Annotated in this window: 29 protein-coding genes and 2 pseudogenes; 14 read left to right on the top strand and 17 right to left on the bottom strand. The window is 45.4% G+C overall.

Annotated features, from left to right (window positions below; all coding sequences use genetic code 11):
• From RIM23_RS12000 to tpiA, 5 genes are all read right to left on the bottom strand, one after another.
• On the bottom strand, window positions 1-438 hold a 438-nt coding region (locus RIM23_RS12000), incomplete at its 3' end, for an IS607 family transposase (protein ID WP_446367332.1).
• 148 nt (window positions 439-586) lie between these two features.
• Window positions 587-1990: a 3-isopropylmalate dehydratase large subunit gene (gene leuC / locus RIM23_RS11995; RefSeq protein ID WP_446367330.1), complete on the bottom strand. Its 1404-nt coding sequence runs from the start codon at window positions 1988-1990 to the stop codon at window positions 587-589.
• A gap of 176 nt (window positions 1991-2166) precedes the next feature.
• Window positions 2167-2589: a hypothetical protein gene (locus RIM23_RS11990; protein WP_446367328.1), complete on the bottom strand. Its 423-nt coding sequence runs from the start codon at window positions 2587-2589 to the stop codon at window positions 2167-2169.
• A gap of 576 nt (window positions 2590-3165) precedes the next feature.
• Window positions 3166-4014 carry a dihydropteroate synthase gene (gene folP, locus RIM23_RS11985; RefSeq protein WP_446367326.1) on the bottom strand — a complete coding sequence of 283 codons (849 nt, stop codon included), beginning with the start codon at window positions 4012-4014 and terminating at the stop codon, window positions 3166-3168.
• 63 nt (window positions 4015-4077) lie between these two features.
• A complete protein-coding gene (tpiA, locus tag RIM23_RS11980) occupies window positions 4078-4803 on the bottom strand; it encodes a triose-phosphate isomerase (RefSeq protein WP_446367324.1) in 726 nt (241 codons plus the stop codon).
• Window positions 4804-5109: 306 nt separating this feature from the next.
• Between tpiA and RIM23_RS11975 the strand changes: the two genes are divergently transcribed.
• Both RIM23_RS11975 and RIM23_RS11970 read left to right on the top strand, forming a co-directional pair.
• On the top strand, window positions 5110-6234 hold the full coding sequence (locus RIM23_RS11975) for an N-acetylmuramoyl-L-alanine amidase-like domain-containing protein (RefSeq protein WP_446367322.1): 1125 nt from the start codon (window positions 5110-5112) through the stop codon (window positions 6232-6234).
• A 129-nt stretch (window positions 6235-6363) separates the two neighbouring features.
• Complete coding sequence (locus RIM23_RS11970; RefSeq protein WP_446367320.1) at window positions 6364-7611, top strand: cation:proton antiporter; 1248 nt, start codon at window positions 6364-6366, stop codon at window positions 7609-7611.
• A 71-nt stretch (window positions 7612-7682) separates the two neighbouring features.
• On the opposite strand, the pseudogene RIM23_RS11965 reads toward RIM23_RS11970, so the two are convergent.
• From RIM23_RS11965 to RIM23_RS11950, 4 genes and pseudogenes are all read right to left on the bottom strand, one after another.
• Window positions 7683-7829, bottom strand: a pseudogene (locus RIM23_RS11965) (SulP family inorganic anion transporter); the annotation flags it as partial.
• Window positions 7830-7878: 49 nt separating this feature from the next.
• Window positions 7879-8742, bottom strand: a complete 864-nt coding sequence (locus RIM23_RS11960) for a universal stress protein (protein ID WP_446367317.1) — start codon at window positions 8740-8742, stop codon at window positions 7879-7881.
• A gap of 45 nt (window positions 8743-8787) precedes the next feature.
• Window positions 8788-10206 carry a SulP family inorganic anion transporter gene (locus RIM23_RS11955; RefSeq protein WP_446367315.1) on the bottom strand — a complete coding sequence of 473 codons (1419 nt, stop codon included), beginning with the start codon at window positions 10204-10206 and terminating at the stop codon, window positions 8788-8790.
• A 713-nt stretch (window positions 10207-10919) separates the two neighbouring features.
• On the bottom strand, window positions 10920-11144 hold the full coding sequence (locus RIM23_RS11950; protein ID WP_446367313.1) for a hypothetical protein: 225 nt from the start codon (window positions 11142-11144) through the stop codon (window positions 10920-10922).
• Between the two features lie 160 nt (window positions 11145-11304).
• Here RIM23_RS11950 and RIM23_RS11945 point away from each other — a divergent pair, with 160 nt between their 5' ends.
• Window positions 11305-12261, top strand: a complete 957-nt coding sequence (locus RIM23_RS11945) for an arsenic resistance protein (RefSeq protein WP_446367311.1) — start codon at window positions 11305-11307, stop codon at window positions 12259-12261.
• 160 nt (window positions 12262-12421) lie between these two features.
• Here RIM23_RS11945 and RIM23_RS11940 read toward each other — a convergent pair whose 3' ends face one another.
• A complete protein-coding gene (locus RIM23_RS11940) occupies window positions 12422-13264 on the bottom strand; it encodes a mechanosensitive ion channel family protein (protein ID WP_446367336.1) in 843 nt (280 codons plus the stop codon).
• A gap of 44 nt (window positions 13265-13308) precedes the next feature.
• Entirely contained in the window at window positions 13309-14517 is a 1209-nt protein-coding gene (locus tag RIM23_RS11935) for a MarR family transcriptional regulator (RefSeq protein ID WP_446367309.1), read from the bottom strand.
• Between the two features lie 393 nt (window positions 14518-14910).
• Here RIM23_RS11935 and RIM23_RS11930 point away from each other — a divergent pair, with 393 nt between their 5' ends.
• From RIM23_RS11930 to RIM23_RS11920, 3 genes are all read left to right on the top strand, one after another.
• Window positions 14911-15918 (top strand): potassium channel family protein, encoded by a 1008-nt coding sequence (locus RIM23_RS11930; protein ID WP_446367307.1) that lies wholly within the window; start codon window positions 14911-14913, stop codon window positions 15916-15918.
• A gap of 69 nt (window positions 15919-15987) precedes the next feature.
• Window positions 15988-16527: a DUF421 domain-containing protein gene (locus RIM23_RS11925; RefSeq protein ID WP_446367305.1), complete on the top strand. Its 540-nt coding sequence runs from the start codon at window positions 15988-15990 to the stop codon at window positions 16525-16527.
• Window positions 16528-16784: 257 nt separating this feature from the next.
• Window positions 16785-17429: a hypothetical protein gene (locus RIM23_RS11920; RefSeq protein WP_446367304.1), complete on the top strand. Its 645-nt coding sequence runs from the start codon at window positions 16785-16787 to the stop codon at window positions 17427-17429.
• A 209-nt stretch (window positions 17430-17638) separates the two neighbouring features.
• Here the strand turns inward: RIM23_RS11920 and RIM23_RS11915 are convergent, their stop codons facing one another.
• The 4 genes from RIM23_RS11915 to RIM23_RS11900 form a co-directional block, all read right to left on the bottom strand.
• Complete coding sequence (locus RIM23_RS11915) at window positions 17639-20908, bottom strand: patatin-like protein (protein WP_446367302.1); 3270 nt, start codon at window positions 20906-20908, stop codon at window positions 17639-17641.
• A gap of 616 nt (window positions 20909-21524) precedes the next feature.
• Window positions 21525-24815: a tetratricopeptide repeat protein gene (locus RIM23_RS11910; RefSeq protein ID WP_446367300.1), complete on the bottom strand. Its 3291-nt coding sequence runs from the start codon at window positions 24813-24815 to the stop codon at window positions 21525-21527.
• Window positions 24816-25024: 209 nt separating this feature from the next.
• The gene (locus tag RIM23_RS11905; protein WP_446367298.1) at window positions 25025-26206 is read right to left on the bottom strand and encodes a hypothetical protein; all 1182 of its coding nucleotides are present in this window, start codon (window positions 26204-26206) and stop codon (window positions 25025-25027) included.
• Between the two features lie 253 nt (window positions 26207-26459).
• Window positions 26460-27461, bottom strand: coding sequence for a phosphoribulokinase (locus RIM23_RS11900; protein WP_446335638.1), 1002 nt, complete (start codon window positions 27459-27461; stop codon window positions 26460-26462).
• Between the two features lie 792 nt (window positions 27462-28253).
• On the opposite strand from RIM23_RS11900, the gene petH reads away from it, so the two are divergent.
• The 4 genes and pseudogenes from petH to RIM23_RS11880 all read left to right on the top strand — a co-directional run bounded on the left by petH (window position 28254) and on the right by RIM23_RS11880 (window position 33633).
• Complete coding sequence (gene petH, locus RIM23_RS11895; protein ID WP_446367296.1) at window positions 28254-29477, top strand: ferredoxin--NADP reductase; 1224 nt, start codon at window positions 28254-28256, stop codon at window positions 29475-29477.
• 347 nt (window positions 29478-29824) lie between these two features.
• Window positions 29825-31711 (top strand): ATP-dependent zinc metalloprotease FtsH2, encoded by a 1887-nt coding sequence (ftsH2, locus tag RIM23_RS11890; RefSeq protein WP_446367294.1) that lies wholly within the window; start codon window positions 29825-29827, stop codon window positions 31709-31711.
• A 104-nt stretch (window positions 31712-31815) separates the two neighbouring features.
• Window positions 31816-32037: pseudogene (locus RIM23_RS11885) on the top strand (Uma2 family endonuclease); the annotation flags it as partial.
• 828 nt (window positions 32038-32865) lie between these two features.
• The gene (locus tag RIM23_RS11880) at window positions 32866-33633 is read left to right on the top strand and encodes a DUF928 domain-containing protein (protein WP_446367292.1); all 768 of its coding nucleotides are present in this window, start codon (window positions 32866-32868) and stop codon (window positions 33631-33633) included.
• A 57-nt stretch (window positions 33634-33690) separates the two neighbouring features.
• On the opposite strand, the gene RIM23_RS11875 is transcribed toward RIM23_RS11880, so the two are convergent.
• A complete protein-coding gene (locus tag RIM23_RS11875; RefSeq protein ID WP_446367334.1) occupies window positions 33691-35163 on the bottom strand; it encodes an anthranilate synthase component I in 1473 nt (490 codons plus the stop codon).
• Between the two features lie 222 nt (window positions 35164-35385).
• Here RIM23_RS11875 and RIM23_RS11870 point away from each other — a divergent pair, with 222 nt between their 5' ends.
• Window positions 35386-37470 carry a cation:proton antiporter domain-containing protein gene (locus RIM23_RS11870; protein ID WP_446367290.1) on the top strand — a complete coding sequence of 695 codons (2085 nt, stop codon included), beginning with the start codon at window positions 35386-35388 and terminating at the stop codon, window positions 37468-37470.
• A 76-nt stretch (window positions 37471-37546) separates the two neighbouring features.
• On the opposite strand, the gene RIM23_RS11865 is transcribed toward RIM23_RS11870, so the two are convergent.
• Window positions 37547-38128 carry a PEP-CTERM sorting domain-containing protein gene (locus RIM23_RS11865; RefSeq protein WP_446367288.1) on the bottom strand — a complete coding sequence of 194 codons (582 nt, stop codon included), beginning with the start codon at window positions 38126-38128 and terminating at the stop codon, window positions 37547-37549.
• A gap of 376 nt (window positions 38129-38504) precedes the next feature.
• On the opposite strand from RIM23_RS11865, the gene RIM23_RS11860 reads away from it, so the two are divergent.
• From RIM23_RS11860 to RIM23_RS11850, 3 genes are all read left to right on the top strand, one after another.
• Window positions 38505-39278 (top strand): peroxiredoxin-like family protein, encoded by a 774-nt coding sequence (locus tag RIM23_RS11860; RefSeq protein ID WP_446367286.1) that lies wholly within the window; start codon window positions 38505-38507, stop codon window positions 39276-39278.
• 185 nt (window positions 39279-39463) lie between these two features.
• Window positions 39464-42292, top strand: coding sequence for a two-partner secretion domain-containing protein (locus tag RIM23_RS11855; protein ID WP_446367284.1), 2829 nt, complete (start codon window positions 39464-39466; stop codon window positions 42290-42292).
• 174 nt (window positions 42293-42466) lie between these two features.
• On the top strand, window positions 42467-45310 hold the full coding sequence (locus tag RIM23_RS11850) for a CHAT domain-containing protein (RefSeq protein WP_446367282.1): 2844 nt from the start codon (window positions 42467-42469) through the stop codon (window positions 45308-45310).
• The last annotated feature ends 303 nt before the right edge of the window (window positions 45311-45613 follow it).

Below are 45613 nucleotides of genomic sequence, written 5' to 3'. Positions count from 1 at the left end.
GCCAAATTGTTCACATAAATAAAAGATTAAATCACTCCCAAACCTAAGCAATCTGTCTTTATGACTTAAAACCAACCGTTCAACTTGATAGGTGGTAATTAGTTTGATCAAACGAATTAATCCCTTTTTCCGATAATTCATTCCCGAGCCTAAATCTTGTATAATCTCAAAGTTCCACCCCTTAGATGCACAATAACTTTCTAAGACTAATACTTGTCTTTTTAAGTCTTCTTTTTGGTCATGAGAACTGCAACGAGCATAACCAATTGTTAAAGACGAATCATTTTTTGTTCCTAATAATTCAGAAACGTCATATCTGCGATGTCCACCGGATGTCCTCATCGGTTTGAGTTTCCCTTGTTCCTCCCATCGCAACAAGGTTCGGGTTGAAACCCCTATCAATTCTGCTGCTTGACTAGCACTTACCCAATTGGACATAGGAGCGAATTATCCTGACATGACTCTTCTATAATAGCAGAATTTGTCAGATTATGTCGGTATCTGTCAGGATTTTTTGGGGCAGTTGTCGAACCCGTTAAAACGGGTTTTAGCTTTCAGCCAGAACTTTAGTTCTTGGCTGGCTGGCTCACAACAACTGTCTAACATCAGAAACTTTCCCATTAACCGCCGCCGCGACTACCATAACTGGACTCATCAACAGGGTGCGCCCCGTGGCTGAACCTTGACGCCCTTTAAAATTGCGGTTCGAGGAGGATGCACTAATCTGATCCCCTTCTAACTTATCCGGATTCATCGCCAAACACATGGAACATCCCGGTTCACGCCACTCAAACCCCGCCTCTACAAAGATTTTATCCAATCCTTCGGCTTCGGCTTCTTTTTTGACTCGTTCTGAACCAGGGACAACAAATGCCTTAACGCCTTCCGCGACTCGCTTTCCTTGGGCAAATTGGGCGGCTTCGCGTAAATCCGTCAATCGTCCATTGGTGCAGCTTCCGATAAAACAGACATCTACTTTAGTTCCCTGAATCGGCGCACCGGGGATAAGCTGCATATAACGATACGCTTCTTGTGCGATCGCGCGTTCCGATTCGGGTAAACTATCAGGCAAAGGAATCGCTTCATTTACGGCAATTCCCTGTCCCGGTGTAATTCCCCACGTCACCGTTGGCGCAATTTCAGCCGCATCAAAGGTAACGATATCATCATAAACAGCATCGGCATCAGAACGGATACTCATCCACCATTCCACCGCTTTATCCCAATCTGCCCCTTTTGGCACAAAATCTCGACCTTTGAGATAGTCAAACGTCACCTGATCCGGATTAATATAACCACATCGGGCGCCGCCTTCAATGGACATATTGCACACCGTCATCCGTTCTTCCATCGTCATCTGCTCAAAGGTCGTGCCAGCATATTCATAAGCGTAGCCAACTCCACCTTTGACCCCTAACTTGCGGATGATGTGTAAAATCACATCCTTGGCGTAAACACCGGGAGGGAGTTTCCCATTCACTTCAATTTTGCGAACTTTGAGTTTAGACAGGGCTAGGGTTTGAGAGGCGAGGACATCACGGACTTGAGATGTACCAATCCCTAACGCGATCGCACCAAAAGCGCCATGAGTCGAAGTATGGGAATCCCCGCAGGCGATGGTCATTCCGGGTTGGGTTAATCCCTGTTCTGGGGCAATCACATGAACAATCCCTTGATTCCCCGATCCTATATTATAGAAGCGAATCCCATAATCCTTACAGCTTTGCTCCAACACCTGCATCATCTCCTCGGCTAAGACATCAGCAAAGGGACGCGCCTGGTTTTCGGTGGGAACGATATGATCGACAGTCGCCACCGTGCGTTCGGGATACAGCACCTTCAATTCCCTCTCGCGCAGCATCCCAAAGGCTTGGGGACTGGTAACTTCGTGGATTAAATGTAAACCAATAAATAGTTGAGTTTGACCCGAAGGCAGAGTACCGACGGTGTGGTAGTCCCAAACTTTATCGAATAGTGTTCTCTCGCTCATTTGCAAAAGGTCGTTATAAATAGCATTTAAGGATAATGACCAATCATCTATGGGGATAGATGCTTTAGTCTTCTATTTTATAGCGAGTCTGACATTTTCTGAGATCTGTTAATCGCAGACAAACGTAGAGACGTTGCAAGTAACGTCTCTACATCGACACCGCCCAATGAAATCGCTTATGAGCGAGGAGACTGCATCTGACGCGCCATTTCCAGGAAACTACTCATACTTGGACCCGGACGCCGCCGACCACTGTTAGCTTTGAGTGGCAATAAGTTGTTTGGCGCAAAGGTTAGTCCTGGTTGAGGCTCGGCTTTGCCATTGCTAGCTGCTGCGGGTGTCGCTTGGGGTGCAGCTTTTTGCGGTTTGGCTTCTGGTGCTTTAGCGGCTTTAGCTGCTGGCTTCTTCGCTGCTGGCTTTTTCGCTTCCGCTTCTGGGGCTTTGGTTGCTTTAGCGGGTTCCGGTTTCTTTACTTCCGGTTCCGATTTGACCGCCCCAATATCGTCTAGCTCCAAAAAGTAGTCTTTACTTTTTTTTGTTTTCGGAGCTTCTGACGATTGGTCTTTAGATTTCTTGTCACCTTTTAAAAAACCGAACATTTACCGATACTCCTGTCCTTAGAAACAACTTAACAAATTTGCCAAATAAAGATAGATGAGAACAAACAACGCTAATGTCTGCCATTTCTGATTGTACAGGCAAAACGCTACCTCAATCAGTTTGGTTAGCTTTCTGGCTTGGGGCTGAACTCTGCCAACCGCTTAGCTTAGACTTATAAGTCCTAAGGCTTTTTGGCTCATTTTACTACTCAATGGGAATTAACTTGTCTGGCAATTGAAGGGTCTTATTTGCCTCATAATTTAAAGGCTTTCAATTTATCATCCAAACTCCAGTAGAGAGGTCAATAACTATTTTTATTTTACCGTTTAATGGTAGTTTTTCGCTAACTCAAATACGGCTTTTGATGACTTGACAGCAATTGATAAGGCTATCCGTACTCCAGGTTGATCTTTTCTGGGATAACGCTGCTCTATACATCGCCGTCAGATTAAAATTATGAGTTTTGAAGGGGGATTAGTGCAAGGTTTCGCTAACTTTCTTTACAAAAATTCACAATCTGACTAAACAAATAGTCTACTGGCGTGACACGACTAAAAAGGTAGCCGCATTGTCTACTACCGCCAAATGGCATCAGCCACCCGACAGACATCGTGCATTTCAGAAACGTCGTGAACCCGAAGAATATCAGAGCCTGAAGCAATAGCCGCACAGCAAGCCGCCGCCGTTCCCCAGACCCGTTGCTTGGGGTCAGGTTGGTTAAGAATGCGACCGATAAAACTTTTGCGAGACACTCCGACTAAAATTGGCACACCGAGGGAACGAAAGGCAGAAAGTTGCTGTAGCAGTTGTACATTTTGCTCGGCGGTTTTGGCGAACCCAATACCCGGATCAATGATTAGGCGCGATCGCACAATTCCTGCATTGATAGCCGCCCGAATTTGACCCTCTAGAAACTGGTAGATTTCGTCGATGAGATTGTGATAATCGGTCAGCTTTTGCATCGTTTGGGGGGTTCCCCGAATATGCATCAAAATGATCGGCACTCTCAATTGAGCAACCACAGGAAACATATCCGGGTCAAACGTACCACCGGAAATATCATTGACCATATCCGCACCCACCGCCACTGCTGCTTTCGCGACAGAGGATCTGGTGGTATCCACGGAGATAGGAACAGACAGCGAGGAACGCACCGCCTTGATCACAGGTAGTACACGCTGGAGTTCTGCGGCTTCCGAAACCTCCTCAGCCCCCGGTCGCGTTGATTGTCCGCCAATGTCGAGAATATCCACACCAGCATCTACCAGCCGCTGAGCTTGTGTCAAAGCCGCCTCTGGGGTATTAAACTCCCCCCCATCACTAAAGCTATCCGGCGTCACATTCAAAACGCCCATGAGATAGGTGCGTTCTCCCCAGCAGAAAGAACGATCTCGGATGGTTAGTTGTCCTTTGTCATTCGTCATTTGTTCTTTGTCATACTCGCTTCCCGAAAAGAAGCAAGTTACCCATCAACAATGAACCATGAACTATTCATAATTGACAATTCGGGCAAATCCCCCAGGATCTAGACTGGCTCCCCCGACGAGTACCCCATCAATTTCAGATTGCTTCATAATCTGATCAATATTCGTCGGCTTGACTGAACCTCCGTATTGAATTGGCACATCGGCGACTTTTAGTTGAGAGCGAATCAAACCAATCACCTGATTCGCTTCCGAGGCTTCACAGGTATCTCCTGTACCAATTGCCCAGATGGGTTCATAGGCGATCACTAGTTGTTGCTGATCCACATCCACCAAGCCTTCTATGAGTTGCTTGCTGATGTGAGATTCTGTTTTTCCCTTATCCCGTTGTTGCTTCGTTTCACCGACACAAAGGATGGGAATTAACCCATGACGCTGGGCGGCGAGGAGGCGCTGGTTTACGGTTTCGTCCGTTTCCCCAAAGTACTGACGCCGTTCACTGTGACCAACTATGACATAACGTAAGCCGAGTTCGGTCAACATCGCTCCAGAAATTTCACCGGTGAAGGCGCCTTCATCAGCCCAGTGGATATTCTGCGCCCCTAACTGCACACGGCTATTGTGCAGATTTTTGGACATGACTCCCAAGTCTGTAAAGGGAACACACAGAACAACTTCCCGCTCTGGGGGTGTTTGCTCCAGCTTGGGCATAAAGTCTTGTAAAAACTCAGAGGATTCCCTTTGAGTCTTGTACATTTTCCAGTTACCGGCAATGACTATTTTTCGCACAGCTTAAATAAAATCGTCTCAAACTTGATGCATCCTTAAGTTTATAGCCTTGAGGCGCAATTGACAGAGCCAAGTTAGCTGTTTTAGATCACCAATCCTTGTCTAACTCGTACTGCATCAATGGTCTAGCGATCGCTAGGTGACTGGGATTTGGGGTAGATGGGGGAGATGAGGAAGCTATAATTCCTAATAGTATCGTACCGCTTTCACCATAAAGGTTAGGATGAATGGCACTTACTTAAGGCTGGTGGGCAATGCCCACCCTACGGTATATCAAGGGTTTTGGCGATCCCCAAATGCTTAGCCATGAGAAAAATGTTTGGCTGGGCTTTTGTGGGATTGGTAATTTCTGGCGGTTTTAGGTCAGATCTTGCCTTTCAAGCTCAGGAGTATTATCCTATCTCCGTTAGTCAAGGGACAAATCGTTCTAAAGATACTCCTGGAGGCGGGGAAGCCTGTAGAGACGCAGCCTGCGACGTTTTGGAAGTAGAGGATGAGGAACTTATCAAGTATTCTTACTTGTCACGGGATGTGGAAAACCTCTCGGCAAACTTCTCTCCTACCAGGAGAGAGGCTTTGGTTTTTCCCCCTTCCCAGACATTATTGAGCGATACCCAAAATGTCACCGTCTCTGAATCAATGAGTTCTGCAGCTGATGAGATCGAACAGTTTCAACAGGTCATGGAATGGGCAATTGTCCAACACCTGCATGAGCAATCCCTGGCTGATATTATACAGGCGATCGCACACCAGTTTGTGGGGACACCCTATAAGGCAGGCTTATTAGACCAGTCAGCAGCAGAAACCTTGGTGGTGACGCTTCAGGAATTTGACTGTGTGCTATTTGTGGAAACAGTACTCGCGATCGCACGAACTATAGCGCGACAGGATTATTCCTATCCCACCTTTGTCGCTCATATTCAGGATCAGCGTTACCAAAATGGTCAACTCCATGGCTATTGTAGCCGTTTGCATTATTTCTCAGCCTGGATTCATGACAACCAGAAACGGGGAACAGTCACAAATATTACCCAGGCGTTGGGAGGAATCCCGCTAAATAAGCGGCTTAATTTTATGAGTACCCACCGACATCGTTATCCCCAACTCGTGAATAATCAGGCAAATTACGACTGTATTTTAGAGATGGAAGCTCAGCTCAATGCTGTCTCCTTAGAATATATTCCTACCGATCAGGTTCACCACAGCTATAATCAGTTACAATCTGGAGATATTATCGGCATCGCCACGAATATTGCTGGATTAGATGTTACCCATACCGGATTCATTGATCGCCAGTCAGATGGTGGAATTCGTTTGATTCATGCCTCACCGGCTGGAGCGGTGACGATTTCCTCAGACTTACAGCAGTATGTGGGCAATATCAAGAACGCGATCGGTATTTTAGTCGTTCGTCCGAATGATTTGCGTTAGTGAGTGAGCCAACCTTTCCCTAGGATGAATATCAGGGATTCTCAAAGGATACTTTGAGACGGATTAAAGTACCGCCCCTGCGTGTCTTCTTAGAAAGCTTTTCCCCTTATTAAATAAGGTATTACTTTTGTGGATATCTACATTCTTGCCTTGTTGCTTATTGGCTCACTCCTCCTTTTGGTCACAATGGGTTCAGGCTGGATTAAGCGATTACCTCTTTCTTACGCTCTCATTTACTTAGTTGTTGGAATTTTTCTCGGTCCCCATGGAGTTGATCTGATTCAACTACAGCTCCGAACCGAATTTTTGGAGCGCGTCACAGAATTTGTTGTAATTGTCTCTCTGTTTAGTTGCGGCTTAAAAATGAATCGCCCTCTGAGACTAAGAGCTTGGAATTCAACAATTCGGCTCATCGCTTTTCTCATGCCGATTTCAATTTTTGCCATAGCAGTAATTAGCCATTGGTTGTTGAGCCTGAACTGGGGAGCCGCTGTTTTGTTGGGGGCAATTCTCGCACCAACTGACCCGGTATTGGCGTCAGAAGTCCAATTGGCACATATAGGAGATAGAGATGAGTTGCGATTTGGTCTGACTTCTGAAGGGGGATTGAACGATGCGTTAGCTTTTCCCTTTGTCTATTTTGGGATTTATTGGTTAGAAAACGACAATTGGCAAGTTTGGTTAAAGCAATGGATTGTTGTTGATTTAATTTGGGCGATCGCGGCGGGAATTGCTATGGGTATTTTGGTCGGCAAGGGAGTTATGAAAATTCAGCAGCAGCTCCAAAAATTTCGACCCATTGATGTGTTAATGGAGGACTTCCTTGGTCTGAGTATTATTTTAATAACCTATGCGCTGACAGAACTAATTAACGGTTACGGATTTTTAGCGGTATTCGTTGCTGGGTTAATGGTACAGCGGATTTCTCATAATCATAATCGGCGAATTTCTCAACTGGAATTCACCGAACAACTTGAAAAATTGATGGAAGTGGGAACTATTCTCCTATTAGGTTCCCTCCTGCGAATTGAGCCAATTATCGAATTCGGTGGCGAAGCCCTTCTCATCGCCGGGTTATTAATTTTTGTCATCCGACCTTTAGGCGCTTGGATTAGCACTACCAACTTAGGTTTTGCCAAGTCACCTCGCTCACGCTTTCACCCAGCAACCCGCTGGTTATTTGGTTGGTTTGGCGTTCGAGGAGTCGGCTCTCTCTACTATCTTTCCTATGCTCTTGGCAAGAGTTTAGAGGGAGAATTGGGTGCCAGAATTGCTTGGATAACGTCCATAACTGTTGTACTATCTATCATCATACATGGAATTAGTGCGACTCCTTTAATGAAGTGGTACGAGAAAACTGATCAGGGAAGAAGTTGAAATAAAGCGACGAGTTGTGGTGGAACAACCTTTTTAAGTCGAGCAGGATAAAAGAAAAGAATGGCTAAGGTTATTGCCCCCCATAAACCGGCAGAAGCACCTGCTCCAGAAGCGATACCAAACGCTAATGCCATCGGTAAGGCAACAACCGCCGCCGTTAACCCCCCAAGAATATCTCCTTGTACGTTATGAAAATGGATTTGATTGGTTATGTTCACGATAATTTTTCCTCCATTTAAAAATCAAGCTGAATTTATAGATGTTGAGTTAACGAAATAGCAATACAGGAATATTGCTACTTCTCAGCAGTTGGGCAGTGGTACTACCAATTACTAAATGTCGAATGCGGCTATGCCCGTAAGCGCCCATTAGCAAAAGACTGATATTTTGCTCGGTAATATAGTGAGCAATAGCTTTTTCTGGTTCACCTGCTATCAAGCTAAAAACTGGCTGAAATCCTCCTGTATACAACCATTCTTGAGCCTCATTCAGTGTGACCATTGCTGTTTGATCTGAGTTGCTTTTAGCCACCGTCAGCAGATGTATCTCTAAACTTTGAAAGACAGGAGAATCTCCTAAAAATTGCAGGATTTTTTTCCCACTTAGACTACCGTCATAGGCAACCAAAATGCGCTCAATCGGTTTAAATTCGCGGGGAGTAACTAAGCATGGCTTACTACTACTACGAATAATTCGATCTATATTGGCTCCTAAATGTCCCGATGCAAACTCTGCGGCTTCTCCCCGTTTACCTAAAACAATTAAGTCGGAATTTTCTTCAAATTCATGAAAGCAATCTACCAAAAATCCTATTTTGTTGGTTAAATTAAACTTTTCTACACCCTCAGCCTTGATAAATTTAGCTGCATTTTGTAAAATCAACCTTGCCCGTTGATTATTCAGCTTTGCTTTTTCATGTTCTAAATTAACCAACTCATTCAGTAGTTGTTCTGAAGCACCAAGTCCAATACTACCGCTTAAGTTTCCAGTAGACGCTACTTTTTGACTGCGAATATCAGTAACAAATAAAACATTGATTTGGGCATTGACTTTGGTAGCAAACCAAGCTCCATATTTATAAACATTTTCAGCAAAAGATGAGCCATCGGTACAAAGCAAAATAGTTTTCATTATGGTTTTAGCCCCTAAAAGTAAGAGATTTAAAAGGCAAAAATTTTACTGTTTTTTCAGGGTATCGGAGTTTTGATAAATTCCCAATTTATTCAGCAAGGTAGCACTAGCGTCATTCAGTCCAATTAGCTCCACTTCTACTCCATTGCGGCGAAATTTAAGTACCGCTTTATCGAGTACCTCCACTGCTCCCTGATCCCACAGGTGAGCATAGGTTAAATCAATGGTGACGCGCTCGACTAGTTCTGTAAAATCAAAAGACTCTAGAAACTCATCTCTCGATAAAAAGAAAATTTGTCCGGCTACTTTATAAATGCAATGAGAGCCATCGTCACTCAGCACTTTATCTACAAATACCAACTGGGCAATTTTGCGAGAGAAGAATACGGTACTCATGACAATGCCTGTCACCACGCCGAGGGCAAAATTACGGGTAAAAATTGTCACAAACATCGTTGTTAACATGACAGCGGTTTCAGTGCGGGGAATGCGCGGGATATTTTTGAAGGATGACCAGCGAAATGTACCGATTGACACCATAATCATCACGGCGACTAGAGTTGCCATCGGCATTTGCTTGACCCAATCTTGTAAAAACAATATGGCAACTAACAGGAAAACCCCAGACGCAAGAGTTGATAGTCTTCCCCGTCCGCCAGACTGCACATTAATCACCGATTGTCCAATCATTCCACACCCCGCCATACCCCCAAAGAAGGCTGTAACCATATTGGCGATGCCTTGCCCTTTGGCTTCTTGGTTTTTATCACTGGGGGTATCGGTGAGTTCGTCCACCAGTGAAGCGGTTAGAAACGAAGCTAATAAACCCACGATCGCTAAAGTCACCGAATAGGGCAAAATAATCCTGAGTGTCTCTAGAGTTAACGGGACTTGAGGCAGGGCAAAACTGGGTAGCGCAGTGGGTAACTCTCCCATATCCCCAACCGTGGGAACATCGAGCTTTAGTGCGATCGCGGCTATCGTCATCACCGCCAGCGCCACCAAGGGAGAAGGCACTGCTTTGGTAAAGCGAGGCAGAATGTAAATAATTGCCAGGGAAAGGATAGTTAACACATATACAGTCGGCGGCACATTCGTCAGTTGGGGCAACTGGGCGAGGAAAATTAACACCGCCAACGCATTGATATAGCCAATCATCACCGCCCTAGGAATAAATCTCATTTGGCGGCTCAGTTTTACCACCCCAAACAGAACTTGAAAGACCCCTGTTAACAAGGTTGCCGCTAATAGATACTGCAAGCCATGATCTCTGACTAAATCAATCATCAGCAGCGCCATCGCTCCTGTGGCGGCAGAAATTGAACCGGGTCTGCCTCCTAAAAACGCCGTCATGACCGCAATAATAAATGAGGCGTAAAGCCCGACTTTGGGATCTACCCCGGCAATGATCGAAAAGGCGATCGCTTCCGGAATCAGAGCCAGCCCCACAACTGCTCCTGCCATAATGTCGCGCTGAGTGTTAAAAAACCACTCTCGCCTCAGAATTGCCCTGTTCAAGTTTCCTCCTAAATGTAGCTGTCCGAAAAAAAGCAAGACTCTTGACGCACTGCGTTTGAACCCACCCATCATGCGATCGTGGGAGAAACAAGTACGATAAGGAGAAAATAAGCTGTTGCTAGCGCTTTAATTTAGAGACTTAAAGACCGCACTGCGCTAGCGAAATGCTATGTATTGGTGAAAACTCACAGCTTGCACCAGTGGCAACAATCCGCCAGTGGTTTTAACCACTGTCTCATAGCTTAAGTCGTCTAAAGACGACTGGATAAGAGTTTTAGTCTACTTAAGCCGTAACGCCGGAGCTTTAACTCTGGGCGGGTGAGAGCAGCTTGCTGAGAACGGTGCAAGATCTCAGTTAACTCACTGACTGCAACGAGAACCAATCCAACTCAGACCAGCATTTACTCGCCAAGCTTTGTACTGTTGGATGAGAGCAACTTTTCGTCACAGTAAGACTTTAGTTCCACGCTAGGGTGGACAATTCCGAATACTTAGAGCCACTGAAGAACTCACTTTTTGCCGCATTACTTGCATCTGTTGCTGATGAATACCAACAAGGAAACTTATGGTTTGAAGTCAGCATATCACGACAAGTTTACAAGTTGCAATAAAAATATAATTTTCTCTTTGTCGCAGAAGTTGTGGGGCTTCTTGCGAATTCAGCTAAATCTCACGAACTCTAGCCACAATTGCCGCGATCGCATAAACTCTTCATCACTAACCACTGGAATCCCAGCTTGGCGCACAGATGCAAGATCGGGAGCGGGTGGTACATGATCGGTCAATAGACCTGCTCCTCCATCTACCCATAGGGCTGTCCACAGCGTATCAAGGAGCGATAAAAGCACCAAGAGCAGTCCGAGAATAAACAGTATAACGTTCACCGCACTCTTCAATACTTCAACATTGACATTCTGTACTGCGATATCTTTGCATGCAGAGCAGTTTACCGAACCTAACTAAAGGCATAAACTTAGAGGCTAGAGCCTTTGGGACGTAGTCTTTCCATGATTCTGGCTTCTGGATGCAACGGAGGTTACTGATTTGAGTCGGACTGAAAAGCTCCAAACAGTATTGGTCATTACAGCTATCTTTATTGGGCTAGCGTTAGGTCAAATATCTTGGTTCTCTGAAAATGCCGTTCATTTAATTGTCCCGGCTCTGATGGTGATGCTCTATGGAGTATTTCTGAATATTCCATTTAATCGCTTAGCGAATGCGTTTCAAAACTATAAAGTTACAGGGCTAAGTTTAGGAATAAACTTTCTCTGGACACCCGTTTTTGCTTGGGGACTTGGAGCAGTTTTCTTAAGAGACACTCCCGATCTATGGGTAGGACTGATTATGCTGATGGTTACACCCTGTACAGATTGGTATCTCATCTTTACTAGCCTTGCTCAAGGCGATGTTGCCCTTGCCACTGCTCTACTGCCCTGGAATCTGCTCTTGCAAGTCATTCTCTTACCCGTTTATCTCTTGATATTTACTGGAAGCCTGATAGATATTGATGCAGCGATTCTGCTTGAAAGTGTGGTGTTGGTTTTAGTTGTACCGATGCTTTTAGCATTTATCTCAAAGCGTCTAATCCAACCGCGAAATCGTATTTTGCACCGCTTGATAGATAAAATTGCTGCTAATCAATGGCTATTTCTTTGTGTGGCGATCGCTGCCATGTTTGCCTCACAAGGAGAGATTTTGATTGAACAACCAGAGTTACTATTAAAAATGCTGCTCCCGGTCTTAATATTCTTCGTTATCAACTTCTGGCTAGGTCAAATCATTGGGCGTTTAGCTCACTTTAGCTATGAAGAAGTGGCTTGCTTTAATTGCACAACCCTTGCCCGGAATTCACCCATTGCCTTAGCGATCGCCACTTCTACTTTTGGAGAACGTCCCTTAATTGCCATTGCCTTAGTCATCGGACCTCTGATTGAACTCCCCGTGATGGTTTTAGTTTCTCAGTCATTACTGCGGCTACGTCATCAAAAGGGACGCTTTTAGTTGCGAAATCCTCTTAACCTTGAAGTCGAATATAGGGTTTATAGTGGATTTAAAGGTTAGAAATAAACGTCGAAGACTAGGTAAATTTGGAGTGACAAAAAAGATTGGGATTTTCACTTTTTTCTCAAGCTCTCACCGGACAAATTTAAACATTAGCTGCTCAGGGGCAACTGTCATTGTTTTGGATACCTGATAACCTTGGGTAAGGTAAATTTTGGCGAGCAAAGGCTTGCTTGGCACGGCGAATCAGATCGGTTTTATAGATAAATTCATCGCGGGCATCCATTGGGTAAGACCGCAGCTTGAACTGAGTACCCCAGAGTTGTTCTTGCATAACAACTAAAATGGGGAGCTTTAGCTGCGTATATTTGCTACTGTAAGCTGCCTGGTATAGAATCTGGATGACTTGTTCAGCATCTACAGTATGAGCAAAATAAAAGTCAGTGAGAACCTGAGCTTCTAGCTGTCCGCTGTTGGCATTGGAGACAGCTTCAGTCCAGATTTTGTTGTGGGGAATAGAGACAATGTTGTCATCAGGAGTCTGGATTCGAATTTCACGCAAACCATAGTCCACCACTTCACCGTAATGATCTTCAATTTGAATGCGATCGCCCACTCGATAGGTAGCTTCAAACAGTGCAACTACTCCTGCAATAATTGAACTCACGTAATCCTTAAAGGCAAATCCTAGGGCAATAGCGATCGTGCCTGTCAATGCGAGGAGGTTCTCCTGAGACAAGTTCAGAAACAGATTCAGGAGATAGGAAACCGTTAGGATCAAAATCAACCCTTTCAAAAAGGGCAAAGATTGTTTGATCAATAATCGAAAGCGGCGGGGAACTCGTTCTGAAATCCAGCTGGTGAGCCACTGAATGGCAAATATGCTCCCATAAGCGATCAAAATAACGACGAGAGAACGAAAAATTTTTTGCAGCGTAATATTAGTAAGAACTCGTTGCGGGAAGATTTCCGATGCCTCGATTTGTGCCAACAACGCCGGCATTGCCTGAACAAAACTGCTCAGATCAAAACCCGATAAACTCATGGTTAATCCTCGCCAACAAAAAAGTTATTATTCGTCAATTCAATCTTCAGCTTGGCATAATGGGCAGCACGTACTGATAGCATGCCATTGCTGCTAGCTAGTACCCCGGCTCGCAATAACCCCTGAATCTGAGCTTGGATTTGGCTTTCTGCTTCACCCAAGCTCAGGGCAAGATGGGTATGGCTCATTTGCCCATGAATTAGCAACGAATGAAGTAAATAGCGGTCAATCCCCGTTAATGATGGCAAACTAGGCAATGTGGGTGTAGTTTGACGTAAGGTAAAACGGGTTTTGTTGGTTGTCGCTGTCTCGCTCAAGTTCAATTGAGATAAATTACCATCCTCTAGTTGATCGCGCTCGATTCGTAAGCTATTTAGCCATACGCCAACGGCAATACTACTGACACCAGAGGATTGACTGGCAAGAGTCCTCCAATATGCCTGACCAAGATTATCTTCTGAGTCTTCTATGGCGTCTGGTTCAACTATCGTTTTGGCAATCGGGTTTAACCAGGTTTGAATCATCGCTCCATCTAGTTCCGGTAACGGTTTCACCTCGCTAAAATAGGCGCTAATCTGGCACACAAAATCCAGAAAATCCCAAGCCCAATGGTTACAGCCTATAACCCAAAAGCAATTGCGATTATGAATGATCATGTCTCGTAAGTATTCAATGCTATTCCAACCCCCAATACAGCGCAGAAAACATTGATCCAGACAGGGAATCATCATCAATGTCTTTCGATCATCCAGGGAGTCTGCCTCAATCAGATCGCCAGTATCCTTAGGGTTTTTAACATCAATCTGTGAGTAGGCTTGCAGGGCTTGCTGAATTTGTTGAGACATGATTAATGGATCATGAGGGCGCATTCGGTAAGGTAGAGGTGTGAATACCTCTACGGGGGGATTGTGCCAGGTTTGCAGACTATCGCTCAAAATTTTGGCAATTGGTTCTACGGGGCTGCCCAAAATGATCAAACTATTGGCGGCATCCAGGTGACGTTGCCAGTTTTCAACCCCATCGGTGATCGCCTCTTGCACTGTGGTTTGATAGATCTGACAAGAGGGGAGTGCCTGGATTTTTTGCTCCAGTTGAGTCTGAATCCCATCGGGCAACTCAACCTCTTCATCCTCGATTGCTACTGCTGCTTGCGCCTGGGTAAACCACGACTGGAACTTTTGCCGAATTGAGTGAACTAAAGAATGAGTCATCAGGTTTCTCCAGATGATTCATAAGAAGGCTGTGTCATTAACAATACTGCTATAAGTTTTTGAGAAGCTTTAAGTAGTGTAAATTCAAAAGGCGGCGGCGGCAAGTAGCCACTCAACCCTCTTTCTCACCTTATACCAAGTTGCATTCAAAGATATAACTTTCTCTCCCCCTGCTTTTCCTATCTACTATGTTTGAGCGCAACTCGGTATTAGTGCCAGATCCGGGGGCGCCAGCATCCGTTAAATCTAGAGACATGACTTATGGAAATGGAAATACTGTATGCCAAAGGCTCTGGCATTTGAGATTTATGTCTTTGGCTAGATTCGGTAAATTGCGCTTCAGGCAAGAATGCACAGGGATGAAGTTTCACATAGTGGGTAATTAAAGGCGCGGTGAACGTTCTACTGTTTATTCTCGGACTGCTCTTGGTGCTTTTATCGCTCGTGGATGCGCTGTGGACAGCCCTATGGGTAGATGGAGGTGCAGGTCCAGTGACCGATCAAATCACCAATGGGGTTTGGTGGGTGATGAGAAAGTTGATTCGCACCAAACGCAATTATTGGCTGAGTTTAGCCGGTCCGGTAATCCAAACGGTGACGGTGTTTGTCTGGGTAGGGTTGCTTTGGATGGGATGGGTAATCATGTTTAGTGCTGATCCAACATCCCTGGTTTATGCCCGTACACCAGAACCACAGCCAAGCACTCTAATCGATCGCATCTATTTTGTTGCCTTCACTATTTCGACGATGGGCAACGGGGATATCTATCCCAGTCGTGGCGGCTGGGAGATTGCTGCTTCTTTTACAACGCTGAGTGGTATGTTGCTGATCACGATGGTGGTTAGCTTTTTACTATCTGTAATTGGAGGTGTAACGACTAAACAATCCTTGGCTAGTCAAATTACTGGACTAGGGAATTCTGCCGAAGAGTTCGTTTTGAACATCTGGGATGGCAAAGGGTTTCCTGGACTAGATTTGCAATTAATGTCGATGTCATCACAACTTGGTACACTAACCGAGCAACAGCTTGCTTACCCCATATTGCACCGCTATCATGGTGCAACTCCGAAAGAAGACAGTGCGCCTGCGGTGGCGATTCTAGACGATACGTTGACTATTTTGAGATATGGGCTACAAGAGCCATATCGTCCGCCTCCTGCTTTACTCAAGTCGGCGCGAGCAACCGTTCAGAGCTACCTGAGGACATTAGCATCCGCTTCCATTTATCCTGCCGCTGATGTACCCCCCGCTCCTGATCTGACAGCATTGCGCCAAGCGGGGATTCCAGTTGTCAGTGATGAGGAATTTACGCGATCGCTCGATGATCTCACCCATCGCCGCAAGTTGCTCTTAGGATTAGTTGAACGCAATAGCTTTAAGTGGCCCCATAGTACAGTCTAGCTTTTGCTCCAATACTTTAGAGCCTGATGCCACAACCCAAAAACGTAAAATAAACTATCGCTATCTATTATGGACAAGGTTGTTTTCTTTTATGGAGGGATTGAACCGTTAATCCGCATCGTTGTTGTCGGCACCTTAGCCTATGCTAGTTTACTCATCTTGCTGCGGATATCTGGCAAACGTGCGTTAGCTCAGTTGAATGCCTTTGACTTTGTAATTACGATTGCGATCGGTTCTACCCTGGGACGATTAATTACGGCAAAAGGTGTATCGTTAGCTGAAAGTGTCACGGCATTCTTTACGTTACTTTTCTTACAATACCTGGTTTCCTGGCTAACTGTTCGATCATCGCCATTCGACAACTTGATCACAGCAAGTCCCTCACTGCTTTACTTTCGAGGTCAATTTTTACGCAAAGCCATGCAAGCGCAACGGGTGACGCAAGCACAATTATTAGCCGCCGTGCGTGAAAATAGAATTGCTTCTTTAGATGACGTAGAAGCGATCGTAATGGAATCAGCCGGAACAATCGCTGTTGTCAAAAAGGAAACGGCGGAAGAACTAACTGATGCTTCTGCACTGAGTAATATTCCAAAAATTAACCATTGAAGAACCACCGATTGCTAGTGTTTCGATAGCCTACTGGCGTGACCCAGCTAAAATGATGGATTAGATTTGCAGATTTTATGGGCGCACGCTATGCGCCCCTACAGTTTCTGGATAGAATTCTAATACACCAAATTAGGTGTGCCACGCCACTACAAAGATGAAATCAACTTTATGTGCTAATACAGAGGAAGATACAACTATGCGTATCACTGATTAAGCCGAACCCGGATCGCTAACGTCAAACTATCATACCCACGATGCGACCTGACTTACAGGGACTAGAAATTACCCCAGGAGAACTCAAACATTTGAGTGGAGTAAGCGTTCATACCCTCCTGAAACCCCCAACTCTGCCCAAATTTATCGCAGAGATTGCTAAAACCCTTTTGATTATTCTGCTGATTAGTTTAACTGGGTTTGTGCTGATCCAGGTTTTTCCAGAACATTTTACGTTATTAATTTCTATCCATTCCACTCTTGCCATTACTTTATTCTTAAACGATATTCGCAAAATTGCCATTAGCCGCAAATGTCGCAATTTAGTCAGACTGTTTGAAGATGTCCACCGATTTAATCGGGTGATTAAAGCCATTGATATTAATGATAAAATTGAAGCCGTCGGCAATCCTGGTGTAAGCTTAAAAAATCGAGGACAAGTCATTCAGGCACTTCGGCTAACCCGTGACGATATTATTCGAGCCTTGAAAACTGAACGAATTTTGAGAGAAAATGCCAGATTTATCAAATACAATTCTGAACTATTTGATAATAATCTCATGGCATTGACAGCTTTACAAGTTAGCGATCAAGCTACGGAACATGGACGTTTACTTAATGAAGCGTTACAGATTGTTGTGGATGTGCGACAGGAAATGAAAGCGTTACAAAATCGGCACTTATAAACATAAAAGTTTGAATTACTCGTTCCCATTTATAGCAATCGCCATAGCGGTTAGGACGCATCATTTATGTAGAGACGCGCCATTATGTAGAGACGCGCCATTATGTAGAGACGCGCCATTATGTAGAGACGCGCCATGGCGCGTCTGGAACAACAGTTCGTTTGTCCTAATCGATGTGTCTACTGCTATACTTGACGAATGACGAATAATTAAGACTTTTTCAAAGCATACCCTAGTAACCAAAACAATAATATAGCAATGAGAGCGATAGCGGTGGGTATAGGCGAATTGGAGACAGTAATCACAACACTAATAGTCGCAACAAGTAGGAATATTACCTGTAAAATTAATATCAGTGGTCGCTTTCCGATAAAATTGCGACTTTGAAACGCGGCTGGACTTCTCAATTGTAACCACCAATAGACGAGTTGTAATGATTTATTCACAAATTGATAGCTTAAAAGCCCTTGAAGTTTATTCGCACGTCGCTTTCCTAGAGTAGTAATCATAATATCTCGCAGGATTAAAGCCGCACGAGTCGCAAGATTTGCCAGCACAATTCCGGGAATATCTTTTAAAATAGTTTCTTTACCAATCCGGTATTGATTGCGAAAAAAGTCTTCTTTGGCTTGAGGCGAAAACCTACCAATAGCATCTTTGGCTAATTTTCCCGCTGCTAAAGTATTCACCGTTTTCTCAAAATAACCGGGAACGGGTTGATAGCTTGGTGGTTCATCTCCGAGTTGAGTCAGCAATCGTTCCACATCATCCGGATCAGTCGGTTTAACCCGCTGGCGATTCCAGGTTAATTGTTCGCTGATTTCATCTTCAATCACGGTTTCTAAGTCAGTCATTAAGATTGATCGATGACCTTCTAACACCAGATCGTCTAAAATAATATGCATCGCTGCATCAGACAGGTTTGGCTCAGCTAATAGGCGAAGATGGGATTTGAGTTTCTGGCGAGTGTTGACTGTGCAATCGGGGAAACAGTCTTGAATGAGTTGTTCGATGTATTCATCTTCTGTACATCCTTCTTTGTGGCTTTGTCGCGCCAAAAAACGTGAAAAATTTTGCACCGATTCACGGGTAACTAAGGCTTCAACAATGCGATTGAGTCCATCCAATCGCCCCCACAACATATCATTGGAACGCCAGGATTTCTTAAAAAATCCGCCAAAAGCTCGAAAGGTATCCCCCGCTAATTTATCATCCAAGGTTTTCCCCTTACCTAAACCTAGCTGAGCATCATCTGGACTAAAGCGAATTGTCTCAATGATATCTTTTTCGGAAAGATTGGTTAAATATTCAAAGGGATAAAGTACCCGATCTAAGTGACAGAAATTTTGATAACGATTGAGAATATCGTCACAATGAATGAGGTTACTATTTTTAATTAACGTTTCTGATGCCTGATCAATTTGATATAGAATGGAGCAGAAGAGTTCACTACAGTTGTCCGTCTCGCTATCTTGATATTTTTGACTCGACCAAATACGATTGAGGAGTGATGGATCATCATCGAGTTGGCTAATTTTTTGCTGGAATTGTTCAATAATACTGGAAATCTGTTTTTGTGGTAACCAGTCCCTCGGTTTTTCCTGAAGCTGGTCTAATTCTAATCCTAACTGTTCTGCAGCGGTGGGTAATGTCTTAAAAAAGTTGGCGGGAACGAACTCTAGGCGATTTTGCTCTAAGCCGGATGGGGAGAAATCATCTAAACCATCTGCATCCCAGAAGAATCGGTGCAAACGCAAGAGGCGATCATAGACTTGCTTGCGCCACTGTTGTTGAAATTCTGAATCAGAATTTTCTAAACTTTTCTCCAGTAAACTGTAGAAGGATTCACTAACTTGAGGATGACTGAGTAATGTATCTAAAGTAAAGCGAATAACTTCTAGCAGTTTAAGTTGTCGATTTAACCGACTGACGAGTAATCGCTGCTTATTATATTCAACGTTATCGGTTGTTTCATCGAGATGTTTAAAGAGCTTATCAATAATATAGAAATGCTTCCTCAACGCATAGTCTATATCAAGATTACGAATTTGCTGACTGGCTTGTTGAAGAATTATGTCTTTATCTTGACTGTCTGTCGGGCTAGTGATACCCGCAATTAGCCGTTGTCCTGTTTTATCTAAAATGACTTTTTTATCCTCCCCTGAAGCCGTGGTTTGCTCTCTCTCCATGCGTAAAATCAGGGGGAGGATGCGATCGCGCAAACCAATCAGGCGACTGCGGAGGTAAATCTCTTCATTAACGGTAATTTCGTTAGCTGTACCCGGTTGGGCTGGGTCTTTTGTTTCTACACTGGCGAGTAAGCTATTATAGCGGTAGATTTTATCATTTTGGGCTTGGATTAACTCCAAATCGTTGCTAATGCTTTCATAAGTGGGGAGTCCGACTAACGCATCCTGAAGCACTTCCCAAGTGCTAGGCTTCGCCATCGCATTAAATTTGGGATTCCCCAAGAAGCGATCGGGATTGGGGTCGATATATATCAGCTTGCGATCGACGGGACGGTTAGCGGTGCGAAAATAGATATCTTTAATCGTGTAACTAAACGGGCGATTATCCAACACTCCACCATCAATAAAATGGAGTTGATAACCCTCTTTTGGTCGTTGTTCGGGTAAGTCACGATTCTCCAATTGTCCCCATTGGATCAGTCGCTGATCGACATCATTTGTATCTTCCTTTAAACCCACATTAACCGATGGAAAAGCCACGGGAAAGCATGAGGTAATTCGACAGAGTTTTGCCAGGGATTGATAGGTTTGTTCCGGAGTCCGACTTAAATCTGCTGGGTCACTATTCGGATTAAAGGGTTCGTGGCGTCCTTGACGATGCTTGAGGCGAAAAATCTGGCGGTGATTTTTGACTTCAATGACTTGACCGGTATCGTCAAATACCTGGTAAATGCGTCCCAGCATATCGGTTCCGGTGACAAATAAATCGAGTTCATTAAACTCAGATACCCACTCCCCCTCTGGCGCATCCGTGCGATTATAAATGCCTTTTTCAAACGCTTCCGCTAGGGCTGTTTGATAATACCCTGCACCATCCAAAACCGACTCCCGTTGAGTTTCGTGGGTTGAGGGTTGATGCATTAATTCGCGGACATTCCCACTCTCACGCCAAATTTGCCCAAATTCTTGAAAGTCAACAACCGCGTCTTTGGTGCTATTGGCAAGAGCGTAACTCAGCAACACGCCATTAATACCGCCGGCTGAGGTTCCGGAGAGGATATCCACAACAATATCCGAATCCGTTAGGGCTTTAATCAGCTTATAGATACCTCTACCCCGTACAGCATTATAGAATTCGCGGCAGATACCATTCATATAAATGGCGAGAGAAACACCACCATAAACGACGAGTCCTAAGCGATGTTCGCGACGAAATTCCGGTTTTGGGAGGGGGTGACTAGGGATAGGCATCCTGCGATCGCGGATTGAGGTGAGATATCCCCTATTCATAGCACGTTATGGCTTATTGGGGAAGTTCCCCGACAATTGCATCAGCGCGGGTTTTACCCCGTCGCGCCTATCGGTGACATCCTCTCCCTAAACCTGCCTCTACCTGAATTAGGGCGGGTTTAGTCACATCTTTTGTGCAACCGAAAAGATAATAGTGAAACCCCCATGAGACGTTATAACCCAGTCCGCGCAGGCGGACGAAAGTTTGTGTAGCAGCGATTTCAATCGCCTCCTCTTGCATGGGGTAATAAAGGCGGATTTGGTATCAATCCCCAAATAAAAAAGAGAGCCACTCTCTCATGCAACTCTCTGGGGTACATCTACTACTCTTATAATCGCCTTGGGGGATTAGGAGTGTCACACTCAGTTTGAGATCAGTAGCACACAGGTAATACTGATCTGTTATTTTTTGCTGAGAGACTATTACAGGCGTTACACTGACAAGTCAACTTATACCAAGTATTAACCATTAATTGGGCGGTTGAAACCGCAGCTACACAAACAAAACCCGCCTGCGCGGGTTTCCACACCCCTAGTTTTTGTTTAGTCTGCGTAGGTGGACTTTGTTTCGTTTGGTTCCGCGATTTCCTTTTCAACAAGGCTTAAGTTTACTTTGTTATTGATTGCGTTCCTCACGCAAGAACTGCAAATTTTCACAGATAGTGATTGTTAGAGGATGTTCATCTCCCAACAGGCGTTTACTCAACTCTAAGGCTTGCAGATACAAAGGTTCGGCTTCACCATACCTTCCCTGTGATAAGTAGAGTCCTGCCAGATTGTTGAGACTGCTTGCCACATCAGGATGGTTATCACTCAGGAGGCGTTTTCTCAACTCTAAGGCTTGCTGAAACAAAGGTTCGGCTTTATCATACCTTCCCTGTAAATAATAGAGTCCTGCCAGGTTGTTGAGACTGGTTGCCACATCAGGATGGTTATCACCCAGCAGGCGTTTTCTCAACTCTAAGGCTTGCTGAAACAAAGGTTCGGCTTTATCATACCTTCCCTGTGAATAGGAGATATGTGCCAGATTGTTCAGACTGGTTGCCACATGGGGATGATTATCTCCCAGCAGGCGTTTATATAACTCTAAGGCTTCCAGATAAAACGGTTCAGCTTCGTCATACCTTCCCTGTAAATTGTAGAGCAGAGCCAGATTGTTGAGAATGGTTGCCACATCGGGATGGTCATCACCCAGCCGACGTTTTTTCAAATCTAAGGCTTGCAGATACAACGATTCGGCTTCTAAATACCTTTTTTGTGATTTGTAAAGTAGAGCTAGATTACCCAGACTGGTTGCCACCTCGGAATGGTCATCACCCAGCAGGCGTTTTCTCAACTCTAAGGTTTGCAGATACAAAGGTTCGGCTTTATAATACTTTCCCTGTGATTCGTAGAGATTAGCTAGATTGTTCATACTGGTTGCTACATCGGGATGGTCATCACCCAGCAGGCGTTTAATCAACTCTAAGGCTTTTTGATACAAAGGTTCGGCTTCACCATATCTTTCCTGTGATTTGTAGAGATACGCCAGATTGTTCAGACTGGTTGCCACAGATAAATGGTCATCACCCCGCAGGCGTTTACTCAACTCTAAGGCTCGCAAACACAAAGGTTCGGCTTTACCATATCTTTCCCATAATGAGTAGAGTAAAGCCAGATTGTTCAGACTAGCTGCCACAGATAAATGGTCATCACCCAGCAGGCGTTTATTCAACTCTAAAGCTTGCAGATGCAAAGGTTCAGCTTCTAAATACCTTCCCTGCGATGAGTAAAGTAAAGCCAGATTGTCCAGACTGTTTGCCACTAATGGATGGTTTTCTTCTAAACGCTCTCTCATTGCGGATAAGCACTGCTTACGCCAGGGTAAAGCTTGTTTGTAGAGTCCTTGACCTTCATAAAATCGACCTAAGCAAACAAAAAACCACATTAAATCCTCATCACTTAACCAATCCGGCTGAGTCGTTGCGGCTTCTGCTAGGTGCGGAATCATTGGAGTAGCTATGACAATATCATCTTTAGTTGGCGTCCCAGGAATCTGCTGTGCCGCCGCGACCATCCCCTGGCAAAACCGTTGTTTTAGTTCATCAGTTTCAGTTAATTCCTTGAACTTCTCTTTCAAGAATTCCCGAATGAGTTGGTGTAGTTGGTAACTGCCTTTATCCGCACGTTCCAGTAAACTGAGATTAAGTAATTCATAATCTCTAGCATCCTCCAACTCTTCCACATCTTGGTCTTCCCAGCATCGTTCTACCCAAACCCAAGGAATCGGAGCCAGAGCAAATAAACTTAGAAAACAGCCTAATACTTGAGCCTTTTCACTCAGTTCTTGCCAACTCAACTCAAAGGCAGCTTCTACACCCAATTGTGCGGTCATGTCCCCATCGTCCTCATCTGGATTTTGCAGGGAACGGTGCTTTAATCCCAAGCGCTGGCACATTTTCTCTAATGACAAATCAAGCTTACGCTGCAAATACCGCCCCACTAATTCTAATCCCAAAGGCAAATAACCTAATTCCTGACACAACTGTTTCGCCGTTTCCGGTTCCGCCTCAATCCGTTCTTCTCCAATCAATGAAACCAACAGGGCGATAGCCGCCGCTTCTGACAGCACATTCAGAGGTATCATTTCAAATGATGCACCTAACCCTTGTCGCCTGGTGGTAATTAACACCTTAAATCGAGATTCGGCGGGAGGAAGATAAGATTTTACCTGTCGATAATCTCGGACATCATCGAAAACAAATAGAACGTCACCTGAACGCCAGTGTCGCCAGCAGTAATCTATTTGTTCTGCTAACTTTAACCCATCGGGTAACTGTAAATCTAATTGAGTCCTGGCGAAACTAACAATCTCAGTCCCGACAAACGCCCCCGCTTTTATCCAGCACAAGCCACCGGGATAGGTTCCCTGCTTGCGGTGGTGTTGGGCATATTGCAGGGCTAATTCTGTTTTACCCACGCCTCCCATCCCAGCTACGGCACAAATCGCGATCCGCTCGGTTTGTTGTAATTGTTGATGTAATTGTTGCAGGGTTTCATCGCGTCCTACAAATTTAATTACACCACTACGGTCTAGATTGTGGGGAATTTGAGGTGAGAGTTGGTTGGGATGATAAATATCTGTATCGCCATCCCAATTTCGACGATACAAATAAGTGGGTAATTGTTTTTTATCTAATGCCTTAAATAATGCCTTAAATCGCTGTTTAACCTTCTCGGTAATTACTTCCATATCGGGCGGAAAACTACCATTCGATTCCTCCTCCAATGCTTCCCTCACCGCTTGGGAAAAATATCCGGTTTTTTCCTGGTCGCTAACCTTTGCTCTTTCTCCCTCTCGCGTCGCCAGCAACACAAACTGCTGACTTTCGGTTTTTGGCTTGCCACTGGGAAACGTTTTTCCGCCTAAATTCGTCGGTCGCCCTTGCGACTCTAAAATGTAATTGGCACAAGCATCAATAATACAAATATGATGGGAAATTTTAAAACTATCTGAACTTAAATAAACCAGTAATGAATCCAAATCCAGATTCTGCCAATTCCGTTTGGTCGCATCGGCAAAAAGTAGGCGACGGTTCCGGGTTGAGGTAATTAAACCATGTCCCGCCCAAAATAGATAAAGTAAATCCCCTTTTTTCTCAGACAGAACATCGGTAATTAGAGTGGTAATATTTGACTCGGTTGCTTCTTCTATTACCCATTCTGTTGACTCAGCCAATGTGCCATTTTCTTCTAACGGTGACAAGCACAGGCGAATATTGTCTCTGGGAACGCCTCGCCCACTAAGCCACTGAGCAAACTTTAGGGCATCATTTACCTGTCCATCGACATTCCAACTATTTTCTTGGTATTTCTCGATACCAACAACTAATCCATAAGTTTGTTCTGGTTTAACGCTAAATTTCATGTCCGCCTAAAAGCAGAGGGAGGATGTAGAGATGTGCCATGGCACGTCTGGGAGCTGGGGGAGATATCACCTTTATAGTTATACCAAATCCGGGGAACGCTATCCCCGTTATAACCCAGTCCGCGCAGGCGGACTTTGTTTGTGTAGAAGCGATTTCAATCGCCTCCTCTTGCTTACTTACGCTCTACCAAACCTACAAGGTAACTCCTTTATGGCAACCGGGGTATAATAGCCTTCCATACTGCTTTATTTGTCCAGTATGCCCCATGCGATCGCGGAAAGGGTTGTTTGCTATCCACTAATACATCTTGCACCTTATTAGGGAAAACATTTGCGCCAATATAACTCAGAAAATCCCGCAAGTCATAGATATTTAACCAACTGGGAAAATAATCCGGTAGCGGTTCCCCGTATTCTAAACTGTAGAGGGCATTAATTTCATAGAAAAACGGCGCTTGAGAACCCGCTGTAATCAGCAATTCGACTGGCTGGAGAGGCTGTTGAACCAGCAAATCCACACAAGCAATCCCACCTAAACTATGCGCCAATAAGACGACAGGAGGTTCAGCCTGCTCGATTTTAACGCGAATGAAATCACGGATGCGATCGCCCCGACCTTGATAGAGCAAAATATCACAGGGCGTCGGTGAAACTGACTGGGTAATGATTCCCCGCCTGCGCTTGACGTAAAATGTGCCAATTGGCTGCGCTAATTGAGATAGAGGCTTAACCACCCAATCCCCGATTCCCAACTCCGCCTCTCCCAACGCCAGACTCAGGAGTTTCACCACCTCATCTCTCAATTCAGCATCAGTGAGTATAGGAGGATACTTTTCCTGCTGCTCACACTCAAACATTGCCTGAGCTACAATCGCTCTAGCTATGGCGTCACGATACTCCCCCAACTCCTCTGAGGCGTTTTGCAATGCTTGATGATAAGCCTCACTCTGGATAACGGTATCTCGCGCCTGCTCAAACACCTCAGCGATTCCCGCCACATCCAGTTTGGCTTGGAGTTCAGGAGACGGATTCAGGCGTTCGACGCGAGAGTGTAATTCATCACCCGGTTGTTCCCCAAATGGATTACCCGCCGTCTCATCCCCAGGCTTCAGCGACAGTACCCGTAATTCATATAAAGGGTTGCTGTAGAGTTGTTGCCAAAGAACAATGGAATAATCCTCTTCTTCCTCATCTAAAGCTAATGTGGAATCATATAAAGGAATAGAAGCGCCTTGAGCATTCAGTTTTGTCCCTAATTCATCACCCCAAAGACAACGCTCAACCTTGATATCTGGGCGTTCAAGATGAACGGTTTTCTCGATGAGTTTGAATGTTTCTTCATATCCAGGATTCCGGACTCCCGTACCGTGGACAAACAAAACTGTTGTCATCGTTTTTTCACAGGGGCTATGGCTGAATGAAAGGACAAATCAGCTTTATGTCAGTAAAGTGAAAACCAACTGCTTTCTCAAAATTCTCAACAACTTGAAAACCCGGTTTTTTTAACGAAGAATCAAGGTTTCCAATCCGTTAGCCTTTACCGATTCAACCAATGCACATTATCTCGTCTTTGTCAACCTTATTTGTACAGTCATCCCACGCCATAATCGTTGATTTGGCGTGGGAAACATCAGGCTAAATCAGCTATACACTCGCTGTCACTTGCGCCTTCGAGGTCAACCGTTCGTAAGTGGATCGCATCTTCAGACCGACCAGAATTTGGAACAAGCCAGAGCCATTATTAGAACCTGGATAGTCCTTGTGCTTGAGCAACAGTTCGGTCATCTCGCCATAGTATTTCGTGGAGGTGTTGCTGAGGTGACTTTCGATGTAAATCATCTCCTCTAGATTGTCAAACTGACCATCCACTTCCAACACAGAAACATCATGACCGAAGTAGCTATCTGGACCATAGTACAGCTTGATACCAGGATAGGCACAGGTCAACTTACGACCGCAGGGTCTCCAGTCAATGGTTGATCCTTCATCAAACAGATACACAGGCTCAAAGCCTTCTACACCATCTTTCTGAATCAAGCGCACCCGCAGGATCTTGGATTCCTTATCTTCTTTGATCAACTGAGTCGGTAATATCTGAATTACGACATCAGCAAACTCTTTTTGGGGTTCGATGTAAGCGGTAAAGTCAGGGCGTCTAGCGTTAATAGATGCCAGAATATCTTCGTAGGTATGTCCCCGTTCTGCCATGTCACGCTGGATTTTCCAGTTTATCTTGACTTCATCGCTGATATCAAGATAAACGCCGAAATCAACCAGCGATCGCACACGCTCATCATACAAGGGGTGCAATCCTTCAATGACCACGACTTTATTGGGTTCAACCCGTTCCGGTGGGTCAAGTTCACCCGTCTCGTGGTTATAAATTGGCTTATCAATTGCCTGACCATTTTTGAGCGCTTTAACTTGCTCATACATCAGGTCAAAATTGTTCGCCTTGGGGTTAAGCGCTGTCACCCCTGCCGCTTTACGTCCTTTGCGGTCTAAGCTGTGATAGTCATCCAAGCAGATGACCGTCATAAACTCTTCACCAAACAGATCTGCCAAGCGACGCAGAAATGTTGACTTCCCGCATCCAGAGTCTCCAGCAACGGCTATTAATACCACGCGGTCTAGCTGAGTGGTCATAGTTTCCCTCTAACGCAAAAAATAGTTTCAAATAGAGTTTCCAGCAATCCAAGTCCCAAGTCTAGTCAACCCATCTGTTGATCGCGTGCCTTTAACCCGTTACAGATTGGCAACAGGTGTGAGTCTTTCCCAGGGGATAAGACTCAAGCCAGACACGGGGTAAGTATTTTATACTAGCGGCTGTGTGTGGATTTTACCAAAATGAGATTTTATCTACAAGACTTAATGTTTCTCCTTAATTCCTTAACATAATCCTAAAGGCAGTTGTGCCAATTGGATCAAAAAATTTAAAATTGACTCCATTTTGACCCTGGATCGGTCAGTGACTGAGTTATCCTAGTTGAGCCATCTGCGGGAAATGGCGTCCTGGGCAGATGCCCATGGGAGTCCGATAAGTTGGAGCTTTACGAACTCAACCGATTAGACGTATTCTAAAGTATACATGAACGCACTTGTAACCTAATTCATTCCCTCGCCTTGAGCCGAGGGGAGTGGGGAGCGTTGCAAAATGTTAAGCTGATAGTACTTTCTTAAGGCTTTACTGGGTTAATCTCAAACTCGGCAGTAGAGTCAGCTTGTGTTGCCAAAGGCAATTTTTGGTAAAGGATTGCACAAGTTCATGCATCGGCGTCATAGAACCCGTCGTTAACCCAAACGGGTCTGACGGGGGCTTGTAAAAAAGCATGGAGCGACTGAAACCCTGATGGGGAGGTTGCTTCTTTCGTCGCGGATTGATGAAGTGCTGTACTTATCAACATATCGTACAGAGTTGGTTTGGAGAGAAATAAAGCAATGTCTAGTTCAAAAGCGGCGGCTAATTCCGCAAACACCACAAACTTCGCGAATCGCCTGTTTCTTTACGAAGTGGCGGGCTTAAGTCAGAATACGGAAACTGACAAAATGGGCTATCCCATTCGTAGCAGTGGCAGCGTCTATATCACAGTGCCATACAATCGGATGAATCAAGAAATGCAACGAATCACCCGCATGGGTGGCACAATTGTCAGCATTCAACCTCTTGATGGCATGATGAATTCTAAGAATGGAGTCAATGGCAATAGCCAATCGACGGGTTCAGCCCAGCCAACGGCGTCCGCACAAAAAAGCCAGCCGATCATTCACGGCAAATCTAAACCGGGAGTTCCCGTTAATCTATACAAACCCAAAAATCCCTATCTGGGCAAATGTATTGAAAACTACGAACTGGTTGCCGAAGGGGGATCAGGTACGGTTCGCCACGTTACCTTTGATGTCTCTGGGGGTGATCTACGGTACTTGGAAGGTCAGAGTATAGGCATTATCCCACCTGGAGAAGACGACAAAGGAAAGCCTCATAAACTCAGACTCTACTCCATCGCCTCCACTCGTCATGGTGATCACGAGGATGATAAGACTGTCTCACTTTGTGTTAGACAACTGGAGTACAAGCACCCAGAAACCGGGGAAACCGTCTATGGCGTCTGCTCAAGCTACTTGTGCAACCTGCCAGTCGGCACCGATGATGTCAAGATTACTGGACCGGTTGGGAAAGAAATGTTACTTCCCGAAGATCCAGAGACTACCGTTCTCATGATGGCAACAGGTACAGGGATTGCCCCCTTCCGGGCTTACCTGTGGCGGATGTTTAAAGAACAGCACGAAGATTACAAGTTCAAAGGGTTTGCTTGGCTGATTTTTGGTATCCCCTATACGGCAAACATTCTGTACAAAGAGGAATTAGAAAAACTACAGCAAGAATTTCCTGATAATTTCCGTCTCACCTACGCCATCAGCCGTGAACAGAAGAACAAAGAGGGTGGTAAGATGTATATCCAGCATCGGGTGGATGAACATGCCGATGAACTGTTTGAGTTAATGCACAAGGATAATACCCACACCTACATTTGTGGACTCAAGGGTATGGAAGATGGCATTGATTCAGCACTCTCCGCTGCAGCCGAACGGCAAGGGATGAACTGGACTGATTACCAGAAATCTATGAAGAAAGCTGATCGCTGGCACGTTGAAACCTACTAATACGGCTTCCTTAGCAGCTTCAGGACTTACGCCAATTTACCGTTGAATCACCATCTGTAGGGGCACGACATGTCGTGCCCCTACTCTATGCTGGGTTTTGCCTAAGTCCTAAGCTTATAGAGTTGTCGCCATAAAGGTGAGGACTTTCTTGACACCGCTTCCAACTGCCTTTCTCTATAAAGTTGGCTCAGAAAGTTGCTCAAATCCTGAGAATTACGTTAAATTTAATTAAGCAGAAGTAAAGTTTCCTATTGAAACCACCATTTAAGCTGGGCTTTGTGCTAAACAGGAGGCTCTTTGAGAGCAAAAGCCAAACCAGAAAACAAATATCTAGAGGCGAATAAGCGATGAAATTTTCCTGGAGAATTCTCCTACTTTGGACAATACCCGCCCTTGTCATTGGGTTTTTCCTATGGCAGGGGGCATTTTCTCCGGCTGTTGGTGATTTAAATCAAAATACTGCCAGCACCCGGATGACTTATGGTCGCTTTTTAGACTACATCGAGAAAGGGAGAGTCACGAGTGTTGACCTCTATGATGGCGGTCAAACGGCAATTGTCGAAGCGATCGACCCGGAGCTGGATAACCGAGTTCAGCGTCTACGTGTGGATTTGCCGGCTAACTCTCCTGAGCTAATCACTAAGCTGAGAGAGGCTGATATTGCTTTAGATACCCATCCAGCACGTCAGGATGGGGCAATTTGGGGCATCCTGGGAAATTTAATTTTTCCGATTTTATTAATTGGTGGGCTATTCTTCCTGTTCCGTCGTTCGAGTAATATTGGTGGCGGTCCGGGTCAAGCTATGAACTTTGGCAAATCCCGCGCCCGGTTCCAGATGGAAGCGAAAACAGGAATTGTTTTTGATGATGTGGCGGGAATTGAGGAAGCCAAGGAAGAATTGCAGGAAGTGGTGACGTTCTTGAAGCAGCCCGAACGGTTTACGGCGGTAGGCGCTCGTATTCCTAAAGGGGTGCTGTTAGTCGGACCTCCGGGTACAGGTAAGACATTATTGGCGAAAGCGATCGCGGGTGAAGCTGGGGTGCCTTTCTTTAGTATCTCCGGTAGTGAATTCGTGGAAATGTTTGTGGGTGTGGGCGCGTCTCGTGTCCGTGACTTGTTCAAGAAAGCTAAGGAAAATGCACCTTGTCTGATCTTTATTGATGAGATTGACGCCGTAGGACGACAACGGGGTGCTGGTATCGGCGGCGGGAACGATGAACGCGAGCAAACGTTGAACCAGTTGCTCACTGAGATGGATGGATTTGAAGGCAATACCGGGATTATTATTATTGCCGCGACTAACCGCCCTGATGTACTGGATTCAGCCTTATTGCGTCCCGGACGGTTTGACCGCCAGGTGATGGTCGATGCGCCGGATCTAAAAGGACGGATTGGTATCCTGGAAGTCCATGCGCGGAATAAGAAACTCGCACCAGAAATTTCCATTGAAGCGATCGCGCGACGTACTCCTGGATTTACTGGGGCAGATTTAGCTAACTTGTTGAATGAAGCCGCAATTCTCACCGCCCGTCGGCGTAAAGAGGCGATTACCATGCTGGAAATCAACGACGCCGTTGACCGGGTGGTAGCGGGTATGGAAGGTACGCCGTTGGTGGATAGTAAGAGTAAGCGGTTAATTGCTTACCATGAAGTCGGTCATGCGATCGTGGGGACGGTACTCAAGGATCATGATCCCGTGCAGAAAGTGACCTTGATTCCTCGGGGTCAAGCTCAAGGATTGACCTGGTTTACGCCGAGTGAAGAGCAAGGCTTAATTACGCGGGCGCAGCTTAAAGCCCGGATTACGGGGGCGTTAGGCGGTCGTGCCGCAGAAGAAGAGATTTTTGGTCATTCTGAAGTTACCACAGGTGCTGGTGGTGATTTACAGCAGGTGACGGGGATGGCGCGACAAATGGTGACTCGTTTCGGCATGTCCGATTTAGGTCCTCTGTCTCTGGAAAGTCAAGAGGGAGAAGTGTTCCTCGGTGGTGGCTTGATGAATCGGGCGGAGTATTCCGAACAAGTAGCCTCTCGTATTGATGAACAAGTGCGCCGCATTGTGGAACATTGTCACGACGACGCCAAGCGGATTATGCGGGAAAATCGCGTCGTGATTGACCGTTTGGTGGATCTGTTAATTGAGAGGGAAACCATTGACGGCGAGGAGTTTCGTCAAATTGTGGCGGAATATACTCATGTACCGGAGAAGGAGCAGTATGTTCCTGTGTTGTAATTTCGGACAATTTAATTGATTCATTGAGTGGGGATGGTGAATATCATCCCTATTTTTTTTGCAGCCAAGCTGCACTAGGGAATTAGTGATTTATGTTCTTGATTGGACCTTTAATCACTTGGCTGGGAGTTTATCAAGCGGCTACACCCCAAGTGCAAATGGGTATTGAGCCTACCGTTCGCTTGGATATCGACAACGAACCCCAACCTGATGGTGTTTTATTCATTAGCGAACAAAGCGGTGGACAAGTGACTATCAGTGAAGAGGGATACTTGGAGGCGCAAATAGGGCTGCTTCAATCAAGATGTATATATAGCGCGTCTATTTGAGTTGTACAACTCAGGTGAAACTGAAAAAGCAAAGAGCATAACCTAAGAGTTATAAACCACAGACGTTTCGCCAATATCAAGTATTAGGAAATAATGTCAATTAATTGTACAAATGATCTAGACGCGCTATATCTTTTTTACTCTGATTGTAAAATAGTGTAAAATAGTGTAAATTAGTGGTTACTATAAACATTGCTGTATATTATGTCAATTAGTAACCTGTTTAAGCCTGTAATCATTTTGGCTCTAAAAGAAGGGTTCAATTGTGTCCGACACCCGACATCCCATACCCGACACCCGACACCCTGCCTACACCTCAAGTAACTTGTCCACCCTTCCGTTCTAGGGGCTAAGCAGCTCTGTCCCCCGATAGATATCTGACTGGATGATTCCGGTTAAGATGCGTCTACTCTGTGAATGTAAACACGACTTCGTGACCACTCTGACAATTCTTGGCGAATGAGGAATTTCATTGGGGGGGCCAGTTCAACTGAGATTTTGCACTCTAGTGAGTAATTGGGATTATTGCGAATATTACCTTGTCAAAACAGTGATTTTTCGTTTATATACTCCTGTTTGTTGAGAATCGTGCCAGATGGGAGCTAAGGTTCATCAAAAACCCTCGATGGGGATCATCCCATGACAAGAGATGTCTTTTTGTGAGCAACCCGACATAGAAAGACTTATTCCCCAATAATTCTTCTTAATTTGTATTACTATTGGTTGAGTGAAATCGAGCCGTGAAGACTGGATATTCTAAAGGAAATTGTTTAAAATTAATAGTGTCATTCGCCAAGGCATTCACTGTTGAAGAGGATTATTATCGTGACTTGGCAACGTTACTACATCTATATCAGCTTATTTCTCCTCAGTCTGTTGTTGAACATCCTGCCGATTGAGGGGTTATCCGTGCAGGCGCAAGAGATTGCGCCGAGTAGAAGCCTATCGAGTCGTTCGATAGTGACGGTAAGATTCTCACCGCCACCGACAGGTGAGCCATCCTTACCCGGTAATCGGGAGGGGGGAGGGACTCGTGATGGCGGATGTCCTCAAGATGCTAAAGGACTCAATCTGGCGATTACTTCTGTAATGCCCGCGACTCACCAAGGATTGACCGTGGCTGAGCGCCCGACATTTTTTGTTTACGTTCCTAAAACCGCTGCGAAGCAGGCACTCTTTGTCCTCAAAGATAAAGACGAGGATTATTATTACGAAACAACCTTGCCCATGCCCAAACAAGCAGGGATTCTCCGCGTAAAGCTCCCGGATGAGGCATCAGGGCTAGAAGTTGGTAAAACGTATCATTGGTCGTTTCTGATGGTTTGTGGCGAGCAAGTCATGCCAGATAGTCCCGGAGTCCAAGGGGTGATTAGACGGATTAAGCCCAATGGAACATTAAATCAGCTAGACAGAGAACCTCTGCTCGAACAGGCTCTCCGGTATGGGGAAAATGGTATCTGGTTTGATACGCTGACAACCCTGGCTCAACTTAGACAATCTAATCCAGGGGATTCCTCCTTCTCGGTGGCTTGGGCAGACTTATTGAAATCAGTGGGACTCGACGCGATCGCGACTCAACCCCTGGTTAATTAATAGGATGTAATGATGAAAATATCCCATCTGTAGGGGCGCACCGACGTGCGCCCTTTATCAAATGGTGTTTTTGCTGCCCAGATTCAACGCATTGAGTTGAGCTTGGGCTTTCTGTAGAGATTCATACCATTCCTTTTGCGGATCACTGTCGGCAACAATCCCCGCACCAACTTGTCCCCAAACCGTTGCCCCAGGTTGAGAATTGCCCGATTTACTATACAACAACGTGCGAATCAAAATATTTAAGTCGAGGTTTCCCCGCCAATCTAAATAACCGCAAGAACCATAAAATAAGTTGCGCTTGACAGGTTCAAGTTCTTCAATAATTTCCATACAGCGAACTTTAGGACAACCCGTAATGGTTCCCCCAGGAAATACACCGCGAATCAAGTCTATCGGGTCACACTTAGGGCTGAGTGTACCAATAATATTACTAACCAAGTGCATGACGTGGCTGTAGCGTTCAATACTAAGAAGTTCATTCACTTGTACAGTCCCCCATTCACAAACTCTGCCGATATCATTGCGCTCTAAGTCAACTAACATGATATGTTCGGCTCGTTCCTTAGTATTGGCAATTAACTCTTGGGCTAACTGTTCATCCTGAGTCGAAGTAGCACCACGTTTTCGCGTTCCAGCAATCGGTCTAGTCTCAACTTTATTCCCTGATAATTGAATCAATCGTTCAGGTGAACAGCTAATCATTGCCCCCCACGGAGTTTGCCAATAACTGGCAAAAGGGGAAGGATTAATCTGTTGCAACGCTCGATAAATTGACCAGCTATCCAAAGCAGTATGTGCTTCAAACCGTAACGACAAATTTGCCTGGAAGATATCGCCAGCTTGAATATAGTTTTTCCCTTGCTGCACCGCCGCTATATAATCTTGCTGAGAGATTTGGAAAATAGGAGTAATGGGATTACTTTTGTCCGGTTTTGGTAAATCCTGTGATCTTATCTCTCTATCAGCTTGTTTTAGCTGACGTTGTAGGGAGTCGAGTTGAGCCGAATCTGTCGTCGCTAACCAGAGAACTTGTTGGTGATGATCTAGTACAGCAAAGGATTCCGGTTCATACCAGTAGGCGATGGGGAAAGGAAGGGGATCGGTGTTTAGTTGGGGGAGTTGCTCAATCTCCCAGGCTAAATCATATCCCAGCCATCCTAACCAACCCCCTGTAAAGGGAAGGAGAGCAGGAACCAGTGATTGAGCCTTTTGCACTTGAAGCAGGCGGCGTAGGAAGGGTAGAATGTCTCCCACAGACGGTGTCCAGAGCTGAGGTTGATGCTCAATAAAGCGAGGAGAACCCGCACAAATAGAATATCGAGCTAGATGGGTATTATTTGGCGTCACGGGGCTTTCTAGGAGAGTAGCAATGTGACAATTTTCAGCCAAGTTTCCTTCTAGAGCTGAATCTCCTGTGGGATGAAGAAATAGCGCCTCGAAGACGTGGGAACCACTACGCTTAGCCAAAGGAAGCTTGCGCCAATGCCAAGGTTGTATGGGTTTGAGGGAGAATGGGCTAGGGAGCATGTCAGGGGCGATGTCGGACAAGTTTTTTCCTTATTTTGCGCCTTTTGGTTACAATATTTTTATACATCAACCCTCTATAGACAATAACAATTTAGCAGTTTCCTGGGCGAGTCAATCTACCTATACGTCTTTACGCTAATAATTCGGAAGCAATGGGTTAAACAGAACTTGATTGAAGAACCTGTGTCTATAAAATAGCGGCAATTTTTAAGCCAAAAGGTAATGAATGAATCGATAGCATTTTTCCAAACAGGGCTACCCGAAGGTCCAATTGTAGCGTTTACTATTCTGCTGTTAGTCAGTTTAACCATTCCGCCGTTGTTCGAGCGTCTGGGATTGCCTGGGTTAGTCGGATTGCTGTTGGCAGGAGTCATTCTGGGTTCCAATGGTTTGCAGCTATTGGATGCTGACAGCGAAACCATGAAGCTGCTATCAGATATCGGCAAAATTTACCTAATGTTTGTGGCTGGGCTAGAAATTGACTTGGTGCAGTTCCGCAAGAAAAAACATCGCTCCTTAGTTTTTGGATTAATGACCTTTATCGTACCACTTGTCACCAGTATGATGATTGGACGATTATTTGGTTTTGGGTGGAATACCTCCCTACTGATGGGTTCTTTATTTGCCTCCCATACCCTATTAGGGTATCCCATTGTCCAGCGCTTGGGTTTAGTTGAGAAAGAATCAGTCATTGTTACCATTGGCGCGACAATCTTTACCGATATTAGTGCGCTGCTTGTCCTAGCACTATGCGTTTCGATTAATGCGGGAGATTTTTCTCTCTATAGTTTGATGCAGCAATTGGTTTCATTAGCCATTTACACCGCCATCGTTTTATTTGGCTTTGACTGGGTGGGGAAGGAACATTTTCGGCGGACGGGAGATGATGAGGGAAATCAGTTTTTGTTCGTACTTCTGGCGGTGTTTCTAGCGTCAGTGGGGGCGGAGATTATTCAGATTGATCAGATTGTCGGTGCCTTTATGGCAGGTTTAGCCGTAAATGATGTAGTGGGAAACTCACCCGTTAAAGAAAAAGTGGAGTTTGTGGGCAGTGTTTTATTTATCCCCTTTTTCTTTGTAGATATGGGTTTACTCCTAGACATTCCCGTGTTTGTCGAAAGCCTCACCACCAGTTTTTGGCTAACCCTGGCAATTGTCGTGGGATTGCTGGGGAGCAAATTTTTCGCCGCCGCGATCGCGAAATTCCTCTATCATTACAGTTTTAACGAGATGATGGTAATGTGGTCTCTGTCTGTACCCCAAGTCGCCGCCACACTAGCCGCCGCCTTGGTTGGTTTGCAGGTGGGGTTAATCACGGAAACCGTCTTTAACAGCATCATTGTTTTAATGCTGGTTACCTCTATCCTGGGTCCTTTACTAACCGGAAAATTTGCCCCGAAACTTCCTTTACCCAAACCCAGCCCGAAAACTAGCCAGTCTAAACTCTGGTGGGAAAATCATCGCTTTGAACATTTAGAGGAACAAGAGCCGGTTCCGTTTACGATAGTCGTACCTGTTAGCAAAAGTCAAACCAAGGGGTATTTGATGGAAATGGCAGCCCTGCTAGCCCATCACCAATCCGGTCAAATTATACCTCTATCTATCTCTCCATCTCATACCTACATGGATGAACCCCAGATGCAGGTTAACCTGCGCCAAAGTCGGCGACTCCTGAACAAAGCGCTAACAGTTAGTTCTGAGTTTGAAGCCGAGGCGAAACCTGTACTGAGGATTGAGAATGACATCGCCTCGGGAATTGTTCACACCGCCCGGGAACAAGACGCCAGTTTAATTGTCATGAGTTGGCGCAAAAATACAGGATTGCGGGCACGTTTGTTTGGTACGATTATTAACCGGGTATTTTGGGCATCTCACTGTCCAGTTGCGGTGCTGCGACTCTTAGATGAGCCAGTCAACCTGCGTAAAATCTTGGTGCCCGCGAAAAACTTCTCGCCGCAGACAATACGCACGGTGAGGTTTGCTCAACTCCTGGCTGATACCCATCAAGGGGAGGTGAAACTGCTACACGTTTGTCCGACTAAAACGGCATCCTCCGAAATGGCGGCGATTGAAGACGAGTATATTAAGGTGTTAAATGTCACTGGCGGGCATGTCAAACCAACAGTGCAAGTAATTCAAAGTGACGATGTGGCGCAGGCGATTCTGAAGGTGGCTCAGTTAGCGGATATGGTAATTTTGCGCTCTTTGCGTCGCCGTACTATTGCTGGGTTAGCGGTGAGCGATATTACCACACAATTGATCAAGGAACTCACCTGCTCATTAGTGTTGTTTGGGGAACCGTATTGAACAGGTATGCTCTTGTTGCGATCGCCTCCTCCTAATCAAGATTTATGAAAAGAGCGATCGCATTCATTTTATCGCTCTACGCTTGCTTTTTCTTCAGGATTGAACCGACTCCCATTGCACCGAATGCCAATACACCCAAAACCGAAGCAGGCTCTGGTACTGATGTTTTGGCACTAACTGTAATCTCCCCAGAATTTTGATCTAATTGAATTGAAGTTGCTATTTGATCAACATCCTGACGCAATTCCAAGAAGCTACCAATCTCTCCAGATAAGAATTGTTCTCCGATTACACCCGTACCCCCTCCTACATCGAAACCACCAAACAGGGTTTGAGTCGAAGTATCAAAATTAAATTCAAAAAAAGGAGATTCAGAGACTCCGTCAGTCACCGTATTAAGCGACTGGAGCGGATTGTTGTTTGGATCGAAGAAAGAAACCATTAAGGATTGTAGGTTGTTCGTCGCTCCAGCACCGCTCTCGGAAATAATGGTTGGAGCTGTGGTTTCGTCGTAGCTGAACATCCCCGTTGCTGAATAACCCGTATCCCCCTGCCAATTAAAGTTGAACGAGATCGCTTGGGCTTGTTGAGCGATCGCCATCGATAAAGCCGCCGAAGTCGCAGCGGTAACGGCAATTTTCTTGAAAATGTTTTGCATGACTCTCATTAAAATGGTGCTGTAAACTGAAAAATATACTATGGATTACTTTATGCCGTCAATGCCAAGGAGTCAAGTAAAGATTTGATGAAGTTGCCGTTAAACTAGGAAGTTTTGTGATGGGAGCAGGTCAGTTTTGCACAAAATGTTCTCGTAGGTTGGGTAGAGCGATAGCGTTACCCAACAGGCTAACGATGGCGTTGGGTTTCGTTCCTCAACCCAACCTACAAAGGTGCCATGCTCCCAACTAATTTCTCTAGAATTTTTTTCATAGTTGTGGCGGTTTACCTGAAAAGGAAGCAGTCAAGCCCGATTATATATCAGTCATTGTTATCATTAGCAAAACAATCTTTACTCATCACAGTTTTAGCCTAATATGAATCCCTACGCTATTATTCATCAAACTCAACGCCAACGAGTCAGCGATGGTATGACGCGATCGCTCCTGGAAAACTGCGAGAATACCCCCCGCATCCTGGTACTCGTTTGGTCTCAACTTGGTGACTTTGACAGCCTAGAATACGCCTTCTGGTTACAGCGAGAAGCTGAACAGTTGCAGGCGAAGAAAATCGCCATTCGCGCTGTGGGGATTGGCAATCTCGATTCAGGAAAACAGTTTTGTAATTACACCGGATTTCCGGCTGAGTGGTTGTTTGTTGATCCAGAGGCTCAATTGCATCGTCAGCTTAACCTCTATCCGGGGTTGAATTTTAGACTTCCTGGACTTTCTACCACTCAAACGGCTTGGCTCAACTTACTATTAATGTGTGCGGGTATTGGTAGCCCAGGTACACTAGCTGAAGTGTTTCGCGGTTATCGGGGCGATCGCAACGCACCTCAGCTGATTGGCGATGAGGAAGTCATCAAAGCGAAACCCTTACCCCCTCTCAAAGGCTCATTTTTTCAATTCGCTGGGGGAAGTGGATATCAGCGCCCCTTTGAATTAGCTACCTTAAGACTACGGAATATGGTGGAAGTTTTGGGTAATTGGAAAACCTATGTCCCCAATCCCGCCTATATGACACAGCGAGGTGGCACTTTCATGTTTGACTCAGACGGTAACGTATTGTATGAACATCGCGATCGCGCAATTCTCGGCTTTGCTGCCAACATGAGCCGCCCCTTATCATTTTTATATGAAAAAGGGTAGCGATCGCATCGATTACGGAATAAAAGTGCAGACAATTGGTGATTGAGTAATAAATAAATTTTTATGTAGGGGCGGGTTTTACTATTATCATTTTTTACCTCACCCAGATGTAACTAAACCCGCCCCGATGTAGAGACGTGCCATGGCACGTCTCTACAGTTCCTCTTCACAGATATACCCTAATCATGAACTATTCTTTTCCCAAACAAAAATACTATATCCTCTGGATTCCTAGCAATATTATCCTCACCCTTCTCACCCTCATCAGCGCAACCAATGCCGAAATAATCCCTGACACAGATAATTTTTCAACCAATACCAACGTTACCAATGGTGTAATTCAAGGAGGAATCAGAGTCGGGAATTCTCTCTTCCACAGTTTTGATGAATTTTCTATTCCGACAAATTCACAAGCCGTATTTAAAATAAACACCCCAAACCTGGACATAGAAACTATTATCAGCCGCATCACGGGTGACAAGATATCCCTGATTGATGGCATCATTGGTGCGGATGGCACAGCTAACCTAGTGCTGATTAATCCCAACGGAATTATATTTGGTGCCAATGCTCAACTCAATATCGGTGGCTCTTTCTTAGCCAGTACCGCCAACAGTGTTATCTTTCCTGATGGCAGTGAATTCAGCACCACCAATCCCCAATCACCGCCCCTTTTAACCATTAATGTACCAATTGGCTTGCAGTTTGGTTCCAATCCGTCGCCGATTATTCATCAAACAAATAGTAACTTATCAGTAAACCCTGGTCAAACCTTGGCACTTGTGGGCGGAAATTTATCATTAAATGGAGCAAATATAACAGCAGCGCAAGGGCGAATTGAATTGGGGAGTGTGGCGAGTTCGGGACGAGTTAATCTGACTCCTATAACCACAGGATTTGCCTTGGACTATTCAGATATAAAACAGTTTGGCACCATTGACTTAAGCAATGGAACCGCCGTCAATACCAGTGGATTTAATGGTGGCAAAATTCGGATACGGGGAGGACAAGTTACCCTGACTCAAGGCTCAAACCTCGTAGCAGAAACCTTCGGCGATATAAACGGCGGCGGAATTGATATTCAGGCAAATCAGGTGAAACTGCAACAAGGTGCGTTTGCTTCTACCTCTACGTTTGGTACAGGTGCAGGAGGTGATTTGACCATTCAAGCTAACCGAGTGGATGTGATTGGCACAACTCTTTCACAACTCACACAACAGCTTCTATCCGGAAGCTTTGACCCATTTAATTTAAGTAATGGTTTATTTAGTTTTAGTGGTGGACAGGGTGATGCTGGACATTTAACCCTTGAAACCAATCAATTGATTGTACAAAATGGCGCGACTCTCCTCACCACAGCCTTTGCAGAGGGGAATGGTGGTGACTTAATTTTAAACGTCTCAGAGTTCGCAGATTTAACCCGTGGGTCTCTCTTACTGACCGGAACTACGGCGAAAGGAAACGCCGGGGATTTCCAAATTACCGCGAATCAGTTGCGAGTGCTAGAGGGTACATCATTAAGTACCACACCTAGCGCGATGAGTCAAGGTCAAGGGGGGAATTTAACTGTAACGGCTGAATTCGTGGAACTGAGAGGAACCCCCGCCAACGCTGTTGTTCCCGGCGGTTTGTTCACAACGACTCTGGGTGCAGGGGATGCTGGTGATTTTATCCTGAATACAGGTCAACTCATTGTTGCTGATGGGTCACAAATCTCAGCTGCTGCGGCGGGTGGGGGACGAGGGGGAAATCTCCGGGTTAACGCCGATACGGTGGAATTGAGGGGTGTTTCTGCTGATGGTCAGTTTTTGAGCGGGTTGTTTACCTCGTCATCCCTGTTAACCGTAGCAGGACAAAGGGGAACAGCACCCGCTGGAGATTTAATGATTAACACGCGCCGCTTAAGTGTGGGGGATGGCGCTCAAATTTCCGCCGCTACAGGGAGTGCAGGTACAGCCGGAACCTTAAATATCAATGCTTCTGAATCAGTCACAGTGGCGGGTGGGGCGACGGGTGTTGCTCCCGCTGTCGAACGAGTCTCCTTTGGCATTATTGGGGATGGTATCGTACCGAGTGCGATTGAAGCCAATACCAGTGGTGCAGGCGGTGCTGGGGATTTGCAGATTCAAACCGGACAGTTAAATGTGTGGGATGGCGCAGAAGTTGGCGTCAGGGGGACAGCATCGGGTGCTGCTGGTAATTTGGATATCACAGCCGATTCAATTTGGCTGGATAATCAAGGGGGAATTAGCGCAGCTACAGTGGCGGGGACAGGGGGAAATATTCGACTCGAAGCATCGAATGTGCTACTGCGGCGCAATAGTCGGATTACGACGAATACAGACAACAGTGATGGGGGTAATATAACAATCGATACCAATACTCTAGTCGCGATCGATAATAGTGATATCACGGCTAATGCTCGTCAAGGTCGAGGCGGTCGTGTTAGTATTACGGCTCAGGGTGTTTTTGGCATTCAGTTTCGGGATGAACTTACCCCAGATAGCGATATCACCGCCACATCAGATTTAGGACCACAATTTAATGGTCTGGTGACTTTAAATATTCAGGGGATTGACCCGAATCGGGGATTAGTTCAGTTACCGGAAAATTTTACTCAACCCAGTAATCAAATTGCCACAGGTTGTGTCGCTGAAACAGGAAATTCCCTTGTCATGACTGGACGAGGTGGACTACCCGAAGACCCCAGCCAATTTTTACGCGGTCGAACCCTTTGGCAAGATTTGCGTTCTCTGAATTTGGATGAAGAAAATCTGGGAGAGACGGGACCTGCAGAGAATCGACAGCAATTCCCATCGATAGGTTTTTTGGGAATCGAATCCTCACCTTTAACGACCTCACCCAGAAAGAAAATACATCCAGAGAAAAACTTGACCCCTGTGGAAGCTCAAGGATGGGTGATTGATGCAGATGGCAATGTCGAACTGGTGGCTAATATGCCCAATGATAGACTGGGTGTTGTTGATTTGCCCAGAACGTCTAATTGTTATTAAATAAGACGGTAGGTTGGGTTGAGGTACGAGACCTAATAAAAGTTCAACCCAATCTACTAAGAAATTTAATCAGTAGGACTGCGACTGGAAGTCGCTGCTACACAAATAAAGTCCGCCTGCGCGGACTAGATTATAAAGGGGGTAGTCAACCCAGATTTGATATTGTAAAGTATCATGACTTTTTTGCCCCGAATCAGACTGAAAATGGCTCTAAGGCGATCGCGAACTCAAACAATAGCGTCAGTCTCCTCACGGCTCAAGGCTTTCAGTCGCTGTATCGGGTTAGGATTACTCACATTGTTCCTGATAACGTGGGTTTTTCCCACCCAAGCGCAGTATCCGCCGATACCGCTTACAGAACTAACTCAGACTCAATTCTTGAGTAGGGAACAGGGAATAGGAAACAAAGAACAGGGGGATTTGAACTCAGTTCAGGAGAATGACAATGCTTTAACTCAACTTGAACAAGGCAAAGCTCTCTACGCGGCGGGGCGTTTTTGGCAAGCGATTACGGTTTGGCAACAGGCGATGCAAGCTTATCAAGATCGAGGCGATCGCATCCACCATGCCCTGAGTTTAAGTTATCTCTCCTTAGCCTATCAAGAGTTGGGACAATGGCAGGAGGCGGAACAAGGGATTACCCAAAGCCTAAATCTAGTGGCTAATCTCCTCAAACCCACCCGCAGTCATCAACGCCTTCTCGCCCAACTTCTGAATACTCAAGCCAGTCTCCATTATGCACAAGGACAAATGGAAGCGGCTTTAGAAACGTGGAAACAGGCAGAACAGGCGTATCAAGAGGCGGGTGATCAAACGGGTGTATTCGGGAGCCAAATTAACCAAGCGCAAGTCTTACAAGCATTGGGACTCTATCGGCGATCGCAGATTACCTTAGAGCGAGTGAAAACCCAGCTCCAAACTCAACCCGATTCCTTACTCAAAGCCGCCGGATTACGGAGTCTGGGCGTTGCGTTGCAAGTGGTGGGTAATCTAGAGGAATCACAACAGGTTTTGCAGCAAAGTTTGGCAATAACTCAGGGTTTCGATGCAATAGCTGAACAAAGTGCGACGCTATTTAGCCTGGGAAATACAGCGAGAGCGCAACAAGACTTTGAAGATGCGATCGCCTATTATCAACAAGCCGCCTCAACAGCAACCACCCCTGTGACTCAAGTTGAAGCCCAACTCAACCAACTCAGCCTGCTGATTGAAACCCAAAATTGGACAGACGCCCAAACCTTAGTCCCCCAAACTCAAGCTGAATTATCTAATTTACCCCTAAATCGGGCGGCGGTTTATGCTCAAGTGAATTTCGCCGAAAGCTTAATGAAAATGGGAAGCCATGTAGAGACGTTGCATGTAACGTCTGGGAGCCAATCTGTAGGGGCGGGTTTGACTGATAACGTTACCCAAGAAACCGCTAACTTGACTAAACCCGCCCTACCTAGGGAACAGGTTATAGTATCTCAATCTCCACCCAATTTTACCGGCGCCAAAGCGCAACTACAAACGATCGCACAATTATTAGCTAGAGCGATTCAACAAGCCAGACAGCTTAATGATAAGAGATCTGAATCTTACGCCCTCGGTCAATTGGGACATCTTTATATGCAGACACAGCAGTGGTTAGAGGCGCAAAGGTTAACTGAGGAAGCATTAAGTTTGGCGCAGGGAATACAAGCCACTGAAATCACCTATCGTTGGCAATGGCAATTGAGTCAGATACTCCAATACCAAGGTAATCTGACAGGCGCGATCGCGGCAAATCAAGAAGCGGTTTATACCCTGCAATCCTTACGCAGTGATTTGATGGCGATTAATCCTGATGTGCAATTTTCCTTTCGGGAAACCGTTGAACCCATTTATCGGAATTTAGTGGAATTGCTCTTAAGCAATCAGCCCACACCAGAACAGCTCAAAGCAGGGCGTGAAACCATTGAATCCCTAAGATTGGCGGAATTGGAGAACTTCTTTCGGGAAGTCTGTTGGCAAGTTCAACGCCAAACCATTGATCAGATTGATCCCCAAGCTTCAGTCATTTACCCGATTATTTTACCGAATCATTTTGCCGTTATTGTCTCCCTACCCGGAAAACCCCTGCGCTATTTCCAAACGGAGTTAGCTCAAACTCAAATAGATAGTACCATTGAGCAACTCCTACAAGCCTTAAATCCAGCTTGGTCAAACAGAGAACGGTTACGCCTTTCCCAACAACTTTATGATTGGTTAATCCGACCGATTGAGACTCAGTTAAGGGAGAATGAGATTAAAACCCTCGTCTTTGTTTTGGATGGTGCTTTACGGAATTTGCCCATGGCGGCGCTTTACGATGGACAGCAGTATCTGATCGAGAACTATAATATTGCTCTATCCCTAGGATTACAACTAATCGAGCCGCGATCGCTCTCCCCCAAGCAACTAAAAACCTTAACGGCTGGACTTAGCGAGGCGCGGGATGGTTTTCCGGCTCTCCCCGCAGTGGAGTTGGAAGTGCAAAACATCGCCGCACAAATTCCTTCAACTATCCTCCTGAATCAACAGTTTACCCCTCAAACTCTGCAAGAGCAAATTGAGGCGAATCCATTCCCAGTGGTTCACTTAGCGACTCATGGACAGTTTAGCTCCAAAGCAGAGAACACCTTTCTACTCACTTGGAATGGTCGCATCAAGGTGAAAGATTTGGATCAACTCCTGCAAGTCAGACAGCGACAGGATACCAACCCGATTGAACTCCTTGTCCTCAGCGCTTGCCAAACGGCGACAGGGGACAAGCGAGCGGCTTTGGGACTTGCGGGATTAGCCGTGCGATCGGGCGCTCGTAGTACCCTAGCAACCTTGTGGTCAGTTAATGATGAATCGACGGCTCAGTTAATGGTTGAATTTTATCGACAACTCACCCAATCTCAAGTCAGTAAAGCCCAAGCCCTGCGTCAGGCTCAACTTACTCTCCTACGTCAATCTAATTATCAGCATCCCTTTTACTGGGCGCCCTTTGTCTTAGTCGGAAATTGGCTTTGACTCAAATCCTGTTCCCTGTTGCCGATTACCTCATATTTACAAAAATAAAGAATGTATGTTAATAGTTACGGCTCATTGAACGTTATGATACGATACTTAGTATTAAAAACTCATGAGGGGTGTGACCCCACACTCCAAAATAAAAACTAACTGTTATAAGGAGTGACCGAAAATTGGGGATACAAGCCCCGTCCTTATCGGGCGGCTTTTTATTTGATAAATCGTCCTGTTATTTTGTCAAACAGTTGTATAATGGTGTTAGGAGGTGATGCAATTGTTTAATTTAACCTACGAGTTCAAACT

The organism is Coleofasciculus sp. G3-WIS-01 (assembly GCF_040223135.1).
Classification (GTDB): Bacteria; Cyanobacteriota; Cyanobacteriia; order Cyanobacteriales; family Coleofasciculaceae; genus Coleofasciculus.
Note: the sequence above shows the minus strand (reverse complement) of the source record. Positions and strands in the feature narration are given on the sequence as shown.

Coding starts and splice junctions, on each gene's coding strand:
- leuC (WP_446367330.1), bottom strand. CDS start 1,990: ATGAGCGAGAGAACACTATTCGATAAAGTTTGGGACTACCACACCGTC.
- RIM23_RS11990 (WP_446367328.1), bottom strand. CDS start 2,589: ATGTTCGGTTTTTTAAAAGGTGACAAGAAATCTAAAGACCAATCGTCA.
- folP (WP_446367326.1), bottom strand. CDS start 4,014: ATGACGAATGACAAAGGACAACTAACCATCCGAGATCGTTCTTTCTGC.
- RIM23_RS11975 (WP_446367322.1), top strand. CDS start 5,110: ATGAGAAAAATGTTTGGCTGGGCTTTTGTGGGATTGGTAATTTCTGGC.
- RIM23_RS11960 (WP_446367317.1), bottom strand. CDS start 8,742: ATGAAAACTATTTTGCTTTGTACCGATGGCTCATCTTTTGCTGAAAAT.
- RIM23_RS11955 (WP_446367315.1), bottom strand. CDS start 10,206: ATGGCAGGAGCAGTTGTGGGGCTGGCTCTGATTCCGGAAGCGATCGCC.
- RIM23_RS11940 (WP_446367336.1), bottom strand. CDS start 13,264: ATGCCGGCGTTGTTGGCACAAATCGAGGCATCGGAAATCTTCCCGCAA.
- RIM23_RS11935 (WP_446367309.1), bottom strand. CDS start 14,517: ATGACTCATTCTTTAGTTCACTCAATTCGGCAAAAGTTCCAGTCGTGG.
- RIM23_RS11925 (WP_446367305.1), top strand. CDS start 15,988: ATGGACAAGGTTGTTTTCTTTTATGGAGGGATTGAACCGTTAATCCGC.
- RIM23_RS11920 (WP_446367304.1), top strand. CDS start 16,785: ATGCGACCTGACTTACAGGGACTAGAAATTACCCCAGGAGAACTCAAA.
- RIM23_RS11915 (WP_446367302.1), bottom strand. CDS start 20,908: ATGAATAGGGGATATCTCACCTCAATCCGCGATCGCAGGATGCCTATC.
- RIM23_RS11910 (WP_446367300.1), bottom strand. CDS start 24,815: ATGAAATTTAGCGTTAAACCAGAACAAACTTATGGATTAGTTGTTGGT.
- RIM23_RS11905 (WP_446367298.1), bottom strand. CDS start 26,206: ATGACAACAGTTTTGTTTGTCCACGGTACGGGAGTCCGGAATCCTGGA.
- RIM23_RS11900 (WP_446335638.1), bottom strand. CDS start 27,461: ATGACCACTCAGCTAGACCGCGTGGTATTAATAGCCGTTGCTGGAGAC.
- petH (WP_446367296.1), top strand. CDS start 28,254: ATGTCTAGTTCAAAAGCGGCGGCTAATTCCGCAAACACCACAAACTTC.
- ftsH2 (WP_446367294.1), top strand. CDS start 29,825: ATGAAATTTTCCTGGAGAATTCTCCTACTTTGGACAATACCCGCCCTT.
- RIM23_RS11875 (WP_446367334.1), bottom strand. CDS start 35,163: ATGCTCCCTAGCCCATTCTCCCTCAAACCCATACAACCTTGGCATTGG.
- RIM23_RS11870 (WP_446367290.1), top strand. CDS start 35,386: ATGAATGAATCGATAGCATTTTTCCAAACAGGGCTACCCGAAGGTCCA.
- RIM23_RS11865 (WP_446367288.1), bottom strand. CDS start 38,128: ATGCAAAACATTTTCAAGAAAATTGCCGTTACCGCTGCGACTTCGGCG.
- RIM23_RS11860 (WP_446367286.1), top strand. CDS start 38,505: ATGAATCCCTACGCTATTATTCATCAAACTCAACGCCAACGAGTCAGC.
- RIM23_RS11855 (WP_446367284.1), top strand. CDS start 39,464: ATGAACTATTCTTTTCCCAAACAAAAATACTATATCCTCTGGATTCCT.
- RIM23_RS11850 (WP_446367282.1), top strand. CDS start 42,467: ATGACTTTTTTGCCCCGAATCAGACTGAAAATGGCTCTAAGGCGATCG.